Annotated in this window: 46 protein-coding genes and 1 riboswitch (1 of these 47 cut by a window edge); of the genes, 17 read left to right on the top strand and 29 right to left on the bottom strand. The window is 61.5% G+C overall.

All coding sequences use genetic code 11. The features are described 5' to 3' along the window. From pbpC to LJE98_RS15195, 3 genes are all read right to left on the bottom strand, one after another. A protein-coding gene (gene pbpC / locus LJE98_RS15205) for a penicillin-binding protein 1C (RefSeq protein ID WP_229576071.1) crosses the window boundary here: on the bottom strand, positions 1–1,254 show its 5' portion. Its footprint begins 834 nt before the window's first position; only the first 1,254 of its 2,088 coding nucleotides appear in the window; its start codon is at positions 1,252–1,254; its stop codon lies off the left edge, out of view. Continuing rightward, positions 1,254–6,698 (bottom strand): alpha-2-macroglobulin family protein, encoded by a 5,445-nt coding sequence (locus tag LJE98_RS15200; protein WP_229576070.1) that lies wholly within the window; start codon positions 6,696–6,698, stop codon positions 1,254–1,256. The genes pbpC and LJE98_RS15200 overlap by 1 nt, the downstream gene beginning before the upstream one ends. A gap of 106 nt (positions 6,699–6,804) precedes the next feature. Beyond that, the gene (locus LJE98_RS15195) at positions 6,805–7,725 is read right to left on the bottom strand and encodes a LysR family transcriptional regulator (protein WP_229576069.1); all 921 of its coding nucleotides are present in this window, start codon (positions 7,723–7,725) and stop codon (positions 6,805–6,807) included. A 96-nt stretch (positions 7,726–7,821) separates the two neighbouring features. Between LJE98_RS15195 and LJE98_RS15190 the strand changes: the two genes are divergently transcribed. Further along, positions 7,822–9,009 carry an acyl-CoA dehydrogenase gene (locus LJE98_RS15190; RefSeq protein WP_229576068.1) on the top strand — a complete coding sequence of 396 codons (1,188 nt, stop codon included), beginning with the start codon at positions 7,822–7,824 and terminating at the stop codon, positions 9,007–9,009. 238 nt (positions 9,010–9,247) lie between these two features. Next, the gene (locus tag LJE98_RS15185; protein ID WP_229576067.1) at positions 9,248–10,255 is read left to right on the top strand and encodes a PAS domain-containing protein; all 1,008 of its coding nucleotides are present in this window, start codon (positions 9,248–9,250) and stop codon (positions 10,253–10,255) included. A gap of 9 nt (positions 10,256–10,264) precedes the next feature. Here LJE98_RS15185 and glgX read toward each other — a convergent pair whose 3' ends face one another. Further along, positions 10,265–12,343: a glycogen debranching protein GlgX gene (gene glgX, locus LJE98_RS15180; protein ID WP_229576066.1), complete on the bottom strand. Its 2,079-nt coding sequence runs from the start codon at positions 12,341–12,343 to the stop codon at positions 10,265–10,267. Between the two features lie 142 nt (positions 12,344–12,485). Here glgX and LJE98_RS15175 point away from each other — a divergent pair, with 142 nt between their 5' ends. After that, on the top strand, positions 12,486–12,677 hold the full coding sequence (locus LJE98_RS15175; RefSeq protein ID WP_229576065.1) for a DUF3008 family protein: 192 nt from the start codon (positions 12,486–12,488) through the stop codon (positions 12,675–12,677). Next, the gene (locus tag LJE98_RS15170; RefSeq protein ID WP_229576064.1) at positions 12,674–13,462 is read left to right on the top strand and encodes an SDR family oxidoreductase; all 789 of its coding nucleotides are present in this window, start codon (positions 12,674–12,676) and stop codon (positions 13,460–13,462) included. The genes LJE98_RS15175 and LJE98_RS15170 overlap by 4 nt, the downstream gene beginning before the upstream one ends. 18 nt (positions 13,463–13,480) lie before the next feature. Here LJE98_RS15170 and LJE98_RS15165 read toward each other — a convergent pair whose 3' ends face one another. Together LJE98_RS15165 and LJE98_RS15160 are read right to left on the bottom strand one after the other, a co-directional pair. Further along, positions 13,481–13,972, bottom strand: a complete 492-nt coding sequence (locus tag LJE98_RS15165) for an MgtC/SapB family protein (RefSeq protein ID WP_229576063.1) — start codon at positions 13,970–13,972, stop codon at positions 13,481–13,483. Positions 13,973–14,013: 41 nt separating this feature from the next. Next, positions 14,014–14,391 carry a hypothetical protein gene (locus tag LJE98_RS15160; protein WP_229576062.1) on the bottom strand — a complete coding sequence of 126 codons (378 nt, stop codon included), beginning with the start codon at positions 14,389–14,391 and terminating at the stop codon, positions 14,014–14,016. Between the two features lie 214 nt (positions 14,392–14,605). Here LJE98_RS15160 and LJE98_RS15155 point away from each other — a divergent pair, with 214 nt between their 5' ends. Then, a complete protein-coding gene (locus LJE98_RS15155) occupies positions 14,606–14,989 on the top strand; it encodes a response regulator (RefSeq protein WP_229576061.1) in 384 nt (127 codons plus the stop codon). 13 nt (positions 14,990–15,002) lie between these two features. On the opposite strand, the gene LJE98_RS15150 is transcribed toward LJE98_RS15155, so the two are convergent. Further along, positions 15,003–15,671: a riboflavin synthase subunit alpha gene (locus LJE98_RS15150; RefSeq protein ID WP_229576060.1), complete on the bottom strand. Its 669-nt coding sequence runs from the start codon at positions 15,669–15,671 to the stop codon at positions 15,003–15,005. 179 nt (positions 15,672–15,850) lie between these two features. Here LJE98_RS15150 and LJE98_RS15145 point away from each other — a divergent pair, with 179 nt between their 5' ends. The 4 genes from LJE98_RS15145 to LJE98_RS15130 all read left to right on the top strand — a co-directional run bounded on the left by LJE98_RS15145 (position 15,851) and on the right by LJE98_RS15130 (position 19,472). Then, positions 15,851–16,780: a 1-phosphofructokinase family hexose kinase gene (locus LJE98_RS15145; RefSeq protein WP_229576059.1), complete on the top strand. Its 930-nt coding sequence runs from the start codon at positions 15,851–15,853 to the stop codon at positions 16,778–16,780. A gap of 148 nt (positions 16,781–16,928) precedes the next feature. Continuing rightward, on the top strand, positions 16,929–18,071 hold the full coding sequence (exbB, locus tag LJE98_RS15140) for a tonB-system energizer ExbB (protein ID WP_229576058.1): 1,143 nt from the start codon (positions 16,929–16,931) through the stop codon (positions 18,069–18,071). 4 nt (positions 18,072–18,075) lie between these two features. Next, positions 18,076–18,555 carry a TonB system transport protein ExbD gene (exbD, locus tag LJE98_RS15135; RefSeq protein ID WP_229576057.1) on the top strand — a complete coding sequence of 160 codons (480 nt, stop codon included), beginning with the start codon at positions 18,076–18,078 and terminating at the stop codon, positions 18,553–18,555. Next, positions 18,552–19,472 carry an energy transducer TonB gene (locus LJE98_RS15130; protein WP_229576056.1) on the top strand — a complete coding sequence of 307 codons (921 nt, stop codon included), beginning with the start codon at positions 18,552–18,554 and terminating at the stop codon, positions 19,470–19,472. The genes exbD and LJE98_RS15130 overlap by 4 nt, the downstream gene beginning before the upstream one ends. Here the strand turns inward: LJE98_RS15130 and LJE98_RS15125 are convergent. The 3 genes from LJE98_RS15125 to LJE98_RS15115 all read right to left on the bottom strand — a co-directional run bounded on the left by LJE98_RS15125 (position 19,459) and on the right by LJE98_RS15115 (position 23,986). Beyond that, positions 19,459–21,000: an AAA family ATPase gene (locus tag LJE98_RS15125; protein ID WP_229576055.1), complete on the bottom strand. Its 1,542-nt coding sequence runs from the start codon at positions 20,998–21,000 to the stop codon at positions 19,459–19,461. The genes LJE98_RS15130 and LJE98_RS15125 overlap by 14 nt on opposite strands. Before the next feature lie 122 nt (positions 21,001–21,122). Then, complete coding sequence (locus LJE98_RS15120) at positions 21,123–22,664, bottom strand: aldehyde dehydrogenase family protein (RefSeq protein WP_229576054.1); 1,542 nt, start codon at positions 22,662–22,664, stop codon at positions 21,123–21,125. A gap of 38 nt (positions 22,665–22,702) precedes the next feature. Then, positions 22,703–23,986: an NAD(P)/FAD-dependent oxidoreductase gene (locus LJE98_RS15115; RefSeq protein WP_229576053.1), complete on the bottom strand. Its 1,284-nt coding sequence runs from the start codon at positions 23,984–23,986 to the stop codon at positions 22,703–22,705. Positions 23,987–24,135: 149 nt separating this feature from the next. Between LJE98_RS15115 and LJE98_RS15110 the strand changes: the two genes are divergently transcribed. Next, entirely contained in the window at positions 24,136–25,029 is an 894-nt protein-coding gene (locus tag LJE98_RS15110; protein ID WP_229576052.1) for a LysR family transcriptional regulator, read from the top strand. A gap of 9 nt (positions 25,030–25,038) precedes the next feature. Here the strand turns inward: LJE98_RS15110 and LJE98_RS15105 are convergent, their stop codons facing one another. From LJE98_RS15105 to purU, 3 genes are all read right to left on the bottom strand, one after another. Further along, on the bottom strand, positions 25,039–25,446 hold the full coding sequence (locus tag LJE98_RS15105) for a DUF3307 domain-containing protein (RefSeq protein ID WP_229576051.1): 408 nt from the start codon (positions 25,444–25,446) through the stop codon (positions 25,039–25,041). Positions 25,447–25,607: 161 nt separating this feature from the next. Then, positions 25,608–28,535, bottom strand: a complete 2,928-nt coding sequence (locus LJE98_RS15100) for an aminotransferase (protein ID WP_229576050.1) — start codon at positions 28,533–28,535, stop codon at positions 25,608–25,610. Between the two features lie 115 nt (positions 28,536–28,650). Further along, a complete protein-coding gene (gene purU / locus LJE98_RS15095; RefSeq protein ID WP_229576049.1) occupies positions 28,651–29,535 on the bottom strand; it encodes a formyltetrahydrofolate deformylase in 885 nt (294 codons plus the stop codon). A gap of 402 nt (positions 29,536–29,937) precedes the next feature. Between purU and LJE98_RS15090 the strand changes: the two genes are divergently transcribed. From LJE98_RS15090 to LJE98_RS15080, 3 genes are all read left to right on the top strand, one after another. After that, positions 29,938–30,939, top strand: a complete 1,002-nt coding sequence (locus LJE98_RS15090) for a glycoside hydrolase family 5 protein (RefSeq protein ID WP_229576250.1) — start codon at positions 29,938–29,940, stop codon at positions 30,937–30,939. A 125-nt stretch (positions 30,940–31,064) separates the two neighbouring features. Beyond that, positions 31,065–32,249 (top strand): glycosyltransferase family 4 protein, encoded by a 1,185-nt coding sequence (locus LJE98_RS15085; RefSeq protein WP_420710157.1) that lies wholly within the window; start codon positions 31,065–31,067, stop codon positions 32,247–32,249. Next, positions 32,249–33,373 (top strand): hypothetical protein, encoded by a 1,125-nt coding sequence (locus LJE98_RS15080; RefSeq protein WP_229576047.1) that lies wholly within the window; start codon positions 32,249–32,251, stop codon positions 33,371–33,373. Before LJE98_RS15085 ends, LJE98_RS15080 begins: the two co-directional genes overlap by 1 nt. Before the next feature lie 24 nt (positions 33,374–33,397). On the opposite strand, the gene LJE98_RS15075 is transcribed toward LJE98_RS15080, so the two are convergent. From LJE98_RS15075 to epmA, 7 genes are all read right to left on the bottom strand, one after another. Next, positions 33,398–35,866 (bottom strand): glycosyl hydrolase 2 galactose-binding domain-containing protein, encoded by a 2,469-nt coding sequence (locus tag LJE98_RS15075; RefSeq protein WP_229576046.1) that lies wholly within the window; start codon positions 35,864–35,866, stop codon positions 33,398–33,400. 11 nt (positions 35,867–35,877) lie between these two features. Continuing rightward, on the bottom strand, positions 35,878–36,843 hold the full coding sequence (locus tag LJE98_RS15070; protein ID WP_229576045.1) for a DUF1839 family protein: 966 nt from the start codon (positions 36,841–36,843) through the stop codon (positions 35,878–35,880). A gap of 7 nt (positions 36,844–36,850) precedes the next feature. Beyond that, entirely contained in the window at positions 36,851–37,759 is a 909-nt protein-coding gene (locus LJE98_RS15065; protein ID WP_229576044.1) for an amino acid--[acyl-carrier-protein] ligase, read from the bottom strand. A gap of 4 nt (positions 37,760–37,763) precedes the next feature. Continuing rightward, positions 37,764–38,945 carry an acyl-CoA dehydrogenase family protein gene (locus LJE98_RS15060; RefSeq protein ID WP_229576043.1) on the bottom strand — a complete coding sequence of 394 codons (1,182 nt, stop codon included), beginning with the start codon at positions 38,943–38,945 and terminating at the stop codon, positions 37,764–37,766. After that, positions 38,945–39,196 (bottom strand): acyl carrier protein, encoded by a 252-nt coding sequence (locus LJE98_RS15055; RefSeq protein WP_229576042.1) that lies wholly within the window; start codon positions 39,194–39,196, stop codon positions 38,945–38,947. The genes LJE98_RS15060 and LJE98_RS15055 overlap by 1 nt, the downstream gene beginning before the upstream one ends. A 160-nt stretch (positions 39,197–39,356) precedes the next feature. Beyond that, positions 39,357–40,400 carry a lysine-2,3-aminomutase-like protein gene (locus LJE98_RS15050; RefSeq protein ID WP_229576041.1) on the bottom strand — a complete coding sequence of 348 codons (1,044 nt, stop codon included), beginning with the start codon at positions 40,398–40,400 and terminating at the stop codon, positions 39,357–39,359. Then, positions 40,393–41,460, bottom strand: coding sequence for an EF-P lysine aminoacylase EpmA (epmA, locus tag LJE98_RS15045; protein WP_229576040.1), 1,068 nt, complete (start codon positions 41,458–41,460; stop codon positions 40,393–40,395). The genes LJE98_RS15050 and epmA overlap by 8 nt, the downstream gene beginning before the upstream one ends. A gap of 137 nt (positions 41,461–41,597) precedes the next feature. Here epmA and efp point away from each other — a divergent pair, with 137 nt between their 5' ends. Next, a complete protein-coding gene (gene efp, locus LJE98_RS15040) occupies positions 41,598–42,167 on the top strand; it encodes an elongation factor P (RefSeq protein ID WP_229576039.1) in 570 nt (189 codons plus the stop codon). Positions 42,168–42,323: 156 nt separating this feature from the next. On the opposite strand, the gene LJE98_RS15035 is transcribed toward efp, so the two are convergent. After that, on the bottom strand, positions 42,324–42,554 hold the full coding sequence (locus LJE98_RS15035) for a YdcH family protein (protein WP_229576038.1): 231 nt from the start codon (positions 42,552–42,554) through the stop codon (positions 42,324–42,326). Between the two features lie 100 nt (positions 42,555–42,654). On the opposite strand from LJE98_RS15035, the gene LJE98_RS15030 reads away from it, so the two are divergent. Beyond that, positions 42,655–43,581 carry a hydrogen peroxide-inducible genes activator gene (locus LJE98_RS15030; protein ID WP_229576037.1) on the top strand — a complete coding sequence of 309 codons (927 nt, stop codon included), beginning with the start codon at positions 42,655–42,657 and terminating at the stop codon, positions 43,579–43,581. Between the two features lie 33 nt (positions 43,582–43,614). On the opposite strand, the gene LJE98_RS15025 is transcribed toward LJE98_RS15030, so the two are convergent. After that, positions 43,615–45,099 carry an NAD-dependent succinate-semialdehyde dehydrogenase gene (locus LJE98_RS15025; RefSeq protein WP_229576036.1) on the bottom strand — a complete coding sequence of 495 codons (1,485 nt, stop codon included), beginning with the start codon at positions 45,097–45,099 and terminating at the stop codon, positions 43,615–43,617. A gap of 3 nt (positions 45,100–45,102) precedes the next feature. Further along, positions 45,103–46,383 (bottom strand): 4-aminobutyrate--2-oxoglutarate transaminase, encoded by a 1,281-nt coding sequence (locus tag LJE98_RS15020; RefSeq protein ID WP_229576035.1) that lies wholly within the window; start codon positions 46,381–46,383, stop codon positions 45,103–45,105. A 185-nt stretch (positions 46,384–46,568) separates the two neighbouring features. Here LJE98_RS15020 and LJE98_RS15015 point away from each other — a divergent pair, with 185 nt between their 5' ends. Beyond that, on the top strand, positions 46,569–47,348 hold the full coding sequence (locus LJE98_RS15015; RefSeq protein ID WP_229576034.1) for a cupin domain-containing protein: 780 nt from the start codon (positions 46,569–46,571) through the stop codon (positions 47,346–47,348). A 67-nt stretch (positions 47,349–47,415) separates the two neighbouring features. Here the strand turns inward: LJE98_RS15015 and LJE98_RS15010 are convergent, their stop codons facing one another. The 6 genes from LJE98_RS15010 to LJE98_RS14985 form a co-directional block, all read right to left on the bottom strand. Then, positions 47,416–48,840: an efflux transporter outer membrane subunit gene (locus LJE98_RS15010; RefSeq protein ID WP_229576033.1), complete on the bottom strand. Its 1,425-nt coding sequence runs from the start codon at positions 48,838–48,840 to the stop codon at positions 47,416–47,418. Positions 48,841–48,968: 128 nt separating this feature from the next. After that, on the bottom strand, positions 48,969–52,088 hold the full coding sequence (locus tag LJE98_RS15005) for an efflux RND transporter permease subunit (protein WP_229576032.1): 3,120 nt from the start codon (positions 52,086–52,088) through the stop codon (positions 48,969–48,971). A gap of 41 nt (positions 52,089–52,129) precedes the next feature. Then, a complete protein-coding gene (locus tag LJE98_RS15000) occupies positions 52,130–53,341 on the bottom strand; it encodes an efflux RND transporter periplasmic adaptor subunit (protein WP_229576031.1) in 1,212 nt (403 codons plus the stop codon). A gap of 145 nt (positions 53,342–53,486) precedes the next feature. Further along, complete coding sequence (locus tag LJE98_RS14995) at positions 53,487–54,152, bottom strand: TetR family transcriptional regulator (protein ID WP_229576030.1); 666 nt, start codon at positions 54,150–54,152, stop codon at positions 53,487–53,489. A 17-nt stretch (positions 54,153–54,169) separates the two neighbouring features. After that, complete coding sequence (locus LJE98_RS14990) at positions 54,170–55,114, bottom strand: phosphoribosylaminoimidazolesuccinocarboxamide synthase (protein ID WP_229576029.1); 945 nt, start codon at positions 55,112–55,114, stop codon at positions 54,170–54,172. 133 nt (positions 55,115–55,247) lie between these two features. Further along, complete coding sequence (locus tag LJE98_RS14985; RefSeq protein ID WP_229576028.1) at positions 55,248–55,931, bottom strand: energy-coupling factor ABC transporter permease; 684 nt, start codon at positions 55,929–55,931, stop codon at positions 55,248–55,250. A gap of 50 nt (positions 55,932–55,981) precedes the next feature. Next, positions 55,982–56,197, bottom strand: a riboswitch (cobalamin riboswitch). Positions 56,198–56,346: 149 nt separating this feature from the next. Between LJE98_RS14985 and LJE98_RS14980 the strand changes: the two genes are divergently transcribed. Further along, positions 56,347–56,559 carry a hypothetical protein gene (locus LJE98_RS14980; protein WP_229576027.1) on the top strand — a complete coding sequence of 71 codons (213 nt, stop codon included), beginning with the start codon at positions 56,347–56,349 and terminating at the stop codon, positions 56,557–56,559. The last annotated feature ends 343 nt before the right edge of the window (positions 56,560–56,902 follow it).

Below are 56,902 nucleotides of genomic sequence, written 5' to 3'. Positions count from 1 at the left end.
GACCATCAGGCGCGAGGGGCCAACAGCGTCGAGAAGCCGGACTGCCGGGACGTTCAGCGACAATTGCAGCGCCTCACGGATGCTGACATCGCCCTGGTATTGCATGTCGAAGTTCTTCGGGCGATAGCCGAAGAAATCGGCCGGCCGGTCCTCGACGATGGTCTCCTGCGCGACGAGACCCTGTTCGAAGGCGATGCCGTAGATGAAGGGCTTCAACGCGGAGCCCGGCGAGCGTTCGGCGCGTGTCATGTCTATCCATCCGGAGCGCGACGCGTCGAAATAGTCGGCGGCGCCCACCTCTGCCACGATCTCGCCGGTCGTGGCATCCGCCATCAGCAGGGCGAGGGAGACCTTGGGGTCGAGCTTGCGGCCGGCTTCGAATGCTACCTTTTCAAGTCTCTCCTGTACCGGGCGCAGAATGGTGGTCTGGTGAAGCCTTACGTTGGGCGCTTTCCGCCTCGCTGCTTCGGCCAGATGCGGCGCAAGGGCTGGCAGTTGCCGGCGTGCGGTCGGCAGCGCCGCGTTGAGCGCCAGCGCGACTTCGGCGGGGTCGACGACCTCTGACTCCCTTACCCGTTCCAGGACCCGTTTGCGCGCTTCCAGCGCATTGTCGCGGTGGCGATCCGGCCGGCGTCGTTCTGGCAATTGCGGCAAGGCCACGAGCAGGGCTGCCTCTGCCGTCGATAGCCGTTTCGGCTCCTTGCCGAACCAGGCGAGGCTTGCGGCGCGCACCCCTTCGAGATTGCCGCCATAGGGTGCGTGGGTGAGATAGAGGTTGAGGATCTCTGTCTTGGACAAACGCCGTTCAATCTGAATCGCACGGGCTATCTGAACGAGCTTTGCCGTCAGAGAGCGTTCGCGGCGCGGTTCGATCAGTCGCGCGACCTGCATCGAGAGCGTCGAGGCGCCCGAGACGATACGACCGTTTGCGGCGAGCTGCCAGGCAGCCCGTCCGAGCGCGAGCATGTCCACGCCGGAGTGGCTTTTGTAGCGCCGGTCCTCATAGGCAATGAGCATCCGCAGCAGATTGGGGTCGACGTCGTCGACGGTCGTTTCGAGGCGCCAGAGGCCCTCCCGGATGGCGAAGGCACGCAGGAGCTGGCCGTCGCGATCGAGGATTTCTGTCGAAACGTCCCGCGCTGCCTCAAGCGGGGGAGGGTATGTCCTATCGGCCCAATAGAGCAAGGAAAGAGAGGCGGTTGCCAAAACGGCAGCCGCCCCGAAGCTGATCCCGATGCGCCGGAGGCGGCCCATCAGGGTGCGGTGGAGACCGTCATCGCGCCGGCTGCCGTGCGCGCCGACAGTTGCGGGCGATACATGTCTTCGACACTCGCAGCCGGCAGGTCATACGTGCCGGGGGTGACGGCGCGGACGACATAGGCCAGTGTCATTGTTCCGTTCTCGCCTTCTCCGCGGCTGATGGCGGCGACGAAGCGATCGCTGCGGAACTCAAGATGGGCAGTCTCGGTCTGGCCGATCCATTCGAAGTTCGCCAAGGCAGCGCTGTCGACCAGGCTCGGATTGTCGATCTCGAACCCCGCGGGCAAGAGATCGCTCACAAGAAGCTGGGCCGGCCAGTCATCCCCCTCCGTGACTTCCAGCACCACGACGTAACGCTCGTTCTGGATCACCTCGGTGATGTTCGCTTCTTCGCCGGTCAGGCTGTAGTAAGTCTTGGTGATCTCGAAGCCTTCGCCGCCTGCCGCTGGCGGCAGAACCGGAGCAGCAACGGTCGTGATCGCGGCGCTCACCGGATCGAGACCGGTATTGGTCAGCGTCAGCGGTGTCTGCAGGAGTGCATCACCCGGGATCGTTGCGGCATAGGCGCCCCTCTTTCCCGTGCCATTCACCTCCAGTGTCAGCTCCTCGTCATCCTGCTGAAGCGCTCGGGCAGCGAGAAGCATCCAGGTCTGCTCCTGTGTGCTCAGCGTCTGCCTGGATTTCCATTCGTCCGCGACGACCTTGGCGAGGATCGGCACGACAGGCGGCACCGGGCGGCTTTCGGCGGCGAGGGCGAGAACGCCGGCCGCATCCCGCAGTGCCGAACCATAGTCGGAGCGGGAGAAGCTCACCGGGGTCAGACGGGCCTGTTCGCTCATGCCGGCTGCATCGAGGAAGACGGCATTGGCGCGCTCGCTGTCGCCATAAAGCGACAGTGCGGCGGCCAGATGCGCCTTCGACAGTGGCGTCGGGAAGTCTGGCAGCATCGTATCTGCATAGTAGCGCAGATCACTCAGCGAGGCCTTGCGACTGCGCGAAAGCACGTAGAGCGCATAGGCGATCTCGTTGCCGCGTGTCCTGATGTCATTGTCATAGGCGATGCGGTTCTGCAGGTTCTGCAGCGCCTGGACCAGGGCTTCTTCCGGTACGTCGAACTTCTGCTCGCGGGCGCGGGTCAGGAAGTCGGTCACATAGGCGTCGAGCCAGAGGCTTTCGGAGCCCGGTGCCCAGAGGCCGAAGGAGCCGCTCGACGACTGATAGGCCAGCACCCGAAGGATGCCGTCCTGCACACGCTTGTTGATCGCCTCGTCTTCCGGCAGGCCGGACAGCTTGGCCAGCTCATCGAAATAGAGAAGCGGCAGCGCGCGGCTCGTCGTCTGTTCGGCGCAGCCATAGGGGTAGCGGTCCAGCGCCATCAGCAGGCCCGGGATGTCAAGGCCATCGGCGCGGGCGACATTGAGGCTGACCGAGGCACCCTGCAGGAGGCTGTCTGCGAGCAGGTCTCCATCGACGGTCAGGCTCTTTCCCGGTGCCAGCGCAATGACCTGCCGCTCTGTGATCGGCAGTGTCGACGGACGCACGGGCAGGTCGAGTGCCTGGCTGACCGCGAGGCCGTCTGCTCCCGTCAGGGCAATGTCGATCGTGCCATCGCCGGGTGAGTTCGCAGTCAGCGGTAGGGTGACGGTCGTGGTTTCCCCTGATGTCAGTTCGATCTGCTGGCTTTCGGCGCCGCCAATGCTGACCGGGTCATTGCCGGTGACAGCGAGTGTGTAGGTGCCGGAGGGGGCGTCGGTCGCGGCAATATCGAGACGAAGGTTGCTCTCGTCATTGGGCGCGAGGAATTTTGGCATGCTTGCGGTGACAACGACCGGATCGCGGATGATCACCTCGGCCACACTGTGGCCGACGCCGGTCTTCGACCATGCCCATGCCATCACACGTGCAGTGCCGTTGAATTGCGGGATGTCGAAGGAGATCGTGGCCTTGCCATCGGGATCGAGCTTTACGGGGCCGGAGAAGAAGGCAACCAGCTTTTCGCGCGGCGGGTTGCCCTGAAGGGCGACCTGTCCGCCGTCACCCCCGGTGCGCAAGCGTCCGGTGGCGCCCAGCGAGCCATCGATCAGGCGTCCATAGAGGTCGCGTAATTCGAGGCCCAGCCGGCGCTGGCCGAAATAATGGGTTTCGGGATCCGGCGTCTCATATCGGGTGAGGTTGAGAATGCCGACATCGACGGCTGCCACCATCACATAGGCTTCGTCGCCAACTCCCGCGCCGGCCACTTCGACGGGGATTTCGAGCGGCTGTCGCGGCAGGGTCCTTTCCGGCGGGGAAAGCTTGATGGCCAGCTTGTCGGCACCGGGATCGACGGCAAGCCACGCAATGCCGATCGCACGCGCCGGCATGCGGCTCTCTTCGGCATCACCCGGACGGAAGAGGGTCGCGCTCACATAAACGCCAGCACCGAAGTCCGCGGAGACGGGGATTTCGATTTCCGTGCCGGTGGCGGGAACTTCGGCAACCTGCGTCGAGACCAGGGCATCCGTGCCCGAGGTGACGATCACCTGGCCGGCGAAGCGCGGTGAGATCCTGAGCTTTGCGGTGTCGCCGACCTGATAGGAGGCCTTGTCGAGGCCGATTTCGAGTGCGTCCGGTGTCTCCGTGGAGCCTGCAGTGACGAACCAGCCGGCATCGAAATCGACGCTGGTGACGGCATCGCCCTGCTCGACCTCGAGGCGGTGACTACCCCACGTCACGGGGACGGAAAGTGGGGTGCCTTCGGCTACAATGTCGATCATGCCGTCGGCCACGAGCTTGGTCGTGGTGATCGGCTCGTAGCGCCAGGAGGAGCCGTCGCGGTACCACTGGTAGTTCCGCTCCAGCTTGATCAGTTTCCAGCGCGCGGTCGGCAGCGCCTGACGCTCACCATCGGGGCCAAGCGCGATCAGGTTGAAGGCAGCGTTCGAGTTTTCAGCGAGATCACCTTCGAATTCCGCTTTGATGCCGATGACAGGACCGTCCGGTGTGACGGGCATGGTCAGTTTGCGCTCCACGGCGCGGCCACCGCCTTCGCGCAGACGCAGCGCCACATCGGCGTTGAGAAGGCGCGTGGTGGAGGGCAAGTCCGTGAGGGATACATCGATGGTGGCCAGGCCATCATCATCCAGCACGCCCAGACCTTCGAGCGGCAGGCGCACATCCTCGATGCCTTCCTCGTCCGCCAGGCCGAAGCTGTAGCGGGGGAAGTCGGGATGGCTCGTTGTCGGGCGGATCACGACTTCGCCTTCGAGCGTCAGTCCGGCTGCCGGCGCGCCATAGAGGTAGCGGCCATCGGCGGAGACGGTCACGGGCTCTTCCGGCGAGATCGCCTCGGCGTCGCTTGAGAGCTTCAGGTCGAGCCGGTCGGGCACGAAGTCGTCGACCAGGAAGGTCGACTGGGCGATCGCCGATTTCTTCGGGTCGGTGTGTATCGCCACCGTCCAGGTGCCGCGCATGGCATTGGCAAGGATGGGCAGATCGACGGAATAACCGCCCAGCGTTTCGCTGGTCACGGCCATGCGGCGGAATTCGACGCCATCCGGTCGCGAAAACAGGAAGGTCAGCGGCAGTCCGGAAATGGCGTCGGCATTGGTGTCGCGGGCGAGGGCTGCAACATGCACGGTTTCGCCAGGACGGTAGATGCCCCGCTCGGTCCAGGCCAGGATATCGACCGGGCCCGGTGCCGGACGACCGGTGACACCGCGGTCGGAGAGGTCGAAGCCGGCCCGGGTCATGTCGAGGAAGACGTTGTCGTCGGCGCCACTGCGGGCAGCAATCACCGCCGGCGCCAGGGCTGCGCCGCCGCGCACGAGACCGGCATCAAAGCGTGCGCGGCCTTCGGCATCGGTCGTGGCGGTGGCGAGGATCTCGTTGTTCTTGGCAATCAACTGCAGCTCGATGTTGGCGAGCGGGCTGGCCGATGCCAGCGAGCGGGCAAAGACGTGAAGACCGTCGGTGCCGGCAAAGGTCGAGAGGCCGATGTCCGAGATGACGAACCATTGTGTCGCGCGGCTGTCCCAGTTCTCGGTGACGGCGGTCGGCGAGACGGCGGTCAGCACATAGATGCCGGGCTTGCGCGTGGGCAGCGCTTCCTGCAGCGGAATGCTGGTGACGACTTCCCTGTTCTGCTCGTTGGCGATGTCGAGGGAACCTTGCCAGACGAGTTCGCCGATCTCGTCCTTCACGCGGCCGGCAGTGTAGCCGTCCATCTGGGTGAGGAATTGCGAGGCGGCGAGGAGCGGGGCAATGTTGCGGTCACCGATCCGGTAGAGTTCGAGGTTGGCGCTATCGGCGTTCACCGAAACGAGCGGAATGCCCTGACGGGCGGAGGAAGGCAGGACGAAACTGTCACCGGTGAAGCGTACGCTGGAGCTGCGGTCGCGGACATAGACTTCGAGCTCGACCGGCGCTTCCAGGTTTTCGTCGACGGAGGAGGGCAGGCCAGCGCGGAGGGCGAGCCGATAGCGGCCGCCATGCTCCAGCCCTTCCACGCAGACCTGGTTGTTCTTCGCTTCGAGTGCCTTTGGTGTCTTGCCGTCCAGGGTGACGAAGGAGGTGTAGTCGACACCACGCTTGACCAGCGGTTCGGAGAACTCAACGCAGGCGCGCGGAGAAGCGCTGTCGGAATCGACCGTGTTGCTCACGACGCGGAAACCCTGGCGGGAACGGAGATCCTTGAGGGCCGCTCCGACTTCTTCATTCGACGCGAGTTCAAGGCTCGCCTTGTAGGCGCTGAGCGCCGGGCGCCAGTTCTCGCTGTTTTCCAGGGATTTCGCGAGCGTGGCGAGCGCTTCGGCGCGGGTCGTTGCGCCGCGGGTCAGCAGATAGCCGTTGATCGCGGCCATCGCGCCTTCGTTGGCCATGCCGTAATTGTTGGTGACGGTATTGGCCATGCGGGCCATTTCCAGCCAAAGGGCCGGGTCGTTGGCGTCCATGGCGAGGGCGCCCTTCATCGAGACGATTGCGAAATCAATGTTGCCGCTCGTGAAGGCGGCACGGGCGGACCCGATCAGCGCGTCACGGCCCCATCCATCCTGTTCAGGGGCGATCGCGAGACGGTCCCGCTGATTGCGGGCTTCCGACTTCAGATACTCGGAGACAAATGTCAGGGCTGGCGGGGCACCGATATCGGGCTCCGCCGTCTGCAGAACGATGCGGCCCGCTATGGCTCCGGGGAAACTGTTCAGCTGGTCGTAGTCGGTTTTGAGAAAACACCAGTTCACCTTCGGATTGAAGGTAAAGGCGCGGCAGGCGGCATCGCCGATGCAGCTCGCTTCGCATTCGTCGAGTGAGACGTTCTTCTCGGTTCGCAGATCAAAGCCGAAATAGTCGGCATCATCGACCCGCTCGATGGTTCTCATGTCCTGAGCCGACGCCGGGGGAGAGAGTGGAACGAGCGCCAGCGCGAATGTGAGCAACGCCGAAAAGCGGTTCTTGAACATAGTCCCCTCCGAGCCTGATCATGGCTTTCGAAGGTTAGTCTTCGCTGATGACATGGGGTTGTCAATGCGCACGCGACACATCCCGCGAGTCATTTCTGGGTGCACCTCAATCCCTTTCGAGGCGTTGCTGGCTGAAGCTTCTCGCCTGATCGAGGATCCAGGTCGAGAAGGTGCTGGCCGGCCCATAGGCCATCTTCGAAAGCGGGCGCACGAGGTAGTAAGCGCTCGAACTCTTGATCTCGTGATCCCAGGCGCGGACAAGCTGTCCGCCCGACAGTTCCGGTTCGATGAGGAAGGTCGGGACGAGGGCAATGCCGAGGCCCGCATGACAGGCCTGGACGACGTTGGAGAATTGTTCGAAGCGCATGCCGCCGCCTCGGCCCTCACTGATGCCCAGACTTGCAAACCAATGCTCCCAAGCCCTTGGGCGGGAGGCCATGTCGAAAAGCGGCTTGGACAACAGGTCTTCCGGTCGGGCGACCGGATTTGCGGCGAGAAAGGCCGGGCTGCAGACCGGGGCCACGATTTCATGCATCAGAAACTGGCAATCGGTGCCGGGCCAATTTGGTTCGCCGATGTGGATGGCCGCATCAAGCCCCGACCCCTCGAAGTCGAACTGGCCAATGCGGGTGGCGAAGTCCATGATGATGGCCGGATTCTTCGACAGGAAATCGGGGATGCGCGGCATCAGCCAGCGGGTGCCGAAGGTCGGAAGGATCGCGAGGCGCAGATGCGTATCGTCGCGGGTTGCCATGGCTTCGAGCGAGAGAGTCCGGATTGTCGCCAGCGCATCGCCGATACCCTTGGCATAGGTCCGGCCGATGGGTGTGAGTTCGACGCCGCGGTTCGTGCGCTCGAAGAGCCTGACGCCAAGCTGCTCCTCGAGAAGCCCGATCTGGCGGCTGATGGCGCCCTGGGTCAGGGCCAATTCATTGGCGGCGGCCGAAAAGCTGCCGAGCTTGGCCACGGAATCAAAGGCGGCGAGGGCGCTGGTGGAGGGCAGGAAGCGACGCTGGTGTGTGAGCATGCGCTATGATTAGACCTAATAGCAACATGAGTAAACATGGCTTGAATTATGCTCAGTCATGAGCAATCTGAGAGAACGAAACAATGGATGAGACCGATGAGCGAGATGCGACCCTTTTCCTGGAGTGATCCCTTCCTGATGTCCGAGGTCCTGAGCGAGGACGAGCGGATGATCCAGGATGCCGCTGCGGCATTTGCCAGCGCGGAGCTCGCGCCACGCGTCTCCGACGCCTATCTCGGCGAGACGGTCGAGCCGGAGCTTTTCCGTCTCATGGGTCAGGCTGGCCTGCTCGGCGTCACCTTGCCGGAAAAATACGGTGCTGCGGGTGCCAACTATGTTTCCTACGGCCTCGTGGCCCGCGAGATCGAGCGCATTGACAGCGGCTATCGATCGATGATGAGCGTGCAGTCGTCGCTGGTCATCTATCCGATCTACGCCTATGGCTCGGAGGAGCAGAAGGACAAGTATCTGCCGGGTCTCGTCTCGGGGGAACTCATCGGCTGCTTCGGCCTGACCGAACCCGATGCCGGCTCGGATCCGGGCGGGATGAAAACGCGCGCCGAGAAGATCGAGGGCGGTTACCGGCTGCGCGGCGCCAAGATGTGGATCTCCAATTCTCCGATCGCCGATGTCTTCGTCGTCTGGGCGAAGTCCGAGGCACATGGCGGCGAGATCCGCGGCTTCATTCTCGAAAAGGGCATGAAGGGACTTTCCGCACCCAAGATCGGCGGCAAACTTTCGCTGCGCGCGTCGGTCACCGGCGAAATCGTCATGGATGGCGTCGAAGTCGGCGAGGATGCGCTGTTGCCGAACGTATCGGGCCTCAAGGGTCCTTTCGGCTGCCTCAACCGTGCGCGCTACGGAATCTCCTGGGGTGTTCTCGGGGCTGCCGAAGACTGCTGGCACCGCGCCCGCCAGTATGGCCTCGACCGCAAGCAGTTCGGCAAGCCGCTCGCCGGCACCCAGCTCTTCCAGAAAAAGCTCGCCGACATGCAGACCGAGATCGCGCTCGGACTGCTGGGATCCCTGCGAGTGGGTCGCCTGATGGACGAACACCAGTTCGCCCCGGAAATGATCTCCATCGTCAAGCGCAACAATTGCGGCAAGGCCCTGGATATTGCGCGCGTCGCGCGGGACATGCATGGCGGCAACGGTATTCAGATCGAGTATCACGTGATGCGCCATGCGCAGAATCTGGAGACCGTCAACACTTATGAAGGCACGCATGATGTGCATGCCCTCATCCTGGGACGTGCCCAGACCGGCATCCAGGCCTTCTTCTGATCCAGCTTCAGGGGCCGCACAGTCCGGCGCCATTGAAATTTTTGGACCTCGGCGCTGTCGCAGTTTTGCGCCAGCGCCGAGGTTGCAGCGTTTCAGCACAAACATTCATATCCTTGTGGCCTCGTAGAAACACGTGCAGAAGCCCTGCGATTTGCTTTATGCTGATGTAAGGCGATTCCGGCTCGAAGGAGCGGGATGGGGGTGCAGGGCACTCCCAGCCGATTGTGGAGGAGGCGCCATGTATGCTCTGACAGTACTCGACTCTGCTGCATTGATGGCGTTTCGCAGCGAGCATCCCTGGCTCCACTTCCCGGACACGATCACTGAAGTCTCAGTCTATTTCGATGATAATGGCGGGCCAACGCGGCTGACTGCGCTTTCTGCCGGGTCGAACGGTCAGGTCGTGCCCGCCGATGCCAACACCTTCGGCGTTGATACGATCCTCAGTCTGATCCGCTATGCCCCTCAGGGGAGAGTTCTCAACGAGGCGTCCCCCCAGGAGCGCAGTATCTGGGCCTTGCTCGAAGCATTGCCCATTGCGGATGGTTCACGCGCCGTTGAAGCCGTCGAAGCCGAGCGGGCAGAAAAGCTGCAGCAGGCTTATGCGAATTTGCGCTCAATTGCACTCGGCAAGCTGCAGGCTCTGCTTGCCGACGCTCGCAGCTCACAGGAGACCCAACGGCTTTCGAGTGCCATCGCGGCACTGCCGGTCCAGTTGGAGAGCGTCGACGACACGCATAAGCCGCAGTTTCTGGAAGTGGATCTCTGGCGCTTCGTCGCTGTTCTCCGGGACGAGTTGGTCATGCCGGCCGACTACGAGATCGCGCCGGTGAACGAGGACAAGCTGGTCTCTCGGGAGGTCATGGAGCAGGCTGAAATGACCGCCCTTTCGGGCCCCGTTGTCCAGGCGCTCTTCGAGCTTTCGCCCGTCGCCTTCTCGATTTCCACCATCGGGCAGAAAAGCTCGCGCTATGTCCGTGTCAATCAGGCCTATCTCGAGCTTGTCGGCAAGAGCTGGGACGAAATCCGCGGCAGTGAAATGGTCGCCTCGGGCGTTGTCTTCGGCAGCGAGGCCCGGGCTGAACGCCTCATGCTGCTGGACCGGGACGGTGGATATACCGGGATGCTGGGCGAGATCCGCGATTCGTCCGGAAGCGTCATACCCGTGGTCATCTCCGCCCGGCGCATTTCTGTCGCCGGGCAGCTCTATGATTTCGAAGTTCTCCAGAGAGCCTCGCAGGACTGAGCGTCAGGTTCACCTTCGCCTGAACAGGGCGAGCGTGCGCGCCTGCAGCTTAACCTTTTGGCCCTCCTCGGCCACATCGCCCCTCTGCTCAATGTCGAAGGTTGTCAGCTCCAGCTGCCAGCTTCCACCGCCGGTGTCGGGCAGGGAAAAATCGATGTCCTCCGCGATCGGGTTGAACAGAAGCAGAATTTCAGGCCAGACCCCATCCTCTCCCTCCAGGTCGCGACGCTGCAGCTTGAGGGCGAGGGGATTTCCGTCCAGCCAATGCTCGGCTTCCTGGTGGCCTCCATCGACATTGTACCAATCGATTTGCATGCCGTCCCGCCAGTTCGCACGACGCAGCAATGGTTGCGCCTTGCGAAGCGCTATGAGGCGTCGACTGAACTCCCTCAGAGCTTCACACCCTTGCGGCAGGTCTTCCCAATGCAGCCAGCTGATCTCGCTGTCCTGGCAATAGCCGTTGTTGTTGCCCATCTGCGACCGGCCGAATTCATCGCCAGCGAGCAGCATCGGTGTGCCGTGTGAGAAGAAGAGCGTAGCCAGGAAATTTCGCTTCTGCCGATCGCGGATCGCGTTGATCTCCGCGTCATCGGTCGGTCCCTCATGGCCATAGTTGTGACTGCGATTGTGGTCGTGGCCGTCCCTGTTGTCTTCGCCATTGGCGTCGTTGTGCTTCTGGTCGTAGGAAACGAGGTCATTGAGGGTGAAGCCGTCATGCGCCGTGATGAAGTTGACGCTTGCCCAGGGGCGGCGTCCGCGCAGGTCGTAGATATCGCCTGAACCGAGAAGCCGGGCCGCGAAGTCCTGAGAGGTATTGTCGGCGTTCAACCAGTATTCGCGCGTCGAGTCGCGATACTTGTCGTTCCACTCGGCCCAGCCCGGCGGGAAGCCGCCGACGTGATAACCACCCGGACCGATATCCCATGGTTCTCCGATAAGCTTGACCCTGGAAAGCACCGGGTCCTGCGTTACGGCGTCAAAGAAGCCGCCACGCTGGTCAAAACCCTCGGGCTCGCGGCCAAGGATGGTGCCGAGGTCGAAACGGAATCCGTCGACATGCATCTCTTCTGCCCAGTAGCGGAGGCTGTCCATGACCATCTGCAGCACCCGCGGGTGCGAAGTGTTGACCGTATTCCCGGTTCCAGTGTCGTTGATGTAGTAGCGATGATTGTCGGGCATCGTCCGGTAGTACGAGAAATTGTCGATGCCCTTGAAGGAGAGGGTTGGCCCCAGTTCGTTGCCTTCGGCCGTGTGGTTGTACACGACATCGAGAATGACCTCGATTCCGGCGTCATGGAAGGAACGGACCATGTCGCGGAAGCCGGCGAGACCCTTGGGGCCATAATAGCGGCTGGCAGGTGAGAAGAAGCCGATCGTATTGTAGCCCCAGAAATTGTGAAGGCCCTTTTCCATCAGATGGCTGTCATCCGGGAAGGCATGCACCGGCAGCAGTTCGATCGATGTGATGCCGAGGCTCTTCACGTAGTCGACGGCAGCCTTGTGGCCAAGACCCTCGAAGGTGCCCCGAAGTTCCGGAGGGATGGCCGGATGCAACTGGGTGAAGCCCTTGACATGGGTCTCGTAGACGATCGTGTCGGCCCAGGGGATTTGCCTGAAGCCGTTGGCAATCCGGCCGGCGGCTGGTTCAATGACGCGGCACTTGGGCGAGCATGAAGCGCTGTCCAGCGTGTTGTAGGACAGATCTTTTTCCTCGGCATCCAGATCGTAGCCGAAATGCGCCTTTGACCAGGCAAAATCGCCGACAAGTTCGCGCGCATAGGGATCCATGACAAGCTTGTGCGGATTGAAGCGGTGGCCGTTTTCAGGCTCGTAGGGGCCATGTACCCGATAGCCGTAAAGTTGACCCGGCTTCACGCCCGGCAGATAGCCGTGCCATACCTCATTTGTGTATTCCGGCAGTACGATCCGTGCGATTTCGACGCTGCCAGTGTCGTCGAACAGGCAAAGCTCTACACGTTCGGCATGGGCCGAAAAGAGTGCAAAGTTGGTGCCCTCGCCGTCGAAGCACGCTCCGAGTTGTTGCCACTCGCCGGGCATGACGGTGAAATGCGTGCTCATGGCGTCCATGTGATCCTCAAATGTATGGAGTTGCGCAGCTTAATTCGCCAGCGTGTGGCTTTGTTCCGTTGCTGTCCCGCCGGAACCTTCCAAGGCGCTGGTGGTTCTCTCGTTCATGCCTCCCTGATGGGCCCTGACCGAGGAGATCCCCATGCCAGCGAAATCGAAAGCACAACAGAAAGCTGCGGGTGCCGCGCTTTCCGCCAAACGCGGCGATACCAAGAAATCCGAGTTGAAGGGCGCGTCCCGCAGCATGGAGAAGAGCATGAGCGAGACCGAACTGGAAGAGCTTGCTTCGGTGAAGCGCAAGGGGAAGCCAGAGCATGCCGAGGATCGCTCATGAATTTCAAGGCATTTGAAGGGAAGACAGCATTGGTCACGGGCGCCGGATCCGGCATTGGCCGGGCCACGTCCTTGCGGCTCGCCCGCGGCGGTGCGCTCGTCGGATTGCTCGGCCGAACAGAGAATGAGTTGCAGGAGACGCTCGACGAGATCCAGGCCAGTGGCGGCGAGGGGATCGTGCTGGTCGCGGATGTCAGCGAAGCAGGCGAAATGGAGCAGGCTGTCGAGCGCCTGGTCAATGCACGCGGCGGACTGCATATCGTGGTCGCCAATGCGGGTATCAATGGAACATGGGCGCCGATCGACGATCTGAGGCCGGAAGAGTTTGACAGCACGATCGCCGTCAATCTCAGGGGAACTTATCTGACGCTTCATCATAGCGTGCGGCAAATGAAGAGCAGCGGCGGGTCCATTGTCGTCGTCTCGTCGATCAACGGCACGCGGACGTTCACGACGCCTGGTGCGACGGCCTATTCAGCGACTAAGGCAGCCCAACTTGCTATGGTACAGCAACTTGCCCTCGAGCTCGGGCAATACGGGATCCGTATCAATGCCGTATGCCCTGGTGCGATCGATACAGAGATCGATGACAATACCCGCACGCGGAAGCAGCGTGAAGCCGAGGTGCCGGTTGAATTTCCTGAAGGGGATATTCCTCTGACGGGAGGAAAAGCCGGCACTGCCGCCGAAGTGGCTGATGTCATAGCCTTTCTCGCGTCCGATGCCTCCCGTCATGTGACGGGAACACCGATCTGGGTCGATGGAGGCCAGAGCCTTCTTCGGTGATCGGCTCGCTGTCTCCTGTCAGTCGGGATCGTTGGGCGGCAGGGGAATATGATGTTCAAGCCGGTGGATCAGCCAGAGCACGCAAACCGCAAACAGTGTCGCGATCAGGGCAATCTGCCAGAAGCCCAGCCCGCAGGCGAGGCCGATCGAACCGGCAAACCAGAGACCCGCACCCGTGGTCAAACCTTTCACTTCACCCTTGTTGAAGACGATCATTCCTGCCGCAAGGAAGGCAATGCCGGCTGTCACCGCTTCGATGAGGCGGATCGGGTCCGGGCGGATCGCGTCGCTGGAGAAGGCCGAATGATTGGTGATTTCAATTGTGAGGATGGCGACGATCGCTGCCGAGAGGCAGACGAGAATATGGGTCCGCAGGCCTGCTGCATGGGACCGCCATTCCCGCTCGAAGCCGACGACCGCCCCGCAAACGAGGGCAATCAGCAGCCGGATGATGATGGCTGAGAGCTCCAAGCTTGTCGGCGTGCCGAAACTCGTGAGTTCTGATGGCATGTCATGATCGATGGGCACCAAATGGTGCCCATCGCCTTTGCTTAATGTTTGTCTTCGGAGGCGCCGACTGTCGATGTGTAGGTCGCCGAGACCGGATCGCTCGCCGGGAAGGTATCTTCCAAGCCCTCCTCCAGTTCACTGTCACCGCGATCGCGCTTGTCCTGCTCCTGGCGCAGGCTTTCGACCGCGTCGCTGGGTTCGGATGCCGCATCGTCACCGTCATCGGTCGAAAGACCGAAACGGCTGGCCTGCAAGAGCACAACCTGGGCCTTCGCGAGCGCATTGTCGCGGCTCAGGCCACCATTCTCTGATTGGGCAAGACGCACGGAAACGCGCTCTCCGCCGTCCCCCATGAATTCCACGAGGAAGCCCTCGTTTGCACCCGTTGCCTCAGTGACTTCGGTCCCGATGATCTGCATGACTGATCTCCCGATTTGAGTTGCCGGGGAAACGCTAGACCAGTCGTGTTGTTCCATGGGTGCGCGTGCGAGGGAGAAAGATTCGACGTGTGGACTCGATCGCGATGATACGCATTGTTCGACTTAACGTGTTGTTTACCATGCCGTTTGGCATTTTACGAAAATCTGAACAAAGCAGTGTCAGCGGCGTTGTGAAGGCAAAGGGAGACCCGAAATGAGACCAGGACAGGCCCTCGCCATCGATACGATCCTCATCGTCGAAGACGATGTCTTCATCTCAATGGACGCTGCCGACGCCGTCGCGCGGGCAGGCGTCAATGTAATCACCACCGAAACGGTCTGTGACGCACTTGAGATCCTCGAAACGGAACATATTTCGGGCGCTATACTCGACTTCATGGTCAAGGACGGTGCCGTGACGCCGATCGTGCAAAAACTGCGGCGCAGCGGGATACCGTTCCGCATCGTGTCGGGGTCGGCGATCAAGGAGATCGAGGACAAGGGTATCCCGCCGGAACTCTGCGCGGCCAAACCGGCTGATTACAGGCAGGTGCTCGTGTCGTTGATGAAAGACGTTCCCGCGCCTAGCAGCCACTGACCCGAAGTGAGGGTCAGCTTCGTTTTGACATCAAGCGCTCAAGCGTTCGTTCCACCACATCGACCATGACCATGGTCTGGTGATCGACTTCGATGTTCAGCAGGTCGCCAGGCTTGTAGCGCGGGAAAGTTGTCTGCCGCAGGGTTTCCGGGATCAGGTTGATGGTGAATTCGTCACCATCTGCTTCTGCGACCGTCAGGCTGGCTCCGTTCACGGCAAGATAGCCGCGCTTGAAAACGTATTTGGCCCATTCTTCCGGCACCCGGAAACGAACATGGGCGCCCGGCATCTCCATTTTCGCGCCGACAAGTTCGGCGGTCGTCGCAATGTGTCCGGCGATGTTATGGCCGCCGTTCTCGTCGGTCGGTTTTGCCGAGCGTTCGATGTTGACGCCGTCTCCTGTCTTCAGTCCGCCGAGATTGGTCCGATCCAGAGTTGCATCCATCGCATCGAAGGTCACGATCGTGCTGTCCATCGACGTCACAGAGAGGCAGACACCCTCCACGTTTACACTCGCGCCGATCTGCAGATCGACCACCAGCCGTTCCGGCAACTCGATAAAGAAGGTTGTATAGCCATCATGACGGATGATGGACTTGATCGGGGCGACGGTCTGGACAATGCCGGTATACATGAAGCTTTCCTCGGTGATGCGCAGCGAAGGTAATGTCTCGCGGGCCAAAGACAATCCCTGCTGCGGGACTCTGTGTTCAGCATTTTACCGCTTCAGGAACGCCCAGCAGGTGGGCTGGTTGGGCACATGCGGCTTTCGACCGGGTTGCGATCTTGCTTCCGGTTGTCCTAGATCTGTCGTGTGCATGCGGCAGTCTGCGCGCTAAATTTCAAGCTGGTGGTAATTCGATGACGAAAATTCTCTGCCTCGCTCTCAATCCGGCCATCGATATCTCTAGCGATGCCGAGGTCGTTCGACACACCCACAAGACGCGTACGCACAATCAGCAGCAATTTCCCGGCGGCGGCGGGATCAACGTTGCGCGTGTGATCGCCACGCTCGGCGGTGTCTGCGAACTGATGTTCCTCTCCGGTGGCGCGACCGGAGAGTTGCTCGAGGCCATGCTGAAGCGTCTGCCGGTTACCGCGCGGCCATTCCCGATCCACGATCCGGTGCGCGTCGCGTATGCGGTGCATGAAACCTCCACCAATCTCGAATATCGTTTCGTGCCGGAGGGGCCCCTCGTGACGGAGGAGGAACTGGCTCCCGTCTTCGAGGCGATCGTAGCGAGCGATGCGGACATCATCGTGGCAAGTGGCAGTCTGCCGCGCGGCGTACCCGACGATACTTATGTGCGGCTTGCCGAAATCATCGCCGCCAAGGGCGCGCGACTGGTTCTGGATACGTCGGGGCTTCCACTGTCGGAAGCCCTCTCCAGATCGCGCATGTTCCTGGTGAAGCCGAGCCTGGGGGAGTTCGAGGCATTTCTCGGGCGCAAGCTGACCCATGAAGAGGTCGGACCCGCAGCACAGGATTATGTCCGAACAGGTGCTGCCCAGTATATCGCAGTGACGCTTGGTGCCGACGGGGCGGTTCTCGCTACGGCGGATGGCATCATTCGGCTGCCGGCCATCGATGTTCCCGTCAACTCGGCGACGGGTGCGGGTGACAGCTTCGTCGCGGGCATGGTCTGGGCGCTGGCCGAGGGACGGGATGTCGAAGAGGCATTCCGGTTCGGGCAGGCTTCCGGGGCGGCCACGGTGATGACCGCCGGAACCGAGCTTTGCCGTCGTGGCGATGTGTTCGACCTGTTCGAGCGCGAGCAGCGGCGCGCTTGAATCCTGTCGGACGGATCACGCCCACGGGAAAACCGCGCCCGGCCCGTTTTATTACTTGTCACTGACAATCAACTTTTATATTGGAGGGCAGCGTGGAGACGCGGCTTAAGGCGTCCGATTTTTATCATCAGTTTACAGGGAGCTCCCAATGCCGCTTACTCATTCGGGACCTTCGCTCAAGCGATTCTGCCTTCTCCTGACTGTCATCCTGTCCGCCGCTGGCGTTCATGCGCAGGAAACGAGCCCGGGTTTTATCCCGCCCCCGATCACCGCACCGCAGGCCTCGACGGAGCGCGCTCCAGGGCTTCCCTCGGCAGCGAATAGCCAGGAAGCCGAGACTCCGACGGGAGCCTCCACAACGGCTTTGCCTGCCTCGCCGGAAACTGCCGTATCTGCGCCTGTGACCGCTGGATCAGCAGCGCCGGACACACTGATTACTCCTGCGGTTGCGCAAGCAGAGGCCCCTGTGCCGGATACCGCTTCTGGCGGGACCGTGGCCGACCCTGCTGCCGCTGCTCTGCTGCCGCCGACGCCGGTCGCTGCGGAAGCGGAACCGACCGCTGCGGTAACCGGTCTGCCGCATGACCTGTCGCCGGAAGGCATGTTCATGGCGGCCGATTGGGTCGTCAAGTCGGTGATGATCTCGCTGGCATTCGCCTCAATGCTCACCTGGACTGTTTGGCTCGCCAAGTCGCTGCAGCTTTTCGGCGCACGGGCTCGGGCCAAGGGCGGCCTGAAGGCCGTCACCCGGGCGCACCAGCTGCAAGATGCTCTTCAGGCGCTCGAAAAGCGTGGTGGTGTGGTGGCGACCATGGTTCGCGCCGCCGAACACGAAATGCGCCTTTCGGACGCTGCAATCGACCAGGTTGGAGGTGACGGGGTCAAGGAACGGGTCGCATCGGCGCTTGCGCGGATCGAGGCGCGGGCCGGACGCCAGATGTCGAACGGGACCGGTGTTCTCGCGAGCATCGGCTCGACCGCGCCCTTCGTCGGTCTTTTCGGTACGGTCTGGGGTATCATGAACTCCTTTATCGGTATTGCCGAGACGCAGACCACCAATCTCGCGGTCGTGGCGCCTGGTATTGCAGAAGCGCTGCTCGCGACGGCCATTGGCCTGGTTGCGGCCATTCCGGCCGTCATCATCTACAACGTCTTTGCCCGTTCAGTGACGGGATACCGCCAGTTGCTCGCCGATGCCGGTGCCGGCATCGAGCGGCTCGTCAGCCGCGATCTCGACTTCCGCAAGAGTGCAAGGATCGCTCAGGCGAGCATGGCGATGGCGGCGGAGTGAGCAGATGGCCGGTGGTATCCGCGACAACAGCTCGGGTGACGATCTCGTCGAGAACCACGAGATCAACGTAACGCCCTTCATCGACGTCATGCTGGTGCTGCTGATCATTTTCATGGTTGCGGCGCCGCTGTCGACGGTCGATGTGAATGTCGATCTGCCCGCCTCGACGGCCAAGCCCGCCGACCGCCCGGATGAGCCTGTCTATGTGACGTTGAAGGAAGACATGAGCCTGTCGCTCGGCAATGACACCGTCGTCCGCGAAGGGCTCGGTGCGTCGCTCGACAAGATGACGGAGGGCAATAAGGATGCCCGCATCTTCCTGCGCGCAGACAAGACCGTGGACTACGGCCAGTTCATGGAGGTCATGAACCTGTTGCGGGATGCGGGTTACCTGAAGATCGCGCTCGTTGGTCTGGAAAGCTTGCCGACAGCGCAAGAGCCAGGGACAGATCCGGGGCCGACCCCGGTGGAGACCGCGCCATGATCGAGCCCCGCTCCGCGAGACGTGTCGTTGGTGAGGGGCTGTTGTGGACCACGGCCGGTCTGTTGATTGCCACCGCGCATGCAGGCGCTGTTGCGGTTCTCCTGCGCGAACCCGAGATGGTCGTCGCCGACAACGGACCACCGCCGGCGATCATGATCGAACTTGCGCCCGAACCCGAAGCCGTGATCACCGAAGAGAACGAGATCTCGACGGAAGAGGTTGATTCCGAAGAGGTGAAGACCGCGTCCAGCGAGCCCTTGCCGGAACCCGTTCCAGATCCGGTGGCGCAGCCCTTGCCGGAGCCTCCGCCGCCAGAACCGGAACCGGATGTGGCAGAGGCCTTGCCGGAACTGCCTCCCGTGACCGAACCCTTGCCCGAGCCGCCGCCGGAGATCGGCCCGATCGAGCGGATGGTGATGGCGGAACTCGACAATGTCGAGGTTCCGATCCCCATGATGCGGCCTCCGGTGCCGAGGCCGAAGGTCGAGAAGAAGAAAGAACCTGCGCCCAAGAAGGTGGTAAAGAAGCAGCAGGCGCAGCCGCCGGCCAGCCAGGCCGCGCGCACGGCAAAGGCCGAAGTGGCCCAGTCGACTCGCAATGCCGCTGCAGCGACGGCCAATGGGTCCGGTCGCAGCATTTCGCCAGCGCGATGGCAGTCGCGACTGATGTCGCATCTCGAGCGCCGCAAGCGTTATCCGAGCGCTGCGCGCAGTAACCGCGAAGAGGGCACGGTCTATGTGCGCTTCCGGATCGACAATTCCGGCAATGTGCTTTCGGTCTCGTTGTCGCGCTCGTCAGGCTATCCTACGCTCGACAGTGCTGTGCTCGATATGGTGCGGGCGGCGTCGCCAGTCCCGGCACCGCCTGAAGGCGTCAACAAGACGATCACTGCTCCGGTGCGCTTCAATCTGCGCTGAGCCTGGCCTGGGCCACCAAGGCCAACGCCTCACGCGCAACCAATGCGCGGAGCTTTCCTGCATCCAGCCGTATCCAATCGATCTCGCCGGTACCATGTGAGAGTTGCTGGTCCAGTACGTCGGCCGTCGCGTCGGAGTCGGTAACGGGGCGCATTTCGATGCGGGACCGCAGGATCGACGGGTCGGCCTCAAGCCACAGTCCGACGAATCGCACTCCAGTCTTCTCCGCGACCTGCTTTATGGCTTGTCTTTCCTCGGCACGGGCGAATACGGCATTGGCCACGACGGAGCCGCCGGCATTGATCACCAGTTCGGTTTTTTCAGTCATTGCAGCATAAACTCTCTTGGATACCTCCGGCCGATAGGCTTCTGCCGGCATCGGTGCCCCCCTGACATGGCCGAGGATAGCGCGGCGGAGGCGATCGCTTTCAAGAAGGCGCGCACCTGGTGCGAGGCCCAGCTGAGGGGCGATGGCTTCGGCCAGTGTCGATTTGCCTGAACCGCTCAGGCCTCCAATCGCGACCAATATCGGTTCCTCCTCTCGCAGCAAGTCAAGTGCCAGCGCCCGATAGGCCCGTGCTTCTTCGGCGGCATGGCCGGTCTGATCACCCAGATCGCGCAATTGCGTCGCGCCGACATGGGCGCGGATCGCGGCTCTCAGAGCGAGCAGGAATGGGAAGAGACCATAGCCCGCATCGTCGCCGGTCCTGTCGAGATACCGGTTGACGACGGCGTTGGCGAAATCAGGCAGGTTCCGGTGCCAGAGGTCCATCAGCAGGAAGGCAAGGTCGTAGAGGATGTCGGATTCTGCGAGGTTATCGTTGAAGTCGATGCAATCGAACATGCGCGGCCCCTCGGGGCCAAGAAAGATGTTGTGAAGGTGCAGGTCGCCGTGACAGTGGCGGATCATGCCGGCGCGCTCCCGCTCGTCGAGCAACAGCGCGTGGCGATCGAGAGCCGTTCTGAACAAGGTGTTGAGGACCGTTGTCTGCTCCGCGCTGAAGAGCGTCACGGCTGAAAAGGCCGCATCATTGATATCGAGGACTGCCGAGAGGTTTTCCTTCCCGCTATGCCGGTGAACGACCTCGGCATTCCTGTGAAAGTCTCCAATGCGTTCGGCCGTCTCTTCCATCAGGGGCTTGGACAACTGGCCGCGTTCTGCCATGCGATCGAACAGCATATCCTGGGAAAAGCGATTCATCTCGACGACGTAGTCGATCGTTTTTCCGTCGCCGTCGAATGAAATTTCACCAGAAGCGTCCTGCGTGATTCGCCTTACGCCGCAATAGATTTCCGGCGCCGTGCGCCCGTTGAGCGCAAGTTCTGCCTTGCAATAGCGCTGCCTCAGCGCGAGCGTCGAGAAGTCGGCATAGGGTAGCTTCACGGCCCGTTTGAGCTTGTAGGCCTTTTCGCCCGCCAGGAAAATCAGGGATATATGGGTCTCGATCACCTCCACGGCTGAGGTGATCCCATGGCTTGCCGGGTCCCGGAGATAGGCGATCGCGACGGATTGGTCCTCGACTAACATGCATCCTCCCGCGTGACGGTCGGCGCAGTTTCGACCATTCGCGAAACGAAGGCCAGCATCTTGCACATCGACCTTTGTCGCAGGGAGGAAGGGCCGGTGGATGTCCACCGGCCCTTGCACACTCAGTCGATGTCGAACTTGACGCCCTGGGCGAGTGGCAGGGTGCGGCCGTAGTTCACGGTGTTGGTCTGGCGGCGCATATAGGCCTTCCAGCTGTCCGAGCCGGATTCGCGGCCACCGCCCGTTTCCTTCTCACCACCGAAGGCACCGCCGATTTCGGCACCCGACGGGCCGATGTTGACATTGGCAATCCCGCAATCCGAGCCACGGTCGGAGACGAAGGCTTCGGCTTCGCGGATGTCGTTGGTGAAGATCGACGACGAGAGACCTTGGGGCACATCGTTGTTGAGCGCGAGCGCCGTGTCGAAATCGGCATATTTGATGACATAGAGGATCGGGGCGAAGGTTTCCTCAACGACCGGGCCGCACTGGTCCGTCATTTCGACGAGCGCCGGGCGCACGTAGAAGGCTTCAGCTGCTTCGTCAGAGCGGACGCGGTCGCCGCCGTGCACCTTGCCGCCATTGGCCTTTGCGGCTTCCAGGGCGTGTTGCATGCGCTCATACGAGCCCTTGTCGATCAGCGGTCCGATCAGGTTGCCGGCTTCCAGCGGGTTGCCAATGGTGACGGAGCCATAGGCCTTGACGAGGCGCGGCACCAGCGTGTCGTAGACGCTTTCGTGCACGAAGAGGCGGCGCAGGCTTGTGCAGCGCTGGCCGGCGGTGCCCATGGCGGAGAAGGCAACGCCACGGAGCGTCAGATCGAGATCGGCGGTCGGGCCGACGATGGCGGCATTGTTGCCGCCGAGTTCGAGGATCGAACGGCCGAAGCGGGCGGCGACGCGCGGGCCGACAGCGCGGCCCATGGCGGTCGAGCCGGTTGCCGAGATCAACGGGACCTTCGGATGATCGACGAGGATCTCGCCGATGTCACGGCCGCCGATCAGGAGCGTCGAGAGATTGGCTGGCGCCTTGCCGCCCTGGGCGTTGTATCGCTTCAAAGCTTTTTCGAAGATCGCATGGGTGGCGATGGCGGTGAGAGGGGTCTTTTCCGACGGCTTCCAGATCGTGGAGTTTCCGCAGACCAGAGCCAGTGCGGCGTTCCACGACCAGACCGCCACAGGGAAGTTGAAGGCCGAGATGATGCCGGTGACGCCGAGCGGGTGCCAGGTTTCCATCATGCGGTGTTCGGCGCGTTCGGTTGCGATCGTCAAGCCGTAGAGCTGACGCGACAGACCGACGGCGAAATCGCAGATGTCGATCATTTCCTGAACTTCGCCCAGGCCTTCCGAGGTGATCTTGCCGACTTCGATGGAGACCAGACGGCCGAGTTCGGTCTTGGCGGCGCGCAGTTCCTCCCCGAGCAGGCGGATCAGTTCGCCACGTTGCGGGGCGGGTACGAGGCGCCATTCGAGGAAGGCCTTGTGGGCTGCGTCGATGGCCTTGCGGGTGTCGTCGGCCGAGATTTCGGCGACGGCTGCGATGGTCTCACCGTTGATCGGCGAACGTACCGACAGCGTGCCGCCAGTCAGTGCCTTGGCGTCGACGCCGAAGCTTGCCATGAGGGTTGCCGTTTCGGCAGAAAACTTGAGAGTGGCGAGGGTCATGGTGGTCCTTCCGTCAGGTCTACCTGGTTCTTGTTCGTTCAAAATCGTGCGCCGGCCAGATGCGCCACCTGGGCGCCGGCCTCGTACCATGTTTCCTTCAGGGTGCGGAAGGCCGGTGCTTGTGGATCGGTAAGTGGCAGGGGAAGTTCTCCCTCTGCTATCTGGCCGAGGATATGGCCTGCGATCGTCTTTCCAAAAACGGTCCCCGGCGAGATGCCGCGGCCATTATAGCCTGAAAAGCCGATGACGCCTGGCGCAAACTTGTGAAAACGCGGCAGGGCATTGGTGGTCATGCCGATCTGGCCGTACCATTCGCTTTCGAAGGCGATGTCGCCGATCTGAGGGAAGATCGCCTTCAGGGCCCGCTGCGCCCAGGCGCGGTGGATGGAAAGGCCGGTGCCGCGCAAGGCGCCGACACTGCCGAAGACCATTCGTCCCGCCTTGTCCAAGCGGAAGGAGGAAAGCACTTCCTTCGTGTCCCAGCACCCTTGGCGCTCCGTCAGTACAGACTTACGCAAGTTGTCGCTGAGCGGGACGGTGGCGAAGTTGAAATAGGGCAGGTGAACCTGTTCCTCGCGCACAGCGGCGAAGGGGCCGTGGCTATAGGCATCCGTTGCGACAACGATCCATTGCGCATCGACGGAGCCTTGCGCGGTTGAGACTCGCCACCCCTTTGCTGTCTTGTCGTAGGACACGACCGGGCTTGCCGTATGCAGAACCGCTCCGGCCTTCTGTGCCGCATGTGCAAGTCCCCTTGCATAGGCGAGGGGCTGCAGCGTTCCGGTGCGGCGGTCAAGCAGAGCGCCTTGATACGCACGTGTTCCGATCTTGTATTCGGTCTGCGCTTCATCGAGCAGTTCCACCGGTGCACCCCGACGTTGCCATTGCTCGGCGCGCGCCTCGATCTCCTTGCGCCCACCGGTTCCCACGGCGCAGTGCAGGGTGCCCGTGCGTTCAAGCTCGCATTCGATCCCGTGACGGTCGATCAGATCCATCACCGCGCGCGGGCCGTTGCCGAGGAGTTCGAGCAAACGTTCGCCATAAACAGGGCCGAGTTCTCCCTGCAGGTCGTCCGGCATGACCCACATGCCGGCATTGATCAGCCCGACATTGCGGCCCGCGCCTCCGAAGCCAATTTCCTTGGCTTCGAGGAGAATGACGCTGGTCCCGGCTTCGGCGAGGTGCAGGGCTGCGGAGAGGCCGGTATAACCGCCACCGACGATCACGACATCTGCTTTGGCCGTGCCTTCGAGCGGCGGTGCCTGTGGAGCAGCCGGGGCCGTCTTTTCCCAAAGTCCGTGGGAGCGAGGATCGTTCAGCATTGCATGGCCCCGGGCTCTCAATGGTTTCGAGGCCGCAGCCCATTCAGGGTGCATCATTCCGCCTCGTACTGTCTTGTGATTTCTAGAAGAGCGTTCTACCCCATTCCAGCGATAAATTCTCAACAGATCATTCCGAAAAGGCATGACCAATGCTCCCCGCGCGCCGCTTCCTCCCGTCGCTTTCCTTGCTGGCCGCCTTCGAGGCCGCGGCGCGTACCGGGAGCATCACGGCGGCCGCACGTGAACTCGACCTCACTCAGAGTGCCGTCAGCCGCCAGATCAAGGCGCTCGAGAACCAGCTCGGGGTGGAGCTCTTCCTGCGTGAACGGCAGACGATACGCCTGACGGTCGCGGGCGACAGCTATGCTCGCGAGATCCGTGAGGCGCTCCGGCGCATTTCGAGCGCTTCGCTCAACCTGCGCGCCAATCCGCAGGGAGGAACGTTGAATCTGGCGATCCTGCCCACCTTCGGCGCGCGCTGGCTCGCGCCCCGTCTCGGGCAGTTTCTGGCAGCCAATCCCGGCATCACGATCAATCTGGTGACGCGGCTGTCTCCCTTCGACTTCCGCCTCGATTCCATCGACGCGGCGATCCATTTCGGCGATGCCGTGTGGCCGGGTGCGGAACTGACCCTCTTGATGGAGGAGGAGACCATTCCGGCCTGCAGCCCCGGCTACAGACGCAAGCTCGCGATCGAGAAGCCTGCCGATCTGCTCGCCGCGTCGCTGTTGCATCTTACCACGCGGCCGGATGCCTGGGAGCGCTGGTTCACCGAAAACGGCATCGCCTTCGAGAGCGTACACGGCATGCTCTTCGACCAGTTCGCCACGGCATCTCAGGCGGCAATCGGTGGCCTGGGCGTTGCGTTGTTGCCGACCTTCCTGATCCAGGATGAGCTTGCGCGGGCCGAACTCGTCCCTGCCATCGACCGGCCGATGCGGAGTGCGCAACGCTACTATCTCGCCTCTCCACGCGAAAGGGCGGAGTATCCGCCGCTCGTCGCCTTTCGCGCGTGGATCTTGCGGGAATTGTCCGAAGCCTGAAGTCTTCGATCAGATGGCGGTGGCCGTCGCTGCGATCCAGACGGCGAAGACCAGATGCGTCAGGTGATGAAGTGTCTGGTCGGTGCCGAGAAGCCACCAGTAGGCGGCCTGCTCGACATTCAGTCGGTATCGCTTCTGGACTAAGGTCTTGCTCTTGTCGATCAGCCCGTGCACCACGAAATCGATCGCGGCAAGCCAGGCAAGCTGTGGAGCGAGCAGGAGAGCTATCAGCAGCGTGCCGGCCGCGTGTACCGAGACATGGGCGAGCAGCGGAGCACGCCAGTTCGTCGGTTGTTCCTTGCCCTTTGCCATCCAGCTTGTCTGGAACAGGAAGTCGGCCACCAAGTGCTTGATGATGAACAGAGCGACGGCCCAGATGAAAAGCTGGGTGGAGATTTGCTCCGGCATGGTGGGCATGAACGTTCCTTCGGCATTGGGACCTGACCGAAGATAGACCACTCTCCAAAACGCTGTGAAGCGGCCTTTTGGGCTACTCAGTTTTGCGCTTTGCGCTTCCTTTACATAAAGACGGCGTTTCGGTGCTGCCCGTTAGGACCATGGTAGTGCCTGTGGGTTTGTCACCAGCCGTCGGAAAGCACCTTTTCCAGCATGTCGACGAAGAAATCCGCACTTTCGCGGCTAAGGCAGAGCGGTGGCTTTATTTTCAAAACGTTAAGATGATCGCCCGTCGGTTGCATGATCACGCCGAGATCGAGCAACCTCTGGCAGATCCCGGCCGTTTCCTCCGTCGCCGGCTCAAGTGTCTCACGATCGCGAACGAATTCCAGTCCGAGATAGAGACCCATGCCATGAACGGCGCCGACAAGCGGGAAGCGCTGGCCGAGAGCTTCAAGGCGGGCTTTGAGATGATCGCCGGTGACGCGTGCATTCTCCTGCAGGCCCTCGTCATGCATGATGTCGAGGACCGTCATGCCGACCACGCAGCTTACGGGGCTCCCGCCGGACGACGAGAAGAAGTAGCCTTCCTTCTCCAGACTATCGGCGATCTCCCGACGTGTGATCACGGCGCCAAGCGGCTGGCCGTTGCCCATGCCCTTGGCGACCGTGATGATATCAGGCACGACGCCCTGCTGCTCGAAGCCCCAGAAGTGGTGGCCGAGCCGGCCATAACCGACCTGCACTTCGTCGGCGATGCAGAGACCGCCACGTTCATGAACCAGATCGTAGACTGCGCGGAGATATCCGGGGGGCAGCGGAATACCACCCGCATTGCCATAGACGCTTTCGGCGATGAAGCCGCCAAGCTGGCCACCGCTGTTTTCGATCTCTGCAATCTTTTCGGCAACAGCTCCGACATAGGCTTCCGTCGATCCGTCGCCGCGATGCTTGCCCCTGTAGGTGTTGGGTGACAGGACCGGATGGACCCAGTCTGGGCGGGTCTCCAGGGCGCGGGGATTGTCGGCGATCGAGGTCGAAACGGCATCACTGGCAACCGTCCAGCCGTGATATGCCTCAAGCAAGCTCAGGATATTGCGATGGCCACTATGGGCCCAGGCTAGCCTTAGTGCCAGATCGACGGCTTCTGAGCCGGAGTTGACGAGGAAAACGGTGTCCAGCCCTTCCGGAGCCAGAGATGCCAGCCGGTCCGAAAATTCTGCGACAGCCGCGTAGTGAAAGCGGGAATTGGTGTTGAGCAGCGCCCATTGCCGCTCAACGGCACCTGCCAGGCGGGTGTGGCCATGACCGAGGATCGTCACGTTGTTGACCATGTCGAGATAAGCGCGGCCCTTTACGTCGAAGAGATGTTCCTTCCAGCCGCGTTCGATCTGTGGCGGATTGGCATAGTAGTGCTTCTGCGGCTTGGCGAAGCTCCTGTGGCGGCGGTCCAGTACGGCGGCGCTGTCCGTTTCGGGCGCGTCCACGCCGACACCGAGGAGGCATGACGGGGACGGGCAGAGGCGCCGCCAGATGGTGCTCTGCTGTGGTCTTGAAAAGAGTGGCGGAACGAGATCGGGATCGCGGCAGAGCTGAATTCGCAGGCCGCCAATGCCGCCGGCCGCGCCTGCCACCTTGCCGATGGCATCACCCGCCGTGACGCTCGCTCCGTCTTCCAGGCTGCAGTCGATGCCATCGAGATGAAGCGACAGAGCATGCGTAGACAGGATGAGATGATGCCCGTCGAGCAGGATGGTGCCATCGAAAGGGGCGAAAGCTTCTGTCGCGCCGGGAAGACAGACGTCGATATGCAGGGCATAGGTGGCCGGCGCCGTTACAGAGAGAAGCTTGGTGTAAGACAGCCGATACTCGCCATAGCGGGTCGATGCGACACCGGTTTCCACCGCGGCACGTGCAAGCAGCTTCCAGTCGATCTCCTGGTCTGCCCAGCTGTCGCGCGGCAGGTCCGGGCTGGTGACGGTCAGGTCGGTCAGCCGGAAATCGCCGGCCTTGAGCGACGGGAGCAGCAGATGCGAAATCTCGATATCCGGCGCATCGTTGCTCGCGCCGGCAGCGTCCAGGATTGCAGCCTCCATCAACGGATAAGGCACCGATGTGGCGACCTCCAAGATCGCGCGCTCATGGTCGACATTGCCGAGTACGTAGTCGTTGTCCGGTTCGATCGACAGCTGATGCTCGCTGCTGGCGACGAGCACTCCGGCCCGCGCGACGATCAACGGCCAGAGTGCTTTCAGTTCCTCATTGCTCAGCGGGTAGGCTTCGTGGAAGGCTTTGACCGCCGGCAGGATGAAAAATGGGTCGCCATCGGCATGATGGAGCAGTGCGGCACAGGTGACGGCGAGATCGGCCACCAGCCAGCCATACAGCACGTCACCGAAATCGATTACGCCATCCGGCATCAGTCGCCCTGCGGCGTTCGGTGTAGCGACGACATTGTCGTCGGTGATGTCGTGATGGATGGCCTGGATGCGGAGACTGGGGGCAAGCGGCTGGATGCGCTTGACTGCCATGATCATGGCCTTGGCAATCCGGTCTCGCTGCTTCTGGTCCGTAATGGATTTGAGCAGATGCAGGGCGATCGGGCCTGCCCGGCGCAGGTCCCATTGCAGTTCCCGGTCGAGGCCGTCGTGCCTGAAATCCTTCAGTCCACGCGCGACACGCGCCACAACATCGCCCAAGGCGGCGACGGTTTCGGCCGAGAGGTGCTTCTGGCGGGTCAGCGGTTGACCATCGAGATAGGAGAGCAGCCTGATCCAGTAGCGCTCGCCGTCGAGCTCGATCTGCGGAATGTAGTCTCCTGTAAGGGCGGCGATCGGCTCAGGAATACGCAAGCCTGTGTCGAGACTGCGAAGATGCTCCATGGCGTGGTTCTGGGCTTCCAGCTCGTGGCGCGGATAGTCCGCACGCGTCACCTTCAGGACGAGGCGTTGCGTGCCGGTGTCGATCTGGAAGTTGCGATCCTGCTGGCTGCCGAGTTCCCGGATGGGACCACTGAAACCATAGAATTCACTGAAGATGAACTTGGCGTCGTCGAGCGAGACGTTCGGGCGTGGCAATTCGGTGCGCTGGAGCAGATCCGAGTCGGCCATACGGTTTCTCCCAGGGGAATCATGACGGGAGATTAGCAGAGCCTTGCTCGGCGTCTATCCCGCAGAACGGCGGGAGCAAAGGCAATGGGCGCCGTTGCCGGCGCCCATGTCAGTGTCAGCCCATCCGCTCGGAGGCGTAGGAGCCCGGGCTTGCGGGGAAAACGACGGTACGATTGCCGTTGATGAAGGTACGGTGATGGATGTGGGCGTGGATGGCCCGTGCCAGCACCTGGCTTTCAACGTCACGACCGATCGAGACATAGTCGTCTGCCGACTGGGCATGGGTGATGCGCGCGACGTCCTGCTCGATGATCGGGCCTTCATCAAGGTCCGTGGTCACGTAGTGCGCCGTCGCACCGATCAGCTTCACGCCGCGCTCGAAGGCCTGCTTGTAGGGGTTCGCCCCTTTGAAGGAGGGCAGGAAGGAGTGGTGAATGTTGATGATCTTGCCGGACATCTTGCGGCACATGTCATCGGACAGAACCTGCATGTAGCGGGCGAGTACGATCAGTTCGGTGCCGGTGTGTTCTGCCAGGTCCATGATTCGGGCCTCAGCTTCCGGCTTGTTCTCCTTCGTCACCTTGATGTGGTGGAAGGGGATGTCGTGGTTCACGACAACCTTCTGGTAATCGAAGTGGTTGGAGACGACGCCAACGATGTCGATCGGCAGCGCGCCGATCTTCCAGCGGTAGAGAAGGTCGTTCAGGCAGTGGCCGAAACGCGAGACCATCAGCAACACCTTCATGCGCTTGGCGGCATCGTGCAATTCCCAGTTCATGCCGAATTTTTCGGCGACGGGACCAAAGCCCTTTTCCAGCTTTGTTTCAGCGACGCCTTCCTCGGAGATGAAGGACACGCGCATGAAGAACTGGCCGGTGTGAAGGTCGTCGAACTGGGAACTGTCGACGATGTTGCAACCCTGCTCCGCGAGATAGCCCGAAATCGCAGCCACGATGCCGCGGGTCGACTGGCAGGATACGGTCAATACATAGCTCGTCATAGGTTCTATCATCTCCTCGGCGGGTGCAGCCGCGTGTCTCTATCGCATCTCCGGCGCGATCGGAAGCGCGCACCGGAAACTGACTGTTGTCCTTGCGAAGGGGAGGCCTTTTCACGGCGCGCCTTCCTGTCTTCGCGTTGGGTCGAGATTAGGGCAGGAAATGCAAAACCTCGTTCCTATTGCGCCTTTCGAAGGCGCATCTTCGCCGTTCCCATGGTCACGACGGACAAATCACCGGGTCCCCCCATCCGTGGCATTGACCTTTGCCCAAGCACCAATAACCTGCGCCCAACTTAGCTCCGGACCGAGACCGTCATGGCATCCCGAATGAAAATTCCCACCGGCACAAGCACCCTCATCGATCTGGTGCGTGCCTCCTGTGTCGCGCTCGGGCTCCTTGCCATGACGTCGCAGCCGGTGCTTGCAAGCGGGACGTGCCTCAGGGGCGTCAACCTTGCAGGTGCCGAGTTCGGTGAGGAAGACGGTGTCTATGGTACGGCCTATACCTATCCGACCGACGCGACGATCGCCTATTTCGCCGACAAGGGGTTCAACTCCGCGCGGCTGCCTTTCTCCTGGTCTCGCCTGCAAACATCGCTGGACGCTGATTTCGATCAGGCGGAATTCGATCGGCTCAAAGATACGGTATTGCGCTTGCGCGCGGCGGGGCTGACCGTGGTCCTCGACCCGCACAACTACGCCCGGTATCGAGGCGAATTGATCGGCTCACCGGGCGTACCTTACGAGGCATTCGCGAAATTCTGGACCAGGCTTGCTCTGGCCTTTGGCAATCAGGACGGTATCGTCTTCGGGCTGATGAACGAACCGCATACCATGCCGACCGCGCAATGGTTGGATGGAGCCAATGCTGCAATCGCGGCGATCCGGGCCACGGGTGCCCGCAATCTCATCCTCGTGCCGGGAAATGCCTGGTCGGGCGCGCATAGCTGGACCGGAGAAGGTTATGACGGTGCCAATGGCACGGTCATGCTCGGGGTGAAGGATCCGCTCGAGCACTACGCTTTCGAAGTGCACCAGTATTTCGACGACGATTTCTCCGGGACGAATGACAATTGCAGCCGGGCGGATGATGCGGTCGCGGCGATCGAAAACTACTCACGTTGGCTGCGTGACAACGGCAAGCGCGGCTATCTGGGCGAATTCGGCGTGCCGGGTGACGAGGTCTGCATTCAGGCGCTCGAACGCATGGTAAAAGTGGTCGAGCGGGACCATGATGTCTGGATCGGCTGGGCTTACTGGGCCGGCGGCGACTGGTGGCCGGAAGAAGAGGCACTGAACATCCAGCCGACAGCGTCTGGCGACCGGCCGCAGCTTCGGGGTCTGACGCCGGTCCTGAAAGACTTTTCAGCTAAGGCATCGACCTGTCCGGCACTCGGCCCCTGATGTCGATGCATGGGTTACCCACTTCAGATGCTTCACCTTCAAAAATGCCCGAAAACGCGACTTTAACGCTTTTCCTCTAGGCAGGCCGGAAGATTGACTGGAACCATCCAACGAGAGGGTGCGGCATGGAGAGCATGACTGCGTCAAGGCCAAGCGCCGTGACAGGCTTGGCCGAGGGCGCGCGTATCGTCCAGATCGTGCGCCAGTATGCGCCGAGCCGGGGCGGTCTCGAAGACGTCGTTTCCAATCTCAGCCGCTCCCTTGCTTCCCGCGGGTTCGCGGTGCGCGTGGTGACACTCGATCGGCTGTTTCGCGATCCCGGCGAGATCTTGCCCTTTCGCGAGATGATCGACGGGGTCGAGGTCGTCAGGATCCCCTGGCGCGGCAGCAGCCGCTATCCGCTGGCACCTGCAGTTTTCCGACATATCTCCGATGCGGATCTCGTTCATGTCCACGGTGTCGATTTCTTCTACGACGCGCTTGCCTGGACACGGCCGTTTCACCGCAAGTCGCTCATCGCCACGACGCATGGAGGGTTCTTCCACACCAAGAACCATGCGGCCATCAAGAAGATCTGGTTCCAGACGGCGACCCGTGCTTCTGCGCTCGCTTACGATGCGCTTGTCTGTTGCAGCCAGTCAGACCACAGGATGTTCGCGCCCATCGCCGGGCATAGGGCACGTCTGATCGAGAACGGCGTGGATATCGAGAAGTTCGCTGCGCTCGGCAGTAAGACGCCCGTGCGGCGTATGGTGACGATTGGTCGATTTTCCGTCAACAAGCGGCTCGACCGTCTGCTTGATTGCATGGCTGCGCTGAAAAGCCGGTCGATCGGCTGGCATCTGGACGTTGTCGGTTCGCCGTCCGACCAGACGGAGGCGGAGCTTCGGGCCGCAATATCGACACGCGGTCTCCAGGATGAGGTGCACCTGCATGTCGGCATATCCGATGCGGAGGTGCGCGAAGTGTTGTCGCGGTCGTCGCTCTTCGTATCCGCCTCGGAATATGAAGGCTTTGGTCTGGTGGCCGTCGAGGCGATGAGCGCCGGGCTTGTGCCTGTGCTGCATTGCAATGACGCCTATCAGGCGCTCGCAGCCCGTCATTCCAGGGTCGCGGTAAGCGATTTTTCCCGCGCGGATGTCGCTGCAACGGCGATAGAGGGCACATACGAGGCGTTGTTCGCTTCACCCGGTCGTCGCTCCGAGATGATGGTCGCCGCCTCGCAGCATGGCTGGTCTGACGTCTGCGATCGGCATGTCGCTCTCTATGGAGAAGTCCTTGGATCCCGGTCGCAGGAGGTGCTAGCCTGATGAAATCAGCTTCCAAGCGTATCCTTGTCGTTTCGGGACATCACTTCGCGGATGCTCCTCGCCGCGTCGATCTCCACTTCATGTCGGATCAACTGCGCGAGGAGGGAGCGGCGGTCGATTTCCTGATCTGCCGGCTCAGTCCGCTCAGCCGTTTCATCGGTGACGGGCGTTACAAACATGCGCTCACGCGTCCGATCAATACGTGGTTCCGGCTGGACGAGCGCCTCGAAGAATTCGTCTGGTTCGCCCCGTTTCACCCGATCAATCTGCGCTACGGTTGGCTGAACGCTGTCGTGGCTCCGCTTTACCGTCGGTACGGGCATTTCCTGCCAAAGGCCGTCACGGAACGATTGTCGTCCTACTCGCATATCGTCATTGAAAGCGGGCCTTCGCCGCTGTTGACGCGATATCTGCGTCGACATGCGCCAAAGGCGAAGTTCATCTACCACGCGGCCGACCGGCTGGAGACGATCAGGGTGCATCCCTGCATCATCGAGGAACTGAATGCCACGCTGCCGCAGTATGATCAGATCCGGATCATGGCAGAGGCAATGCGCTCGGATTTCGCTGCCCAGGATCGGGTCGTTTTCGTTCCGCACGGGATCAGCAAAGGACTGTTCGAGGCCGCGGCCACCAGCCCCTATCGAGGCCAGCGCCATGCGATCAGCGTCGGCGACATGATGTTCGATGCCGGCATGATCGAGACCCTTGCAGTCGCGAATCCGGACTGGACCTTCCACCTCTTCGGCAAGAAAGCGCTGCCGCTACAGCCGATGGCCAATATCGTCGTACATGGTGAAGTGCCGTTCGCAACCATCGTGCCGTTCATCAAATTCGCCGATGTCGGGATCGCCCCCTATCGTTCCGGCGCCGGTGCCGACTATCTCAGCCAGTCGAGCCTGAAGATGATCCAGTACAGCTATTGCCATCTGCCGATTGTCGCGCCGCGCTTTGCGGCGGCCGGTCGGGACAATGTCTGTGCCTATGAGCCCGACGATCAGGAGTCGATCCGGGCGGCCTTCGAACGCGCCAAGGTCATGGACCACCTGACCATCGATACGTCCGGTATCTGCGACTGGGAAGAAGTTGTCGACCGGCTGTTCCACGCGCCGGGTGCTGCCTGAATTCGTGTCATGACCTGAATGGGATCAGGACAGTGACTGGACCGTTCGGCTGCCGAAATGGCGCAGCGTGCCCCGGGGCTTTTGCCCCGGCTGAATGCCGTCTCTCGGAGAAAGCCTGATCCTCTTCACTCGCCCCGGCGCCAGGTGAAACCAATCGTCCCCCGGCCAGAAATGGTCGAAATCGAGATGGACGGATTGGGCGAACTGGCTGGTGGAGAGTTCCAGCCACCAGATGCCGTCAATGTCCCGGATGGCGTGATCGACCTTGGCGGGATGCTTGGCGGCGTTTCGCCCTTGTGGAAAGTGAAACGCTTCTGCGATGAGGTTGCCGCCGGTGCCGACAAGTCTCGCAACGGTGACGTCATGGGATGGCGGGCCGAAGCGGTAGGCATAGGTGGTGTCGAAGAAGGCACCGAACAGTTCCGTGGCCGGCAGGCGATGGGAGGAGCGAGCGCCGAGCGACATGGCCCTGCTGGCGGCGACCACCGCCTGGCTGCCATCCCGCAGGCAGGCTATCTCGAGCGTCACCGTCTCACTCGTCGCCGTTTCGTTGACGAGGTGAATGTCGAGCCCGTTCGTGCCCTCGTCGGTCATGAGAACCTGGATCGGTCGGAAGATGCGCTTCAGGGCATACCATACGGATTTCGGCTCGCCGGTTGCATCGATGACGCCCCATCCTGGCCCTGCTTCGAGATCCTGGAAGGTCCAGGTCAGAGCCCCGCGGCAGGATGATCCGCTTCTGCGCCACTCCGCAAAGGTTTCCGTGACGACCTCTGCCGTGGTCGCTCTGCTATGGTCGAGATAGGCTGCAGGGTCTTCCCGGCGTAATCGCGCGGGATCAACGGCATAGAGTTGTGCAAGGTAGTGGTCGCGCACGTCCTCGAAATCCCAGGAGGCGCTCCGATCGCGTGGAACACGGGCCTTCCAGCGCGGGTCGTGAACCGGCGGGACGGCAAGGTTGTCGTCGAGCGTCCTCTGTTGTGGGACATGGGCGAAAGCCAGACATTCGGCGGCAAATCGGACATTTGCCCGACGGGCGTCTTCGAGGGGGCGCTGGTAGGCACCGACGCCGTAGTAGTGGGTTACACCTTCATTCGGCGCAAAGGGCATGCTGCCGCCATAGGGGGAGTTGGGGATATAGGCGACGTCCGGACGATGATCTCTGGTGGCCCGCGCGAGCGTCCCGGTGAAGAACTCGGATTGCCAGATGCGCTCGGGAAGGCCGAGCATGGCGCCCTGCTGGAAGACTTCGCTGCCGCCGGCAATGACGACCAGGGACGGATGACCCTGCAGGCTGGCGAGGATAGTCTCGACCTCGGCCACCGCCCGCCTGGAAAACTCTTCGTCAGAGACGGGGTAGTCGAAGTTGGCGAACATCAGGTCCTGCCAAACCATGATGCCCAGACGGTCGCAGAGACGGAAGAAGTCTGTACTCTCATAGGTCATGGTTCCGCCGATGCGGATCATGTTCATGTTCGCTTCGGCCGCTTTGGCAAGCCAGGGCGCATAGGCTTCCGCCGAACTCGGCAGCCTCAGGAGGTCTGTATTGGTCCAGACGGCGCCGCGGCAGAAGACGGGCACGCCGTTGACCTTCAGCCCAAAGCCCTTGCCATCTTCGTCGCGGTCCACCTCGATGCGGCGAAAACCGACGAGGCCGAGCGGATGAATGCGTCCGTCGATCGCCAGCGAGACGTCGTGCAAAATCGGGTCGCCATGCGTCCTCGGCCACCAGGCCGCAACGGCAGGCAATTCAAGTTTGGCAATCAATCGCCGGGGCGATCCCTTGTCGAACTGCGCCGTGCGGCCACAGCAGATGATCGCCAACTCGGTGCCGGTCTTTTCCTCGAGTTCGACGGTGAGATGGCCTGTGCCGAATTCGTCGAGATCGGCATTGATGCGAAGACCCGAGACGTTGTCACGCGACGGTCGGATAAGAGAGATCGGACGGTACGGTCCGACGGGATGGATTTCGGGACACCAGCCTGGCATGTGGCCGAGAAGAGATGTTCGCACAAGGCGCAGACCCTGTTGGTCGATCATCTGCGGACGCCAGCGCGCTCGCGGCCCCTTCTTCTCAAGGTAGGGTTGCAAAGCTCGGAAGCAGATCACCAACTCATCATCGCCAGACATGTCGAGCGCGAGGTCGACGGGTTCGAACATGCTTTCGCTCGTATGCTGCAATGCGCCGTTGACGAAGATTTCGGCGATGGTCGCAAGGCCTTCGAACCGGAGTACCGCTGGGCCAGGCCGCTCGCCGGCGAGCGATCGACGATACCAGACGTCCTTGTCGTGGAGGGGGCTCGGATCCGCAGGATCGAACAAGCCGGCCTCGGTCAGCGCGGCCGCGACGGTTCCGGGGACGGGCGCGGAAATGTGGAAGGCGGTGCGGGGCAGATCAGCCGGCGCGCGATAGCGGCCCGCCTCGGTCATCAGAAGGGTCCAGCCCTGCTCCAGGGGACGCGTATCGGCCCCCAGATAGATCGTTCCCGTCATCGTATTGTCCTTCACGTCAGCCTTTTGCCCAGATCATCCATCAGGCGGTCCCAGGCTGCAATGGCGGGATCGAGGGCTGACGCCAACGGATCGAACTTCTTGCGCGTCACGGCACGGGCGAGCTGGAACTGCACTGTCTTGGCGCATTCGCTGATCTTCAATGCGTCTGCGATCGCTGACCTGTATGCTGGTTCGTCGAGCCAGGAGAGGTGGCTCGCCAGTAGTTCAAAATTGGCCCCGAACTGGCGCAGCGTGTTGAAGGCGTATTTGTGGAAATAGCCGAAGGGCCGTTCAGCGACGGCCTCGACCTGTCTCGGGAACACCGAGGCGAAGGCGGCAATCGGATTTTCTTCTGGCCGGCGGGCGAAATGGCGGCCCAGAAGTGTCGTTGCGGTTTGACGCTGATGGGCTGCCGAAACGGGCGCCTTCGGGAACTTGGCAAATTCCGTGTAGGGCAGGAATGGGAGGGTGCCCTCTGGCAGGTCATGCTGGAAGACGCCGTCGAAATCTTCTCCCTCCAGACGGAAGAAGCCACCATTGTGGAAGTAGTCCATCACCCGGTTGGTCATGTCGAGGCGGTTGATGCCAACTGTGGTCTTGCCATGCTCCTGCCGATAACCCACGCCCTGGGTGTCAGGCATGAAGAAGCTGTCCATTTCCACGAGGCAGAGGCGTCCCCGCGTCAGCTGCTCGGCAACATGGCTCTCGACGGTGTCGAAGATCGCAAGCTCTGTCACCCGGATGTCGTAGAGCTGTTCGAGATCTTCCAGCGGTACCTTGAAGAAGGTAAGCTGGTCGCCTTCGAAATCCTGGGTCAGCGTAAAGCCGAGCATTGCCTCGGGCATGAAACCGGCGGCCGATAGCACCTCGATCCAGAGATCGACATAGCAGTTGGTTTCAGGCCACATGCGCTCCTGAGCGTGGAGCGCGTGGGGGATATAGTTGTCCGGGTCGAGTCCGGCAAAGACGGATGCCATTGCTGGTTCAGCCCCAGAGCGTCTTGCGCACGGGCTCCGGCCAGCCGGCGACGTCGAGGCCATGCTGGGCGAAAAGGGCGAGCGCAATGCGCTCAAGACCGAAGCCCACACAGGCGGTGTGGGCAACCGAGCCGTCGGTCAGTGAGAGACCCCATTTCTGGCCGAAGGCGTCCTGGTGATAGTTGAAGCTCATGCAGGCCGTCTTGTTGGTCTGCGACGTGACGGGGATCAGCAATTCAAACTTCAGGTTCTGGTCGCGCTGGTTGTTGGCGAGAAGCCTGCCGGCGCGGCCGAAGAAGGGGTCGTTTGCCACATCGATCTCGACGTCGAGACCGATCGATTTCATCATTTCGACGCCGCGATCCATCCAGGTCTGGCGGAAGGTCGTCACATGGGCCTCTGTGCCCATGCAGACATATTCACGCATGCGGAACAGCTGCTGGCGTGCCGGATCCTTGGAAGGCTCATGGCGGAAGCAATAGGACTGCAGGTCGAAGAGACCGCCGTCCATCGAAATCGGGCCGCGTTTGGCGACGGTCGGATAAAGCGGGTAGCAAGCGGCGGGCGTCAGGGCAATGTCGGTTGCCTTCTGCTCCTTGGTCCAGTCCTTGCCCTCCTCCATGCATTGCAAGAGGCTCAGGTGGTGGTGGTCATTGCCGCAAAAGGAATGCACGGTGCCGGCGAGCTGCGGGAAGCTCTTCATATAGCCGCTCGTCTCGAAGTAGGCGCGGTTCATGCCGGGCGGGAAGCGGATCGCTTCGGCTCCGTCGCCGCCGCCGATCCTGTCGATCAGGCGTTCGAAGGCAGCGATCACGTCCTCAAACTGGCCGCTGCGTCCATAGAGACCATCGACGCCGGTCTCGATGAGAAGGCCGCTGTCGAAGAGGCGGTCCAGAAAACTCACCTGCATATCCATGTCACTACCCCAACAATCCGGTTTCTTGCTTGTGTACGAGGAGCATCGTCGCGGTGTTGCCGAGGATGCGGTCGTTCGAGATCATGAGCTCCGCCGAGTGGGCATCCCTCAGATGGCGGCCCAGGCTGTAGGGCGTACCGTTCTTGTAGCCCATGATGCCGCAGATCCTGAGCGCCTGATTGATCACGGGCAGTATCATCTCGGAGGAGGCGATCTTGACGTTGTTCATGGTGACGGCGAAGCCCATGGACGACAGGCGGTCCGGGTCTTTCAACGCCTGCTCGTAGGATGCGAGCCCGGCCTGAATGTTCGAGCGGATGGCCTGTAGCTGGCCGGACATTTCGGCAAGTTGAACGAGGCCGGGAGGCTGTGTGCCCGGTGTCTTGCGTGCGGCAGCTCTGACGAAACTCTGCGCCTTGGAAAAGGCGTCGACGGCGATGCCGTACCAGAGTGCACTCCAGAGAAGATGTGAGCTTGCCAACATGGACTGAGCGGCGATTTCGGCAAAGGGTTTCGGCAGGATCTGTACTGCTGGCGCCTCGCCCTTGAACAGGAAGCCGTCGGAGCAGGTGCCGCGCATGCCGAGCGTATCCCAGACATGGGTCTGCTCCAGCGTGTACTGCTCCTCCAGAAAGACGGTCATCACCTGATCGCTGGGGGGCGCGTCCTTGTGGGTGCGGGAAGTGACAAGGATTGCGTCGGCGTGCATGCCGTAAGAGATGACGGTGGCGTCCTTCTCCAGCCGGCACCGGTCGCCCTCGACCTCGATGGCGCATATCGAATTGCGCAGATTGCCACCGATGCCGCCTTCGGTCGTCGCAGAGCCAAGGAGCAATTGGTTAGCGCAGATCCGGCGCATGAAATCCCGATGCCAGCCGGCTTCGGTCCCGTGCGAGACAAGGCTCGACACCTTGATCTGGTGCATGGCGAAGATCATGGCGCTCGCGGCGCAGCCCTGGGCCATGATGGTGCAGAGTTCGGCGATCTCGGAGGTCGAACGCCCCTCGCCGCCGCAATCGACGGGGATCTGGATCCCGAACAAACGTTCCGCCTTCATGGCGTCGACCGCTTCATTCGGGAACCGGCCGGCCTTGTCGACATCGTCGGCATGTATCGCGGCGACTGCGGCGACGCGGGTTGCGCGCGCCTTCAGGCTCTTGTCCGTCGATGTGGAGCAGAGGTCCATCAGGCGACCTTTCTGTCCCCGACGATGGTCGCAACCGTCGCTTCGATGGCGGCTATGCTGGCAAAGGACTTGCGGTTCAGGAGGTGATCCGGGAACTCCATGTCGAAGGCTTCCTCGAGGCCCAACATCAGCTGGACCGACGCGAAGGACGACAGGCCGGCTGCATAAAGGTCAGCTTCGTCTGCAAGCGTATCGACGGCGACCGGGAGGCCACCAAGCTTGGCCAGCAAGGTGCGAATGGTTTCGTTCATCGTTTTCCCTCCGATCGGACGTTCGAAATCTATTGAGCGATTTCTTACAGGGAAAAGACGAAGTTTCCGCTAAGCGTTTCAGTAAATTCAGAATGAAAGCGCTGCACTGACGGGCGAAAAGGAGCCAGATTCGGCGGATTCCACGGCAGGCAGGGCCGCGCTAGCCGTCGTAGACATGTTCTGACCCGTGGCGATCGAGAGCGATGTATCGATTTGGTCCAATTTGGCGCAGGGTATTCGTGCCGATCTCCACCTTGCCATGGCCGCCTGGCAAATCCAGGATGTAATGCGGGATGCACAGGCCTGAAAGTCTGGTCCGCATTTCCCCTATGATCGCCTGGCCTTCCGCGATGGTCAGGCGGAAATGGCTGGTTCCCGGTGCCATGTCGGGATGATGGAGATAGTAGGGCTTCACACCGATTTCGACGAAGTCGCGCATCAACTCGGACAGCGTCTCGGCATTGTCGTTGATGCCTCTTAGAAGGACGCTCTGGCTGACCAGCTGGACACCGGCGGCCGCGAGGCGGGCGCAGGCCTTGCGGACCTCCGGGGTGAGTTCGCGCGGGTGGTTTACATGCAAGGCGAGATAGAGCGTCTTGCCGCCGGATTTAAGCGCATCCAGCAAGTCTTCGGATATGCGTTCGGGATCGACGGCCGGCACACGGCTGTGAACGCGGACGATGCGGACATGGGCGATCGTCGCCAGCTCCTGCATGACTGCCTTCAGCCGGCGCGGTGACAGGATCAGCGGGTCGCCACCGGTCAGGATCACTTCCCAGATCCGCTTGTCGGCGCGGATGTAGTCGAGTGCTTTCCGCAACGCGTCGGCGCCGAGATTTCCGTCGCCCTGGGGGCCGACCATTTCGCGGCGGAAACAAAAGCGGCAGTAGACAGGACAGACATGCACGAGTTTGAGCAGAACCCGGTCCGGATAGCGATGGACTATGCCGTCCACGGGCGAGTGCGGATGGTCGCCGATGGGGTCGGGGCGTTCGTCGGGGTGTTCGACCAGTTCGTCGGCGCTCGGCACATATTGGGCGGCAATCGGGTCAGAAGGATCGTTCACGTCGATCAGGGCGCGGACAGTCGGCGTCAATGCAATGGCGTAGCGTGCGGCAACGGCGTCGAGGGTCCCAGCCTCTTCCGCTCGGACGAGGCCATCCGTTACGAGATCATCAACACTGCGCAGGGTCGCCTCAGCCAAGATGGGTCTCCGCCACCGGCGCCCAGATCACCTGATCAATCCGGAGTGCCCCGGTTGCAAGCATGACAAGACGATCGAAACCGAGTGCGATGCCGGAGGCCTCGGGCATCGCTGCCAGGGCCTCGAGAAAGTCTTCGTCGAGCGGATAAGTCTCGCCATAGACGCGTTGTTTCTCGACCATCTCGGCCTCGAAACGTCGACGCTGTTCGGCGGGGTCCGTCAGTTCGCCGAAGGCATTGGCCAGTTCGACGCCGCAGGCATAGACCTCGAAGCGTTCGGCTACACGCGCGTCGTCGGGGCAGGGGCGGGCAAGGGCCGCCTCGGCGACGGGGTAGCGGTCGAGGATGGTGACCCGACCATTGCCGAGATTGGGCTCGACCTTTTCCACGATGACGCGGCTGAACAGATCAGCCCAGGTGTCATCGTCCGCGACACGGATGCCGGCTTGCCGCAACTGCGTCGCCAGCATGTTCCGGTCCGGGTTGCCGTCGTCATCAATCGTGGCCAGCACGTCGATGCCGGCATGGCGGGTGAAGGCGTCCGCGACCGAGATCCGTTCGGGCATTGCGAAGGGGTCTGTGGTCTTGCCGCCGTAAGCAAATTGCTGCGTGCCCGCTGTCCGGGCGGCGAGGGCGATCAGGTCGGCGCAGTCCTGCATGAGCTGCTCATAGCCTGCGCCGACACGGTACCATTCGAGCATGGTGAATTCGGGATGATGCAGCGGGCCACGCTCGCGATTGCGATAGACATGGGCAAAGCACGAAATCCTTGTTTCGCCGGCGGCAAGCAGTTTCTTGCAGGCAAATTCGGGGGATGTGTGCAGGTAGAGCGGGACGGCAGAGCCATCGTGACCGATCGCCTCGGTCTTGAAAGCATGCAGATGGGCTTCATTGCCGGGGGAGATCTGCAGGGTCGCGGTATCGATCTCAACGAAGTCCTGGGCGGCGAAGCGGGCGCGAAACGCGGCCTGGATCCGGTTGCGTCCGATCAGGAATGGCCGTCGATCGGCGTGGGCCGATGATGACCACCACGCAGGGGCTGAACGGCTGCGGTCAGACATTCCGGATTCTCGATCCTTCTCTCAACACGGGCTGGCTATTTTGCCGGATTTGGGTTAGTCCCGCCCGAGAAATTCGAAGACGTCAGCAGGGACGGCCGTCCTTTACGACGGGTCTCGCGCAGATACAAGGAATTCCAATGGTCAAGGTTATCGCCTCCTCCGTCCGCAAGGGCAATGTTATCGATGTCGACGGTAAGCTCTATGTCGTTCTCACCGCCGAAAACTTCCACCCCGGCAAGGGCACACCCGTTACGCAGGTCAACATGCGTCGCATCGTTGATGGCGTGAAGGTTTCGGAGCGCTGGCGCACGACGGAGCAGGTCGAGCGCGCCTTCGTGGAAGACGTCAACCATCAGTTCCTCTATGAGGATGGCGAGGGCTTCCACTTCATGAACCCGGAAAACTACGACCAGGTCGTGGTGGACGTCGAGACCATGGGTGATCAGAAGGCCTATCTGCAGGAAGGCATGGTCTGCATTCTGTCGATGCATGAAGGTATCGCGCTTGCCCTGCAGTTGCCGCGTCACGTGACGCTGGAGATTGTCGAAACCGAACCGGTCGTGAAGGGTCAGACGGCGTCGTCGTCCTACAAGCCTGCCATGCTGTCGAACGGCATCCGCACCATGGTGCCGCCGCATGTTGACGCCGGCATTCGTGTTGTGATCGCGACGGAAGACAATTCCTACGTCGAGCGCGCCAAGAACTGAGCGCACTGACAGACCGATAGCAGAAGCCCGGCGTCGACCACGCCGGGCTTTTTTTGTTCATGCATCTCCCGTTTGCCCCTGGCGCCGGCGGGGTGCAGGGTGCCCCGCCGGCCGTTCTCACCGGTCACGCATGCGCCATCACGAGCGCAGACATGATCAGCGTCCGGCGAGAATAGGGCTGCCGAAGCTTGATGCCTTGGGGCGGGCGGCGGTTGCCTTCATGGCATCAGCCCGTTCAAGCAAAGTGATCTGCTCCTTCAGATGCAGCCTTATTTTCTTCAAGGCGCGGACCCGTATGCTGTCCGGTTGCGGACGACGCTGTTCCTCGTCGATCTTTGCGGCGACGATCGAGTGGCGGGCTCTCAGGGCTTTCAGCAGTTGCTTCATGGCGATCTCCTTTCGTGCCAGTCGAATATGAAGTCTCGCTGTTGATTGTTCCAATTCATTGATTATATAAATCTGATAGTTTTTCTCTATTGGTCTCGTCATGCCCTTTCGCCCAAGTCATCGCCAGCTGGAATATCTCGTCACGCTGGGTGAGACCGGGCACTTCGGCGAGGCAGCTAAGCGCTGCAATGTCTCGCAGCCGACGCTCTCCGTTCAGGTGGCGCTTCTGGAAAAGCAGCTAGGGGTGACGCTGATGGACCGGATGCCGGGGCAGGTAATGCCTACGCCGGTCGGGTTGGAGATCATCAAGGCGGCAAAAGTCATCCTCAACGGGCTCGATGAGATCAGGGCGCTTGCCACGGGCTCACAGGGTAATCTCGGAGCAGCAATCCGGCTTGGCGTGGCGCCGTCGTTCGCCCCCTATTTCTTGCCCTATCTGCTGCCGCCACTCCATCAGCTATATCCGGAGCTGAAGATCTACATCCGTGAGGACCGGCCGCGTCAGTTGGAGAGGGCCGTGCTGCAAGGGGAGACGGATTGCGGACTGGGCCCGCTACCTTCTGAGGACGATGGCTTCGTGTCACAGCAGATCTGCCGAGAAAGAATTTTCCTTGGCGTGCCCAAGGCCCATCGACTGGCGGAATTCGACAGCATTTCGACGGACGGGTTGAAGGGCGAGCGGCTTCTCACTCTTGGGGCGGGTCACCGCCTCATGGACGAGGTACGGCGGCTGGCCGACATATCGGGGGCGACTCTTGCCGAGGACTATGAAGGTTCGAGCCTCGATGCGATCCGTCAAATGGTGTCGATCGAAATGGGGCTGTCCCTCTTTCCCGAACTTTATGTCCGGTCGGAGTTCGGCAAGGAGGATGGCATCAAACTACTGACAATCGAAGGCTGGGAGGGTGTCCGGAACATCGGGTTCTTCTGGCGGCAGTCCTCGGCGCGGGGAAACCATTTCGAGGCGCTGGCGGGTCTCGGACGCGATGTGGCGGATCGGATCCTTGCCATGGAGCAGATCCGATGACGATCCCCGGACAAGCCGGGGATCTCCAGTTTATCAGGCAATGCCGCCGAGGCAGATGTACTTGATCTCGGTATAGTCATCGATGCCGTATTTCGAGCCTTCGCGGCCGAGACCAGACTGCTTGATGCCGCCAAATGGTGCGACCTCGGTCGAGATCAGACCGGTATTGACGCCGACCATGCCATATTCCAGCGCTTCCGCGACGCGGAAGATCTTGGCCAGATCCTTTGAATAGAAGTATGAGGCAAGGCCGAACTCGGTCGCATTGGCGAGTTCCACCACTTCCTCTTCCGTTTCGAACTTGAAGAGTGGAGCGACAGGACCGAACGTCTCTTCGGTGGCGACCTTCATGGCGGTGGTGACGCCGGTCAGGATGGTGGGCTGGAAGAAAAGCTCGCCCGCATCTGCGCCGCTGCCGCCCAGCGCGATCTGCGCACCCTTCGACACGGCGTCTGCCACATGTTCCTTGACCTTCTTGATGGCATTGGCATCGATCAGCGGGCCTGTGGTGACGCCTTCGGCAAAGCCGTCGCCCACCTTGAGCTGTGAAACCTTCTCGGCAAGCTTCTTTGCAAAGGCGTCGTAAATTCCCGCCTGGACGTAGAGACGGTTGGCACAGACGCAGGTCTGGCCGGCATTGCGGTACTTCGAGATCATCGCGCCTTCGACGGCGGCATCGAGGTCCGCATCGTCGAAGACGATGAATGGCGCGTTGCCGCCAAGCTCCAGGCCGAGCTTCATGATCTGGTCTGCACCCTGGCGCATCAGGATCCTGCCGACATTGGTGGAGCCGGTGAAGGTCAGCTTGCGTACCTTGTCATTGGCGCAGAATTCCTGGCCGACCATTGCTGCATCGGTCGAGGTCACCACCGAGAACAGGCCGGCCGGCAGGCCAGCGCGTTCGGCGAGGATGGCGAGTGCCAAGGCAGAGAGCGGGGTCTGGGCGGCAGGCTTCGACACCATGGCGCAACCGACGGCGAGCGCCGGCGCGACCTTGCGGGCCAGCATGGCGTTCGGGAAGTTCCACGGCGTAATTGCGCCAACGACGCCGATTGGCTGCTTGATCACCATGATCCGCTTGTCCGGCTGGTGGCCGGGGATGGTGTCGCCGTATACCCGCTTGGCTTCCTCGGCGAACCATTCGACATAAGATGCGCCGTAGAGGATTTCGCCGCGCGCTTCGGCCCAGGGCTTGCCCATTTCCATCGTCAGGATGGTGGCGAGGTCATCGGCATTGGCGACCATGAGATCGTTCAGCTTGCGCAGCACGACGGCACGTTCCTTGCCGGTTTTCTTTGCCCATGTCTTCTGGGCGACGTAGGCGGCGTCGATCGCCTTCGTGATCTCCGCCTTGTTCAGATCGGGCAGAGTGGCGATGACCTCGCCTGTTGCTGGGTTGGTAACGTCGAAGCTCTTGCGCGACTGGCTGGTCGCCAGCCAGTCGTTGCCGACGAGCGACTTGTCGGTCGCCAGTGTCGGGTCATTAAGTTTGTCCGTCAGGATCTTGGAAATGGTCATGCCTCAGGCTCCTGCTGCAACTTCACGGATCGAGGCTTCGATCAAATCGAGCGCCTCGTTGAAGACCTCGTCCTGAATGGTGATCGGGGCGAGGAAGCGGACGACATTGTTGTAGACGCCGCAGGTCAGAAGAATCAGGCCCTTCTCCAGCGCTTTCAGACGCACCGCATTGGTAAAATCCGCGTTCGGCTTGTCGGTTCCCGGGATCTTGAATTCAACCGCATTCATGAAGCCCAGTCCGCGGATGTCCATGATCTGCGGAACGTCGGCACGCATGGATTCAAGCCGCTGCTTCAGCCGGTTGCCGAGCTGGTTGGCGCGATCGCAGAGCTGTTCTTCCTCGATGACGTCGAGCACGGCATGGGCGGCGGCAATCGCCAGCGGGTTGCCGGCATAGGTGCCGCCAAGGCCGCCGGGGCCAGGCGCGTCCATGAGTTCGGCGCGGCCCGTGACGGCCGAGAGCGGGAAGCCGCCGGCGAGGCTCTTGGCCATGGTCGTCAGGTCCGGAACGACATCGTAATGCTCCATGGCGAAGAGCTTGCCGGTGCGGGCGAAGCCGGTCTGGACCTCGTCGGCGACCAGCAGGATGCCGTGTTCGTCGCAGATCTCGCGCAGGGCCTTCATAAGGGGACGGGGCACGTCGTAGAAGCCACCTTCGCCCTGGACGGGTTCCAGGATGATGGCTGCAACGCGCTTCGGGTCGACATCGGCCTTGAACAGCTTGTCGAGCACATCGAGCGACGTCTCGACGCCGATGCCATGCATTTCGAGCGGGAAGGGAACGTGGAAGACATCGCCCATCATCGGGCCGAAGCCGACCTTGTAGGGTGCGACCTTGCCGGTCAGCGCCATGCCGAGGAAGGTACGGCCGTGGAAGGCGCCGGTGAAAGCGATGACGGCGGAGCGACCGGTCGCGCAACGGGCGATCTTGATGGCGTTCTCGACGGCTTCGGCGCCTGTCGTTGCGAAGATCGTCTTCTTCTCGAAGTTGCCGGGTACTATCTTGTTGAGGCGTTCAGCCAATGCGACATAGTTTTCATACGGAACGACCTGGTGGCAGGTGTGGGTGAAACGATCGAGCTGCGCCTTTACCGCCTCGACCACCTTGGGGTGGCGATGGCCGGTGTTCAGCACGGCGATGCCGCCGGCAAAATCGATGTAGCGGTTGCCCTCGACGTCCCAGATCTCCGAGTTCTCCGCCTTGTCGGCATAGATCTGCGTGGTCATGCCGACGCCGCGGGAGATGGCGTCGTTCTTGCGGGCTGAGATTTCGGCGTTCTTCATCGTTTCCGTCCTATGCGAAGGGTTGGCAGCGGCGTCGTTTCGGTCGTTGATCGCGCGGTTACATATTTCCTACATTTTTTCTGTAGACTTGCAATATGTCTTGTCGGCATTATCACCCGTGACTGCGACATTTCCCTGGGGGCAGCGTGGACGACATCCGGTTCAAGATAGCAGAGGCTGCAAGGATGGCGGGGGTGTCGCCGTCGACGCTCCGCCTCTGGGAAAGCCAGGATCTGATCCAGCCGATCCGGACCGCGACCGGCCAGCGGCTCTACGATCGCGCGCTCGTGGATCGCCTGAAGCGGATAGCCTGGCTCAGGAGCGAGAGGGGGCTTAATCCCGCAGCCATTCGCGAGACCTTGCGTGACGCGATCCTGGATGTCGACGAGGAGATTGGCGAAGCGGAGGACGATGCAGCCGATGTCCGGCCGGGCACACGCATCCGGCGGCTGCGTCGGGATGCAGGCAAGACCCTTGAGAACGTGGCGCAAGCAACCGGCGTCTCCGTTTCGCAGCTCTCAACCTTCGAGCGGACATCGCAGGGCTTGTCGTTTACAGCGCTGCACGAAGTGGCCCGTCACCTCGGCACGACCTTGGCCTCTCTCAGCGGGCAAGAGGAGGGGCGAGGCGGCGAGTCCCTCATCCGCGACGGCAAGTGGGCGTCATGGCCCACCACGTCCTCAGGTGTGGTGGTGCAGGTGCTGGCCGAGGGGCGAAACCTGATGGAATGCAATCGCTTCCAGCTGGCGCCAGGTGCTTCCAGCGAAGGCGCCTATCAACATGAGGGCGAGGAGTTCATTCACATGCTCTCGGGCAGCCTCGAGATCATCCTCGATGGCGACAAGTTCTTCGAGCTGAATGCCGGTGACAGCTTCTATTTCGAAAGCCGCAGGCCGCATTCGTGGCGCAACGTCTCGAGCGGTGAGACCGTGCTTATCTGGATCAACACGCCCGCCACCTTCTGAGATTCAGGCGAAGAAAAACCCGGCTACCGTTTCCGGTGCCGGGCTTCGAATGTCTTGCCTTGCAGTCTTACTTGCTGGCGACCACGGTCTTGGCGCCACCCCAGGCGTAACCGCCACCGACGGCGACGTTGAGCGACACGTAGCCGTTCGCCAGCTGCTGAACAGCCTGAGCAAGGTTTGCCTGCGCGCTTGCGACGTTACGCTGGGCATCCAGCACGTCGAGCAGAGAAGAGGCGCCGTCACGATAGCTCGCCGTGGCAAGCGACAGGGCTTCTTCGTAGGAGCGGACAGTGGCAGTCAGGGCCGAAACGGTCTGACGGGTCCGGCTGACGGCAACGAGCGCATTTTCGACTTCCGAGACCGCGCTGAGGACCGTCTGCTTCCAGCCAAGGTAGGCTTCACGGGCCGCCGCTTCGCGGGCCTTGATGTTGGCGCGGCGAGCGCCTGCGTCGAAGATCGGCAGATCCAGGCTCGGACCGAAGCCCCAGGAGGTTGACTTGCCGCTGGCAGCCGACGTCGCAACGAGGATCGGCGAGATCGAGCCACTGAGCGAGATGGATGGGTAAAGCGCGGCTTCTGCAACACCGATCTCGGCCGTGGCAGCTGCAAGATTGCGTTCGGCGGCTCGGATGTCCGGACGATTGCGGATCAGATCGGCGGGAACGCCTGCATTGACGCCGCGGCGAGCGTAAGGCTGGGCGGCACCCTTCTGCAGGTCGGCGAGCAGCGTGGTCGCCGGCAGGCCGAGCAGGAGCGAGATGCGGTGGACCGACTGGCGGAACGAGATCTCGAGGCCCGGGATTTCTGCAAGCGTCGAATTGACCAGACCTTCGGACTGGACGACGTCCAGTCTGGAGGCGGCGCCGGCTTCGAGCTGCAGGCGGGTGAGTTCAAGCGTTTCACGGCGCGATCCGAGGTTCTTGCGGGCAATCGCAATGCGCTCCTGATAGTAGCGCGCATCGACATAGGCCGTCACGACGCTAGACAGGAAGGTCAGGCGGGCCACATCGGCGCTGGCATAGGCTGCGTCGAGCGATGCCTTGGCGCTTTCCTTGGAGCGGCGATACTGGCCGAAGAGATCGATGAGCCAGGAAACGCTCAGCGTGCCCGTCGAAGTGTTGGTTGTGTCGCTGTCGCGGCTCGAGAGAGAGCCGCTGCCATTGGTCCTGGATATCTGATGGTCAGCACCGGCGTTGACCTGCGGGAAAGCACCGGAGTCGGCCGCCTCGAAATTCGCTTCAGCCGATGTAATGCGTTCGATCGCCTGGAGCACGTCGAGGTTCTGGGCAAGACCGGTTTCGACAAGGCCATTCAGGCGACGATCATTGAAGGCGGTCCACCATGGAGCCAGTGTCACGTCCGCAGCCGCGCGAGCGCTGCCTTCGGAAAACTTGACGGGCAGGGCGGTCTGAGGCGCCTCATGTTCTGGACCAACGACGCAGCCGGATAGAATAAGCAAGGCGAGCGGTGCGGCAGCACGAATCTTGAGCATCACGTGTTCCTGTAAAAGTCCCCGGTCTTGCTACGACGAGGTGATTGATTACCCCGAGCCAGCGACCGACTTACAAACGCAGGCTACCGCAGCACCCTACGCAATAGTTGGTTAAGATAGTTTGTCAATCATTGCGACGACAGATGATCTTTCGGGCTAGCACCACCAAAGACCTGCCGGATTACAACGAAGAACGATGGAACGAAGAAAATTCCGAGCGCCGTGGCGGTGAACATTCCGCCAAGTACGCCAATACCAATGGAATTTTGCGCGGCCGAGCCAGCCCCGGTGGCAATCGCCAGCGGAACGACGCCCAGGATGAAGGCCAGAGATGTCATGATGATCGGGCGAAGGCGCAATTTTGCGGCTTCGAGTGTTGCATCAATGACACTCAATCCAGCAGCCTGGCGATCCTTGGCGAACTCCACGATGAGAATCGCATTCTTCGCCGCCAGGCCGATCGTCGTCAGCAATCCGACCTTGAAATAGACGTCGTTGGACTGCCCGAAGAAGTAGGCCGCCGTGACCGCGCCGAGGACCCCGACGGGCACCGCCATGATGACGGAGAAGGGGATCGACCAGCTCTCATAGAGTGCTGCAAGGCACAGGAAGACGATGAGAACCGACAGCGCGTAGAGCAGAGGGGCCTGCGAACCGGAAAGGCGCTCCTGATAGGAAATGCCCTGCCAGGCGACCGTGTATCCGCCATCCAGTTCTGCCGTCAGTTCTTCCATGGTGTCCATCGCGGTACCAGAACTGACACCGGCGCCGGCTGCGCCTTCCATGGAGATTGCCCCCACGCCGTTATACCGGCTCAATGTGGGTGCGCCGCTGATCCACTCCGTCTTCACGAAGGAGGAGAAAGGAACCATTTCGCCGCTCGCATTGCGCGCGTGCCAGTCGTTGATCGCGGTTTCCTGCATCCGATACGGCGCATCACCCTGGACATAGACCGGTTTCAACTCGCCATTCAGCGTGAAGTCGTTCACGTCGCGGCCGGCGAAAATGATCGACAACATGCTGTTGACGGTTGCGATATCGAGACCCATGGCGCCCATCTTTTCCTGATCGAGCAGGAATTTCAGCTGGGTCTCCGCCGGCGGATTGTTCGAGCGCAGCGAACTGACATTGCCGTTCTGGTTGCCGGCCTGCATCAATTGCTGCGAGGCTGCTGTCAGGGCTTCGGTGCCTCGCTTGCCGCTGTCGACGAGATACATCGAAAAGCCGCTGGAGGTGCCGAGACCCGGGATCGCCGGCGGCTGTAGCGGGAATACCTGAGCGTCCCGCAGGGTGAAGAAATAGCCCATGGCGCGCTGGACGATGGCTGCTGCCGCAAGTTGTGGGTCCGTCCGCAGCTCGAAGTCCTTCAACTTGGCGAAGACGAGGGCGTAGTTCTGGCCCGCACCGACGAAAGAGAAGCCCGACACCGAAAATACGTCCTGGATCGCATCCTTTTCCTTGTCGAGATAGTAGTCCTCGATCTTCGTGATGATCTCTTCCGTGCGTGTGACGGTTGCGCCATTCGGCAGCTGAACGATGGTCATCAGCACGCCCTGGTCTTCCTGCGGCAGGAAGGAGGAGGGCAGGCGCAGGAAGAGCCAGCTCATGCCGCCGATCACGACAGCGAACATCAGCATGACGCGCAGTGGACGTTTCAACAGGTAGCCGATCGAAGAGACATAGCCGCCGGTCGCCCGGTCGAAGTTGCGATTGAACCAGGCGCCAGGTCCGCGCTTCGGTTTGTGATGATCGACTGGCTTCAGCATCGTGGCGCAGAGCGCCGGCGTCAGAACGATGGCGACCAGTGCCGACAGGAGCATCGCGGACACGATGGTGACGGAGAACTGGCGATAGATGATGCCGGTCGAGCCGCCGAAGAAAGCCATCGGAATGAAGACGGCTGTCAGGACGAGGGCGATGCCGACGATTGCGCCGGTGATCTCACCCATGGACTTCTGCGTGGCTTCGAGAGGGGATAGCCCCTCTTCCGTCATGATGCGCTCGACGTTTTCCACGACGACGATCGCATCATCGACGAGCAGGCCGATGGCGAGAACCATGGCAAACATCGTCAGCGTGTTGATCGAGTATCCGGTGATGGCCAGAATGCCGAAGGTGCCAAGCAAGACGACCGGTACGGCGATCATCGGTATGATGGTTGCGCGCAGGTTCTGCAAGAATACGAGAAGAACCACGAAGACCAGTATGATGGCCTCTATGAGGGTGTGCACCACCTTCTCGATCGACAGTTCGACAAAGGGCGTCGTGTCGTAAGGGTAGGTGATGACCACGTTTTCGGGCAGCGACGCGGCAACACCGTCCAGCTGGTCCTTCACGCGCTCGGCGGTGTCGAGTGCGTTCGCTCCGGTTGCGAGATTGACGGCGAAGCCGGTCGCCGGGTTTCTGTTCGAGCGGGTCTTCGTTCCGTAGCTTTCCTGTCCAACCTCAATACGGGCAACGTCGCTCAGCCGAACGGTTGCACCATCGGTCTCGGTCTTGAGGATGATCGCTTCGAAGTCGGACACTGATTGCAGCTGGCTCTGAGCCGTCACGGTGACGGTCAGCTGCTGGCCTTCCGGCGCGGGCTGGCTGCCGAGGGCGCCCACGGAGACCTGGGTGTTCTGTGCCTGGATCGCCGAGGTCACATCGGTCGGCGTAAGTTGGAACTTGTTGAGCCTGTAGGGGTCGAGCCAGACGCGCATGGCGTAGCCAGTGCCGAACACTTCGATGCTGCCGACACCTTCCAGGCGCTTGATCTGGTCTTCGATCTGGGAGGAGAAGATGTCGCCGAGCTCGACATTGCTACGGGCGCCGTCGGTCGAGACAAGCGCGCCGACGAGCAGGATGCTCGACGTGGAGCGCGTGACGGAGATGCCGGCGCTCTGGACCGTATCGGGGAGCTGCGACTGGACCAATTGCAGCTTGTTCTGCACCTGGACCTGCGCAATTTCCGGATCGATCGAATTGCCGAAGGTCAGGGACACGCGGGCGGAGCCGGTGCTCGAAGACGACGTCATGTAAGTGAGGTCATCAAGGCCGGTCATGCCGTCCTCGATGATCGAGGTGACGGATTTCTCCACCGTCTCGGCGCTCGCGCCATTGTAGCTCGCGGCGATCTGCACCGTGGTCGGTGCGATTTCCGGGTATTGCGCGATCGACAGGGTCGAGATTGCGAGCGCGCCGCCGAGCATGATGATGATCGCGATCACCCAAGCAAAGATTGGGCGGCGAATGAAGTACTGGGCCATGGATTATCCTTTACGCGTCGTTTGCCTTGCCTGTTGCACGATCAGGGTTGTGCAGCAGGGGCGGCAGCCGGCGCCGCTGTCTCTTCGACGATCCCGTTTTCATTGATCTTGGCCTCGACGGGCTGGACCGGCGCGCCGTCGGCGATCCACTGGAAGCCATCGACGATGAGCTTGTCGCCATCGCTTATGCCGTTCGCAACCAGCCAATTGTTGCCCGACACCTGTGCTTCATCGAAGATCCGTGTTTCCACCTTGTTGTCCGCCGAGACGAACTTTGCCGAAAGCTCGCCGTTTGCCGCACGGGTTGCCGCACGCTGGGGGATCAGGAAGCCCTCTTCGGTCCCGACCGTCACCGTCGCACGGACATACATGCCCGGCAGGATCAAGCCTTCTGGATTGTCGAACACGGCGCGGATCGAAAAGGTGCCGGTGGTCTGGCTGACCGCCATTTCGGACATGTCGAGCTTGCCGACAACAGGATATTCGTGGCCGTCTTCGAGCGTCAGGCGGATTTCGGTCGCGCCATTTTCGTTGCGATTAATGCGTCCGTCGGTAATTGCCTCCCGAAGTCGCAGCAGATTGACGCTCGATTCCGTCAGTTCGATATAGATCGGGTCCAGGCGGCGCAACGTCATCAGACTGTCCGTCTGGTTTGCCGTCACCACGTTGCCAATCGAGTAGCGCGACGCTGTCGTCACGCCGTCAAACGGCGCCCGGATTTCCGTCAGGGCCAGTTCGATCTCGGAGGAACGCAGAGCTGCCCTTGCCTGGGCGACATCGGCTTCCGCCTGAAGGAGCGTGACCCGGGCATTTTCGAGCTCTACCTGCGTGGCGCCGCTGCCGACCAGACGCTCCTGACGTGCAAGGTTGGATTGCGCGGTCGGGACGCCGGCTTCGGCCTTCTGAAGGCTTGCCTGGGCCTGGGCCTGGGCAGCGCGGTAGGTGTCGTCCTCGATCTTGAAGAGCAGATCGCCTTCCTTCACCGCATTGCCTTCCTTGAAGGCGATTTCCTTGATCACGCCGCTGACCCGCGGACGGATCTCTGCGGTCTGAAAGGCGGCTGCGCGACCGGGAAGTGTGACGGTCAGCGTCTGAGGCGCCTTGGTCAAGGTGACGACGCTGACGGCTGTGGGCGGGCGCTCGCCGCCGGGACCTGCGCCGCCGGCGTTCTGGGCTGTTTCCTGGTCGCTGCAACTCGCGAGGATAGCGGTGCATGCAAGAATGACAGAGGCGAACTTGAAGCTTCGGCGCATGGAGAATCCCAAATAATGACAAGGTCGAAGGGGCGGGCAATTCTCACCACGGGCTGGAACTGAGGGAACCATCGTGACTATGACATTGCCCAACCGTCAGACACGATGGCAGGTCTATCGTGAAAGTGACGTAAATCAGATATCGTCACTTAGCAAGCGGCAAGCGCAATGCGGCGTCGATCAACGCGACGACATCATCGCATCGTGTTGCCATAATGTCAGCATTCTCCAACCCGGTCATGACAGGATGAATGACACAGGCAAGCGCGTCGAAGGCTGCATTGGCGAAACGTGGCACATCGGCAACGTGGTAGACGCCTTCCCGAATGCCATCTTCGATGATGTCCGTGATTATCTCGACGACCATACTGCGAAAGCGGTCGTTGCAATCGAGCTCTTCGGTGATCGTGACAAGGATCATCTCGAAGACGAAGGGAGCATCGAGGCGTCCGGACACATGTTCCTGCATGAGGTGATGGGCCAATGCAGACAGTCGTTCGGGAACCGGGCAATCCCGCGACAGGTTCCGGAGCGACGCGACGGTCTCCTCGATCGCCCGTGTGGCAATCGCGTCGACGAGGCTGGCCTTGGTCCGAAAATGCTTGAAGACATTTGCCGGCGACATGGACAATTCTGCCGCTATGTCGGCGATCGCAACGCTGGCAAAACCATGGGTCCGGAAGAGGCGTTCAGCCGTGTTAAGGATCTCTTCGCGCGTTTCCTCGGCGGATTTGCGCGGACGTCGTGCCACCCGACCCTTGAGCCCGATGTCGCTGCAACCTCCCGCTCGGGCGCGGCAATCGTGATCCATGACGTTTCGGCCTCCTCCTAGCCCATATAGCGTACCAGATTGCCGTGGATCCGTGCCGATGGGCTTTCGCCGCTGTCGTCAGGCACAAAGGTCTCTCCGGTGATCGCTTCATAAGCCTTCATATAGACTCTCGACGTCTCCTCGACCAGCGATTGGGGGATTTCGGGAATCTCGTCGTTGTAGGGGTCGCAGCGGTCCGCAACCCAGGCACGGACGAAATCCTTGTCGAAGCTCTGCGGACGTTCGCCCTTTTCGAAGCTCGCCTGGTAACTGTCAGCGATCCAATAGCGGCTGCTGTCGGGCGTGTGGATTTCGTCGGCAAGAATGATCGTGCCGTTTTCATCGGTGCCGAACTCATATTTTGTATCGACAAGGATCAGGCCGCGTTCGGCCGCGAGCTGCTGACCTCTGGCAAAGAGTGCGAGGGCGTAGCGCGAGAGCGTGTCCCACTGCTCGGAGGTCAGGAGTTTCTTGTCAACGATTTCGGCCGGGGTGAGCGGTTCATCATGGCCGCCGTCGAATTCCTTGCTGGTGGGCGTGATGATCGGGGTCGGGAGCTTCTCATTGTCGCGCATGCCCTCAGGGAGGGTGATGCCGTACATCTGGCGCTCACCCTTCTTATAGAGAGTGAGGATCGAAGTGCCGGTGGTGCCGGCAAGATAGCCGCGCACGACAATTTCCACAGGCAGGATATCGAGGCGCTTGCCGACCACGACATTTGGATCCGGATAGGCGATCACATGGTTCGGGCAGATGTCGCTGGTCTTGTCGAACCAGTAGCGGGCCGTCTGGGTCAACACCTGGCCCTTATAGGGGATGCAGGTGAGGATACGATCGAAGGCGCTGAGGCGGTCTGTGGAGATGATGATGCGGCTGCCGTCCGGAAGGTCGTAATTCTCGCGCACCTTGCCACGGTAGTAGTTCGGCAGTTCTGGAAAATGGGCTTCGGACAGGACGCGCATGGATATCCTCGATGTCTCGGCGGTCGGGGCACGTTTCACGGTGCGGTTTCTGTCTCGCGGTACCCGAAAGCGGTGGTCGTTTCAAAGAAAAAGCGCATGGCGGATGCCATGCGCCCTTTCGTCCCGCGTGCAATCAGGCGGCTGCGCGATGCAGGCGCTCGTTGAAGAGACCACTGTCGGTCGCCTTGCGCAGCGACTTGGCAGCAGCCAGAACGGCGAGATCGACAAGCGGCTCGGCCAGGATCACCGTCATATAGGCAGCGCCGAAGGTTGCGATGCTGCTAAGGCTCTCGGCGGTGAAGCCGTTGCCGTAAAGCACCCAGAAGGCGACCCAGGCGACGATGCCGCCCTGGTAGGTCGTGGAGAGGGCGAGCGCGTCGCGGTAGCCGAGATCGACATAGGCTTTTCTCTCCGGAATGATGCGGCTGGCGAGCTGGCTGATGGCATAGAGCGGGATGATCAACGTCGTGACGTTCATCCCGTATTGCGGAAGGTCGAAGGGCGCGATGAAGAGCCCCTGCAGGAGGAGACCCAGCGCCAGGCCGATCGAGGCCGCACCAGCGCCGAAGATCAGGAAGAGTGTGGAGCCCAGGATCAGGTGAACTTCGGAGACGCCGACCGGATGGTGAGGCAGAACCTCGAAGAAGGAGAACACGAGGGCGGTTGTCAGCACTGTCCGGCCGGCCAGGGACGCGGGTGATGCCTTGGCCTTCAGGTCGTCAGTTGCCATCTTGGCGACAAGGCCGAAGGAGAGTGCCGCCGTTGCGTAGCTGAATGCGAGTTTGGCGCCATCCACGACGCCGGGTTCGATATGCATAACTTGGTCCTTTCGTCCGCGCCCACCGCGCGGGAAGAGTAAATGCCGCGTTCACGGCGCCAAGCGATGGCAGGTCTCCTGGCTTACGGGTCAGGGCTTCAGTCCGCCTTATCAGCACGGGGCCAATGGCAATTCGGACGTCGCTCGCCGTTCACAGTTGCGGGGGCAGCCACGGTTTCGGCCCCTGATGGGTAATCCTCACCGTATTCCCTCTTCGTCCGCCCTTCGGTTCTTGTCGGGGCGAAACCATCACGATCGAGAGTGTAGGTCCTTGCCTGGAACTCTGTCCAGCAGATTGCGACATGATCCGCAGGGGATGGAACCCTTGATTGGCAAAAGCCAATTTGCCGCATTGAAGGCGGGCGGCGCGCGCTCCTAGATGGGGGAAAATACGAGTTTAAAAGAGGATTGATCGATGGCTGCACTCATATACCGCGTACCGCTGCTCGGCTGGATGCTGAAGGAAGCGATCCAGGGCCCGACGACGGCGAAGGTTCTCTTCATCGTCAACCTGCTCATGGTCTGGCTCCTTGCGATCCTGATCTTCGGATACCCGGCCATCATCATTCCGGCCCTGGCTGCCGTGCCTGCGATGTTCGTGGTGCTCATCCTGATTACCAAGGGGTGATGCGAAAAGGGGGCCTTTTAAACAGGTGGGGCCATCCCCATATGGAAGTCGGGACGAAGAGGCCGCCTCTGGAGACCTTTCCCCGGCGTGATTTGAAGGCAACTTGCACGGCTTGATAATTATCGCTTTGAAATCAATCACTTGGAAAAAACGACAGTTTTTTGACAAATGGCTGTTGACGGGAAAAAGGAGTGGCCGTATAAGCCGCTTCACCGAACGAGAGGCGGCGCCGAAAGGCCCACCGGACTGGTTCAGAAGAGATCCAGAAATTGGCTGAGACGCTGGTTTTTTTGCCCGACTTGGGTTGGGCGGGATTGGATTATTGACGGGGATTTGCCTGTCT

The organism is Rhizobium sp. 'Codium 1', assembly GCF_020889605.1.
Lineage (GTDB): Bacteria > Pseudomonadota > Alphaproteobacteria > Rhizobiales > Rhizobiaceae > Allorhizobium > Allorhizobium algae.
This window is presented reverse-complemented; position numbering and strand designations above follow the sequence as displayed.

What these genes read in the sequence shown, in the direction of transcription:
- LJE98_RS15200 (WP_229576070.1), bottom strand. Translation starts at nt 6,698, where the DNA reads ATGTTCAAGAACCGCTTTTCGGCGTTGCTCACATTCGCGCTGGCGCTC.
- LJE98_RS15195 (WP_229576069.1), bottom strand. Translation starts at nt 7,725, where the DNA reads ATGCTCACACACCAGCGTCGCTTCCTGCCCTCCACCAGCGCCCTCGCC.
- LJE98_RS15190 (WP_229576068.1), top strand. Translation starts at nt 7,822, where the DNA reads ATGAGCGAGATGCGACCCTTTTCCTGGAGTGATCCCTTCCTGATGTCC.
- LJE98_RS15185 (WP_229576067.1), top strand. Translation starts at nt 9,248, where the DNA reads ATGTATGCTCTGACAGTACTCGACTCTGCTGCATTGATGGCGTTTCGC.
- glgX (WP_229576066.1), bottom strand. Translation starts at nt 12,343, where the DNA reads ATGGACGCCATGAGCACGCATTTCACCGTCATGCCCGGCGAGTGGCAA.
- LJE98_RS15175 (WP_229576065.1), top strand. Translation starts at nt 12,486, where the DNA reads ATGCCAGCGAAATCGAAAGCACAACAGAAAGCTGCGGGTGCCGCGCTT.
- LJE98_RS15170 (WP_229576064.1), top strand. Translation starts at nt 12,674, where the DNA reads ATGAATTTCAAGGCATTTGAAGGGAAGACAGCATTGGTCACGGGCGCC.
- LJE98_RS15165 (WP_229576063.1), bottom strand. Translation starts at nt 13,972, where the DNA reads ATGCCATCAGAACTCACGAGTTTCGGCACGCCGACAAGCTTGGAGCTC.
- LJE98_RS15160 (WP_229576062.1), bottom strand. Translation starts at nt 14,391, where the DNA reads ATGCAGATCATCGGGACCGAAGTCACTGAGGCAACGGGTGCAAACGAG.
- LJE98_RS15155 (WP_229576061.1), top strand. Translation starts at nt 14,606, where the DNA reads ATGAGACCAGGACAGGCCCTCGCCATCGATACGATCCTCATCGTCGAA.
- LJE98_RS15145 (WP_229576059.1), top strand. Translation starts at nt 15,851, where the DNA reads ATGACGAAAATTCTCTGCCTCGCTCTCAATCCGGCCATCGATATCTCT.
- exbB (WP_229576058.1), top strand. Translation starts at nt 16,929, where the DNA reads ATGCCGCTTACTCATTCGGGACCTTCGCTCAAGCGATTCTGCCTTCTC.
- exbD (WP_229576057.1), top strand. Translation starts at nt 18,076, where the DNA reads ATGGCCGGTGGTATCCGCGACAACAGCTCGGGTGACGATCTCGTCGAG.
- LJE98_RS15130 (WP_229576056.1), top strand. Translation starts at nt 18,552, where the DNA reads ATGATCGAGCCCCGCTCCGCGAGACGTGTCGTTGGTGAGGGGCTGTTG.
- LJE98_RS15125 (WP_229576055.1), bottom strand. Translation starts at nt 21,000, where the DNA reads ATGTTAGTCGAGGACCAATCCGTCGCGATCGCCTATCTCCGGGACCCG.
- LJE98_RS15120 (WP_229576054.1), bottom strand. Translation starts at nt 22,664, where the DNA reads ATGACCCTCGCCACTCTCAAGTTTTCTGCCGAAACGGCAACCCTCATG.
- LJE98_RS15115 (WP_229576053.1), bottom strand. Translation starts at nt 23,986, where the DNA reads ATGCTGAACGATCCTCGCTCCCACGGACTTTGGGAAAAGACGGCCCCG.
- LJE98_RS15110 (WP_229576052.1), top strand. Translation starts at nt 24,136, where the DNA reads ATGCTCCCCGCGCGCCGCTTCCTCCCGTCGCTTTCCTTGCTGGCCGCC.
- LJE98_RS15105 (WP_229576051.1), bottom strand. Translation starts at nt 25,446, where the DNA reads ATGCCCACCATGCCGGAGCAAATCTCCACCCAGCTTTTCATCTGGGCC.
- LJE98_RS15100 (WP_229576050.1), bottom strand. Translation starts at nt 28,535, where the DNA reads ATGGCCGACTCGGATCTGCTCCAGCGCACCGAATTGCCACGCCCGAAC.
- purU (WP_229576049.1), bottom strand. Translation starts at nt 29,535, where the DNA reads ATGACGAGCTATGTATTGACCGTATCCTGCCAGTCGACCCGCGGCATC.
- LJE98_RS15090 (WP_229576250.1), top strand. Translation starts at nt 29,938, where the DNA reads ATGACGTCGCAGCCGGTGCTTGCAAGCGGGACGTGCCTCAGGGGCGTC.
- LJE98_RS15085 (WP_420710157.1), top strand. Translation starts at nt 31,065, where the DNA reads ATGGAGAGCATGACTGCGTCAAGGCCAAGCGCCGTGACAGGCTTGGCC.
- LJE98_RS15080 (WP_229576047.1), top strand. Translation starts at nt 32,249, where the DNA reads ATGAAATCAGCTTCCAAGCGTATCCTTGTCGTTTCGGGACATCACTTC.
- LJE98_RS15075 (WP_229576046.1), bottom strand. Translation starts at nt 35,866, where the DNA reads ATGACGGGAACGATCTATCTGGGGGCCGATACGCGTCCCCTGGAGCAG.
- LJE98_RS15070 (WP_229576045.1), bottom strand. Translation starts at nt 36,843, where the DNA reads ATGGCATCCGTCTTTGCCGGACTCGACCCGGACAACTATATCCCCCAC.
- LJE98_RS15065 (WP_229576044.1), bottom strand. Translation starts at nt 37,759, where the DNA reads ATGGATATGCAGGTGAGTTTTCTGGACCGCCTCTTCGACAGCGGCCTT.
- LJE98_RS15060 (WP_229576043.1), bottom strand. Translation starts at nt 38,945, where the DNA reads ATGGACCTCTGCTCCACATCGACGGACAAGAGCCTGAAGGCGCGCGCA.
- LJE98_RS15055 (WP_229576042.1), bottom strand. Translation starts at nt 39,196, where the DNA reads ATGAACGAAACCATTCGCACCTTGCTGGCCAAGCTTGGTGGCCTCCCG.
- epmA (WP_229576040.1), bottom strand. Translation starts at nt 41,460, where the DNA reads ATGTCTGACCGCAGCCGTTCAGCCCCTGCGTGGTGGTCATCATCGGCC.
- efp (WP_229576039.1), top strand. Translation starts at nt 41,598, where the DNA reads ATGGTCAAGGTTATCGCCTCCTCCGTCCGCAAGGGCAATGTTATCGAT.
- LJE98_RS15035 (WP_229576038.1), bottom strand. Translation starts at nt 42,554, where the DNA reads ATGAAGCAACTGCTGAAAGCCCTGAGAGCCCGCCACTCGATCGTCGCC.
- LJE98_RS15030 (WP_229576037.1), top strand. Translation starts at nt 42,655, where the DNA reads ATGCCCTTTCGCCCAAGTCATCGCCAGCTGGAATATCTCGTCACGCTG.
- LJE98_RS15025 (WP_229576036.1), bottom strand. Translation starts at nt 45,099, where the DNA reads ATGACCATTTCCAAGATCCTGACGGACAAACTTAATGACCCGACACTG.
- LJE98_RS15020 (WP_229576035.1), bottom strand. Translation starts at nt 46,383, where the DNA reads ATGAAGAACGCCGAAATCTCAGCCCGCAAGAACGACGCCATCTCCCGC.
- LJE98_RS15015 (WP_229576034.1), top strand. Translation starts at nt 46,569, where the DNA reads ATGGCGGGGGTGTCGCCGTCGACGCTCCGCCTCTGGGAAAGCCAGGAT.
- LJE98_RS15010 (WP_229576033.1), bottom strand. Translation starts at nt 48,840, where the DNA reads ATGCTCAAGATTCGTGCTGCCGCACCGCTCGCCTTGCTTATTCTATCC.
- LJE98_RS15005 (WP_229576032.1), bottom strand. Translation starts at nt 52,088, where the DNA reads ATGGCCCAGTACTTCATTCGCCGCCCAATCTTTGCTTGGGTGATCGCG.
- LJE98_RS15000 (WP_229576031.1), bottom strand. Translation starts at nt 53,341, where the DNA reads ATGCGCCGAAGCTTCAAGTTCGCCTCTGTCATTCTTGCATGCACCGCT.
- LJE98_RS14995 (WP_229576030.1), bottom strand. Translation starts at nt 54,152, where the DNA reads ATGGATCACGATTGCCGCGCCCGAGCGGGAGGTTGCAGCGACATCGGG.
- LJE98_RS14990 (WP_229576029.1), bottom strand. Translation starts at nt 55,114, where the DNA reads ATGCGCGTCCTGTCCGAAGCCCATTTTCCAGAACTGCCGAACTACTAC.
- LJE98_RS14985 (WP_229576028.1), bottom strand. Translation starts at nt 55,931, where the DNA reads ATGCATATCGAACCCGGCGTCGTGGATGGCGCCAAACTCGCATTCAGC.
- LJE98_RS14980 (WP_229576027.1), top strand. Translation starts at nt 56,347, where the DNA reads ATGGCTGCACTCATATACCGCGTACCGCTGCTCGGCTGGATGCTGAAG.